This is a genomic window from Acetobacter sp. DsW_54, assembly GCF_002153575.1.
Taxonomy (GTDB): Bacteria; Pseudomonadota; Alphaproteobacteria; order Acetobacterales; family Acetobacteraceae; genus Acetobacter; species Acetobacter fabarum.
The window spans coordinates 1-57,335 of the sequence record NZ_JOPD01000033.1; the positions used below are offsets into that span (position 1 = coordinate 1).

59 protein-coding genes (1 of these 59 running past the window's edge) are annotated in these 57,335 nt (G+C 57.3%); 50 read left to right on the forward strand and 9 right to left on the reverse strand.

The genetic code is table 11. The annotated features are described in order from the left end of the window. Positions 1–313 (reverse strand): hypothetical protein (locus HK20_RS11025; protein WP_086647113.1); only part of this gene is annotated, 313 nt, incomplete at its 3' end. 128 nt (positions 314–441) lie between these two features. Continuing rightward, complete coding sequence (locus HK20_RS11030; protein ID WP_086647114.1) at positions 442–1,710, reverse strand: MFS transporter; 1,269 nt, start codon at positions 1,708–1,710, stop codon at positions 442–444. 193 nt (positions 1,711–1,903) lie between these two features. Between HK20_RS11030 and HK20_RS11035 the strand changes: the two genes are divergently transcribed. The 47 genes from HK20_RS11035 (at position 1,904) to HK20_RS11265 (ending at position 42,668) form a co-directional block, all read left to right on the forward strand. Beyond that, a complete protein-coding gene (locus HK20_RS11035) occupies positions 1,904–3,175 on the forward strand; it encodes a DNA recombination protein RmuC (protein WP_086647115.1) in 1,272 nt (423 codons plus the stop codon). 21 nt (positions 3,176–3,196) lie between these two features. Next, entirely contained in the window at positions 3,197–3,910 is a 714-nt protein-coding gene (locus HK20_RS11040; RefSeq protein ID WP_086647116.1) for a response regulator transcription factor, read from the forward strand. After that, positions 3,897–5,270: an ATP-binding protein gene (locus HK20_RS11045; protein WP_086647117.1), complete on the forward strand. Its 1,374-nt coding sequence runs from the start codon at positions 3,897–3,899 to the stop codon at positions 5,268–5,270. Before HK20_RS11040 ends, HK20_RS11045 begins: the two co-directional genes overlap by 14 nt. A 119-nt stretch (positions 5,271–5,389) precedes the next feature. Continuing rightward, a complete protein-coding gene (locus HK20_RS11050; protein WP_086647118.1) occupies positions 5,390–8,563 on the forward strand; it encodes an efflux RND transporter permease subunit in 3,174 nt (1,057 codons plus the stop codon). Further along, positions 8,560–9,873: an efflux RND transporter periplasmic adaptor subunit gene (locus tag HK20_RS11055; RefSeq protein ID WP_086647119.1), complete on the forward strand. Its 1,314-nt coding sequence runs from the start codon at positions 8,560–8,562 to the stop codon at positions 9,871–9,873. The genes HK20_RS11050 and HK20_RS11055 overlap by 4 nt, the downstream gene beginning before the upstream one ends. 41 nt (positions 9,874–9,914) lie before the next feature. Next, a complete protein-coding gene (locus HK20_RS11060) occupies positions 9,915–11,483 on the forward strand; it encodes an efflux transporter outer membrane subunit (protein WP_086647206.1) in 1,569 nt (522 codons plus the stop codon). 106 nt (positions 11,484–11,589) lie between these two features. Further along, positions 11,590–12,024 carry a 50S ribosomal protein L11 gene (rplK, locus tag HK20_RS11065; protein WP_086647120.1) on the forward strand — a complete coding sequence of 145 codons (435 nt, stop codon included), beginning with the start codon at positions 11,590–11,592 and terminating at the stop codon, positions 12,022–12,024. A gap of 4 nt (positions 12,025–12,028) precedes the next feature. Continuing rightward, positions 12,029–12,721 (forward strand): 50S ribosomal protein L1, encoded by a 693-nt coding sequence (gene rplA / locus HK20_RS11070; RefSeq protein ID WP_086647121.1) that lies wholly within the window; start codon positions 12,029–12,031, stop codon positions 12,719–12,721. A gap of 282 nt (positions 12,722–13,003) precedes the next feature. Further along, on the forward strand, positions 13,004–13,522 hold the full coding sequence (rplJ, locus tag HK20_RS11075; RefSeq protein ID WP_048852972.1) for a 50S ribosomal protein L10: 519 nt from the start codon (positions 13,004–13,006) through the stop codon (positions 13,520–13,522). A gap of 98 nt (positions 13,523–13,620) precedes the next feature. Next, positions 13,621–13,995 carry a 50S ribosomal protein L7/L12 gene (rplL, locus tag HK20_RS11080; protein WP_086647122.1) on the forward strand — a complete coding sequence of 125 codons (375 nt, stop codon included), beginning with the start codon at positions 13,621–13,623 and terminating at the stop codon, positions 13,993–13,995. A 213-nt stretch (positions 13,996–14,208) separates the two neighbouring features. After that, the gene (gene rpoB / locus HK20_RS11085; RefSeq protein ID WP_086647123.1) at positions 14,209–18,381 is read left to right on the forward strand and encodes a DNA-directed RNA polymerase subunit beta; all 4,173 of its coding nucleotides are present in this window, start codon (positions 14,209–14,211) and stop codon (positions 18,379–18,381) included. A gap of 93 nt (positions 18,382–18,474) precedes the next feature. Continuing rightward, positions 18,475–22,650 (forward strand): DNA-directed RNA polymerase subunit beta', encoded by a 4,176-nt coding sequence (gene rpoC, locus HK20_RS11090; protein ID WP_086647207.1) that lies wholly within the window; start codon positions 18,475–18,477, stop codon positions 22,648–22,650. A 338-nt stretch (positions 22,651–22,988) separates the two neighbouring features. Further along, positions 22,989–23,360 (forward strand): 30S ribosomal protein S12, encoded by a 372-nt coding sequence (rpsL, locus tag HK20_RS11095; protein WP_003622698.1) that lies wholly within the window; start codon positions 22,989–22,991, stop codon positions 23,358–23,360. 14 nt (positions 23,361–23,374) lie between these two features. Continuing rightward, positions 23,375–23,851 carry a 30S ribosomal protein S7 gene (rpsG, locus tag HK20_RS11100; RefSeq protein WP_059023537.1) on the forward strand — a complete coding sequence of 159 codons (477 nt, stop codon included), beginning with the start codon at positions 23,375–23,377 and terminating at the stop codon, positions 23,849–23,851. A gap of 90 nt (positions 23,852–23,941) precedes the next feature. After that, positions 23,942–25,132 carry an elongation factor Tu gene (tuf, locus tag HK20_RS11105; RefSeq protein ID WP_086647124.1) on the forward strand — a complete coding sequence of 397 codons (1,191 nt, stop codon included), beginning with the start codon at positions 23,942–23,944 and terminating at the stop codon, positions 25,130–25,132. A gap of 105 nt (positions 25,133–25,237) precedes the next feature. Further along, positions 25,238–25,546, forward strand: a complete 309-nt coding sequence (rpsJ, locus tag HK20_RS11110; protein ID WP_007282720.1) for a 30S ribosomal protein S10 — start codon at positions 25,238–25,240, stop codon at positions 25,544–25,546. Positions 25,547–25,556: 10 nt separating this feature from the next. Further along, complete coding sequence (gene rplC, locus HK20_RS11115) at positions 25,557–26,237, forward strand: 50S ribosomal protein L3 (protein ID WP_086647125.1); 681 nt, start codon at positions 25,557–25,559, stop codon at positions 26,235–26,237. 4 nt (positions 26,238–26,241) lie between these two features. After that, on the forward strand, positions 26,242–26,856 hold the full coding sequence (gene rplD, locus HK20_RS11120) for a 50S ribosomal protein L4 (protein WP_048852978.1): 615 nt from the start codon (positions 26,242–26,244) through the stop codon (positions 26,854–26,856). Continuing rightward, complete coding sequence (locus HK20_RS11125; RefSeq protein WP_048852979.1) at positions 26,853–27,188, forward strand: 50S ribosomal protein L23; 336 nt, start codon at positions 26,853–26,855, stop codon at positions 27,186–27,188. Before rplD ends, HK20_RS11125 begins: the two co-directional genes overlap by 4 nt. A 16-nt stretch (positions 27,189–27,204) precedes the next feature. Next, the gene (rplB, locus tag HK20_RS11130; RefSeq protein ID WP_086647126.1) at positions 27,205–28,035 is read left to right on the forward strand and encodes a 50S ribosomal protein L2; all 831 of its coding nucleotides are present in this window, start codon (positions 27,205–27,207) and stop codon (positions 28,033–28,035) included. A gap of 13 nt (positions 28,036–28,048) precedes the next feature. Further along, the gene (gene rpsS, locus HK20_RS11135) at positions 28,049–28,327 is read left to right on the forward strand and encodes a 30S ribosomal protein S19 (RefSeq protein WP_012812769.1); all 279 of its coding nucleotides are present in this window, start codon (positions 28,049–28,051) and stop codon (positions 28,325–28,327) included. 8 nt (positions 28,328–28,335) lie between these two features. Beyond that, positions 28,336–28,746: a 50S ribosomal protein L22 gene (rplV, locus tag HK20_RS11140; protein WP_086647127.1), complete on the forward strand. Its 411-nt coding sequence runs from the start codon at positions 28,336–28,338 to the stop codon at positions 28,744–28,746. 3 nt (positions 28,747–28,749) lie between these two features. Continuing rightward, positions 28,750–29,427, forward strand: a complete 678-nt coding sequence (gene rpsC / locus HK20_RS11145) for a 30S ribosomal protein S3 (RefSeq protein WP_086647128.1) — start codon at positions 28,750–28,752, stop codon at positions 29,425–29,427. 17 nt (positions 29,428–29,444) lie between these two features. Further along, positions 29,445–29,861 carry a 50S ribosomal protein L16 gene (gene rplP / locus HK20_RS11150; RefSeq protein WP_025826957.1) on the forward strand — a complete coding sequence of 139 codons (417 nt, stop codon included), beginning with the start codon at positions 29,445–29,447 and terminating at the stop codon, positions 29,859–29,861. Between the two features lies 1 nt (position 29,862). Continuing rightward, positions 29,863–30,099, forward strand: a complete 237-nt coding sequence (gene rpmC / locus HK20_RS11155; RefSeq protein WP_086647129.1) for a 50S ribosomal protein L29 — start codon at positions 29,863–29,865, stop codon at positions 30,097–30,099. Positions 30,100–30,112: 13 nt separating this feature from the next. After that, positions 30,113–30,382 (forward strand): 30S ribosomal protein S17, encoded by a 270-nt coding sequence (gene rpsQ, locus HK20_RS11160; RefSeq protein WP_086647130.1) that lies wholly within the window; start codon positions 30,113–30,115, stop codon positions 30,380–30,382. Positions 30,383–30,400: 18 nt separating this feature from the next. Further along, positions 30,401–30,769: a 50S ribosomal protein L14 gene (rplN, locus tag HK20_RS11165; protein WP_025826951.1), complete on the forward strand. Its 369-nt coding sequence runs from the start codon at positions 30,401–30,403 to the stop codon at positions 30,767–30,769. Continuing rightward, on the forward strand, positions 30,769–31,089 hold the full coding sequence (gene rplX / locus HK20_RS11170; RefSeq protein WP_086647131.1) for a 50S ribosomal protein L24: 321 nt from the start codon (positions 30,769–30,771) through the stop codon (positions 31,087–31,089). Before rplN ends, rplX begins: the two co-directional genes overlap by 1 nt. A gap of 10 nt (positions 31,090–31,099) precedes the next feature. Beyond that, positions 31,100–31,669: a 50S ribosomal protein L5 gene (gene rplE / locus HK20_RS11175; protein ID WP_048852987.1), complete on the forward strand. Its 570-nt coding sequence runs from the start codon at positions 31,100–31,102 to the stop codon at positions 31,667–31,669. Positions 31,670–31,740: 71 nt separating this feature from the next. Beyond that, the gene (gene rpsN / locus HK20_RS11180) at positions 31,741–32,046 is read left to right on the forward strand and encodes a 30S ribosomal protein S14 (protein WP_025826945.1); all 306 of its coding nucleotides are present in this window, start codon (positions 31,741–31,743) and stop codon (positions 32,044–32,046) included. A 9-nt stretch (positions 32,047–32,055) separates the two neighbouring features. Beyond that, a complete protein-coding gene (rpsH, locus tag HK20_RS11185; protein WP_086647132.1) occupies positions 32,056–32,454 on the forward strand; it encodes a 30S ribosomal protein S8 in 399 nt (132 codons plus the stop codon). A 10-nt stretch (positions 32,455–32,464) separates the two neighbouring features. Then, positions 32,465–32,998, forward strand: a complete 534-nt coding sequence (gene rplF / locus HK20_RS11190) for a 50S ribosomal protein L6 (RefSeq protein WP_086647133.1) — start codon at positions 32,465–32,467, stop codon at positions 32,996–32,998. Then, a complete protein-coding gene (gene rplR / locus HK20_RS11195; protein WP_086647134.1) occupies positions 32,998–33,360 on the forward strand; it encodes a 50S ribosomal protein L18 in 363 nt (120 codons plus the stop codon). Before rplF ends, rplR begins: the two co-directional genes overlap by 1 nt. Before the next feature lie 15 nt (positions 33,361–33,375). Then, complete coding sequence (gene rpsE / locus HK20_RS11200) at positions 33,376–33,951, forward strand: 30S ribosomal protein S5 (RefSeq protein ID WP_048852990.1); 576 nt, start codon at positions 33,376–33,378, stop codon at positions 33,949–33,951. Continuing rightward, positions 33,944–34,129 carry a 50S ribosomal protein L30 gene (rpmD, locus tag HK20_RS11205; RefSeq protein WP_086647135.1) on the forward strand — a complete coding sequence of 62 codons (186 nt, stop codon included), beginning with the start codon at positions 33,944–33,946 and terminating at the stop codon, positions 34,127–34,129. The genes rpsE and rpmD overlap by 8 nt, the downstream gene beginning before the upstream one ends. Before the next feature lies 1 nt (position 34,130). Then, positions 34,131–34,619 (forward strand): 50S ribosomal protein L15, encoded by a 489-nt coding sequence (gene rplO, locus HK20_RS11210; protein WP_086647136.1) that lies wholly within the window; start codon positions 34,131–34,133, stop codon positions 34,617–34,619. 140 nt (positions 34,620–34,759) lie between these two features. Next, positions 34,760–36,112: a preprotein translocase subunit SecY gene (secY, locus tag HK20_RS11215; protein ID WP_086647137.1), complete on the forward strand. Its 1,353-nt coding sequence runs from the start codon at positions 34,760–34,762 to the stop codon at positions 36,110–36,112. Next, on the forward strand, positions 36,109–36,777 hold the full coding sequence (locus HK20_RS11220; protein ID WP_086647138.1) for an adenylate kinase: 669 nt from the start codon (positions 36,109–36,111) through the stop codon (positions 36,775–36,777). Before secY ends, HK20_RS11220 begins: the two co-directional genes overlap by 4 nt. Before the next feature lie 121 nt (positions 36,778–36,898). After that, positions 36,899–37,276 carry a 30S ribosomal protein S13 gene (gene rpsM / locus HK20_RS11225; RefSeq protein ID WP_086647139.1) on the forward strand — a complete coding sequence of 126 codons (378 nt, stop codon included), beginning with the start codon at positions 36,899–36,901 and terminating at the stop codon, positions 37,274–37,276. Between the two features lie 63 nt (positions 37,277–37,339). Beyond that, a complete protein-coding gene (gene rpsK, locus HK20_RS11230) occupies positions 37,340–37,732 on the forward strand; it encodes a 30S ribosomal protein S11 (RefSeq protein ID WP_025826926.1) in 393 nt (130 codons plus the stop codon). Positions 37,733–37,842: 110 nt separating this feature from the next. Continuing rightward, entirely contained in the window at positions 37,843–38,862 is a 1,020-nt protein-coding gene (locus tag HK20_RS11235) for a DNA-directed RNA polymerase subunit alpha (RefSeq protein ID WP_025826924.1), read from the forward strand. Between the two features lie 31 nt (positions 38,863–38,893). Then, complete coding sequence (gene rplQ / locus HK20_RS11240; RefSeq protein WP_025826922.1) at positions 38,894–39,319, forward strand: 50S ribosomal protein L17; 426 nt, start codon at positions 38,894–38,896, stop codon at positions 39,317–39,319. 195 nt (positions 39,320–39,514) lie between these two features. Continuing rightward, positions 39,515–40,555, forward strand: a complete 1,041-nt coding sequence (locus HK20_RS11245) for an ABC transporter substrate-binding protein (protein ID WP_086647140.1) — start codon at positions 39,515–39,517, stop codon at positions 40,553–40,555. Continuing rightward, positions 40,534–41,316 carry an ABC transporter permease gene (locus HK20_RS11250; protein WP_369823061.1) on the forward strand — a complete coding sequence of 261 codons (783 nt, stop codon included), beginning with the start codon at positions 40,534–40,536 and terminating at the stop codon, positions 41,314–41,316. The genes HK20_RS11245 and HK20_RS11250 overlap by 22 nt, the downstream gene beginning before the upstream one ends. Then, entirely contained in the window at positions 41,313–42,119 is an 807-nt protein-coding gene (locus tag HK20_RS11255; protein WP_369823062.1) for an ABC transporter ATP-binding protein, read from the forward strand. The genes HK20_RS11250 and HK20_RS11255 overlap by 4 nt, the downstream gene beginning before the upstream one ends. 85 nt (positions 42,120–42,204) lie before the next feature. After that, complete coding sequence (locus HK20_RS11260) at positions 42,205–42,438, forward strand: hypothetical protein (RefSeq protein ID WP_086647141.1); 234 nt, start codon at positions 42,205–42,207, stop codon at positions 42,436–42,438. A gap of 53 nt (positions 42,439–42,491) precedes the next feature. Next, positions 42,492–42,668 (forward strand): DUF1328 domain-containing protein, encoded by a 177-nt coding sequence (locus tag HK20_RS11265; protein ID WP_086647142.1) that lies wholly within the window; start codon positions 42,492–42,494, stop codon positions 42,666–42,668. A gap of 82 nt (positions 42,669–42,750) precedes the next feature. Here the strand turns inward: HK20_RS11265 and HK20_RS11270 are convergent, their stop codons facing one another. The 5 genes from HK20_RS11270 to HK20_RS11290 form a co-directional block, all read right to left on the reverse strand. Further along, positions 42,751–44,304, reverse strand: a complete 1,554-nt coding sequence (locus HK20_RS11270) for an efflux transporter outer membrane subunit (protein WP_086647143.1) — start codon at positions 44,302–44,304, stop codon at positions 42,751–42,753. After that, on the reverse strand, positions 44,305–47,607 hold the full coding sequence (locus HK20_RS11275) for an efflux RND transporter permease subunit (protein WP_086647144.1): 3,303 nt from the start codon (positions 47,605–47,607) through the stop codon (positions 44,305–44,307). Further along, positions 47,604–50,783, reverse strand: a complete 3,180-nt coding sequence (locus HK20_RS11280) for an efflux RND transporter permease subunit (protein WP_086647145.1) — start codon at positions 50,781–50,783, stop codon at positions 47,604–47,606. The genes HK20_RS11275 and HK20_RS11280 overlap by 4 nt, the downstream gene beginning before the upstream one ends. Continuing rightward, positions 50,780–51,988, reverse strand: a complete 1,209-nt coding sequence (locus tag HK20_RS11285; protein WP_086647146.1) for an efflux RND transporter periplasmic adaptor subunit — start codon at positions 51,986–51,988, stop codon at positions 50,780–50,782. The genes HK20_RS11280 and HK20_RS11285 overlap by 4 nt, the downstream gene beginning before the upstream one ends. A 178-nt stretch (positions 51,989–52,166) precedes the next feature. Then, positions 52,167–53,561: an MFS transporter gene (locus HK20_RS11290; RefSeq protein WP_086647147.1), complete on the reverse strand. Its 1,395-nt coding sequence runs from the start codon at positions 53,559–53,561 to the stop codon at positions 52,167–52,169. A gap of 112 nt (positions 53,562–53,673) precedes the next feature. Between HK20_RS11290 and HK20_RS11295 the strand changes: the two genes are divergently transcribed. The 3 genes from HK20_RS11295 to HK20_RS11305 all read left to right on the forward strand — a co-directional run bounded on the left by HK20_RS11295 (position 53,674) and on the right by HK20_RS11305 (position 55,833). Then, a complete protein-coding gene (locus HK20_RS11295) occupies positions 53,674–53,979 on the forward strand; it encodes a YqjD family protein (protein WP_086647210.1) in 306 nt (101 codons plus the stop codon). 124 nt (positions 53,980–54,103) lie between these two features. After that, positions 54,104–54,733, forward strand: a complete 630-nt coding sequence (locus tag HK20_RS11300) for a ribonuclease HII (RefSeq protein ID WP_086647148.1) — start codon at positions 54,104–54,106, stop codon at positions 54,731–54,733. Then, positions 54,730–55,833, forward strand: a complete 1,104-nt coding sequence (locus tag HK20_RS11305) for a DNA methyltransferase (protein WP_086647149.1) — start codon at positions 54,730–54,732, stop codon at positions 55,831–55,833. The genes HK20_RS11300 and HK20_RS11305 overlap by 4 nt, the downstream gene beginning before the upstream one ends. Before the next feature lie 88 nt (positions 55,834–55,921). Here HK20_RS11305 and HK20_RS11310 read toward each other — a convergent pair whose 3' ends face one another. After that, positions 55,922–56,515, reverse strand: a complete 594-nt coding sequence (locus HK20_RS11310; RefSeq protein ID WP_086647150.1) for a hypothetical protein — start codon at positions 56,513–56,515, stop codon at positions 55,922–55,924. 70 nt (positions 56,516–56,585) lie between these two features. Next, positions 56,586–57,335: the end of a hypothetical protein gene (locus tag HK20_RS11315; protein ID WP_086647151.1), read on the reverse strand. The gene runs 1,401 nt beyond the window's last position; 750 of the gene's 2,151 nt are visible here — the last part of the coding sequence; its start codon lies beyond the right edge, outside the window; the stop codon is at positions 56,586–56,588.

The following is a 57,335-nucleotide window of genomic DNA, read 5'->3' on the forward strand; positions in this document are numbered from 1 at the left end:
CCATATAGGCGCGTGGTGGTGGCGGGGGCGGCGGAGGGGGCGGGCCATAGCTGTAACCATAGGCATAGCCGCCGGGGCCGCCGCTCATGGCCGCACCAGCAAGGGCACCAACGGCCAGCCCACCAATAAGCGCGCCGGCAATTGCGCCGCCATCGCCCCGGTGGTGGTGCCCCCAGCCGGGTCCACCCCGACCGCCCCAGCCGGGGCCACCGCCACCCCAGCGCCCGGGTTGGGCCTGTGCGCTAGGCAGAGCTGCCAGACCAAGGCCCGCAATAACGGGCAGGGCCATCAGAAATTGTGTCATGCGGCGCATCAAACGTGCCTCCTTGGAGCAGGGTGTCAGGCTGCTCCGTATTTTTTGTTCTCCCTTAAATATCGATCCGCTTGTGGCAAATTAAAGGCTCTTCCCTGTCCTTTTGTTGAATAATGCCTGTATGGGGGTCAGGGCGTGTTTTCCGGCATTGTGCTGGTTTTTTGCAGGGTTAACGCGGTTGCAAGCGTGACCAGCGCACAGGCGGAAACATACCAAGCAAACCAGCCTTCATGGCCTACATGCTTGCACCACAAGGCAATATATTCGGTTGTGCCGCCAAAAATGGATACGGTCAGCGCATAGGGGAGTGCTACTCCCAAGGCCCGCACGCGGGTGGGGAAAAGCTCGGCCTTAACAATGGCGTTAATGGACGTGTATCCCGATGCCATGAACAGCGCGGCAACAATCAGCCCGAATGCAACCCAGCCCGATGTGGCGTGGGAGAGGGCATTAAGCAGCGGCACAGTGCCAAGGCTTGCCCCAATGCCAAAAAACAGGAGCAGGGGTTTACGCCCGATCCGGTCGGATACCGCGCCAAAAGCGGGCTGCATGGCTGCAAATACAAACAGGCTGGCAGCAGAGATAAGGGTGGCCGTTTCCTTGGAAAAACCAAGGGAGTTGGCAAGGTATTTCTGCATGTAAATGGTGTAGGTGTAAAAAGCGACCGTTCCGCCAAGGGTTAGCCCGCAGACCCGCAACACCGATGGCCAGTGGGCCAGCATAACGCGTACGCCCCCTTTGGCCTGCTTGTTGCTTGTGTTCTCAAAGCTTTCGCTCTCCACCATCTGGCGGCGGAGCCAGAACACCAGAACGGCACCGCATGCCCCGATCAGGAAGGGAATGCGCCAGCCCCAGCTTGCAATCTGCTGCGGTGTTAAAAACACGTATTGCATGACCAGCAGCACGCACAGGGCCAGTAGTTGCCCCATAACCAGCGTGACATACAAAAACCCAGACCAGAACCCCCGGTGCTGCGGGGTGGAAACTTCGGCCAGATAGGTGGCCGAAGCCCCATATTCCCCCCCAAGGCTCAAGCCCTGCACCAGACGTGCGAGCACAAGAATGACCGGGGCCACAACCCCGATCTGCTCGTATGTGGGGCACAGGGCTATGGCCAGCGAGCCAAAGCACATGGCCAGAACAGAAAAGGTGAGCGCCTTGCGCCGCCCGTACCGGTCTGCCGCCATGCCCAGCAGCCACCCGCCGATGGGGCGCATAAAAAAGCCAACGGCAAACACCGCTGCCGCATTCAGCAGTTCAGCTGTTGGGTTGCCGTGTGGAAAAAACGCATGGGCGAAGTAGATGGTGAAGGAAGAATAAACATACCAGTCAAAATATTCGAGCAGGTTTCCGGCTGACCCTGCCAGAATACCCCGAATGCGTTGTGCCGTGTTCAAGCTGTGCTCTCCATTCCTGGACTTTTTGTTGTGTTGGTGAACAAGGCACCGTGGGCAAGGGTAGTATCATTACCACACCACGCCTGTCATTACGTCTGCGGCATGAGAGGTGTTGCCTGATAGACGTGTTTTTTGTTCAAAAACAGTGAGCAAGGGTGCTTGCTCTTGGGGCAGACATCAGACAAAACAGGGTATGGGTTCTGTAATTGTTCTTGTCTGTGTGGCGGTCACGGCTCTTTTGCTGGGGGTGGTGCTGGCTTTTGCGCTGCGCAAGCCTCCAGCAAAAAGTGCGGATAGCGACTTGCTGGCACGGCTTTACGTTATGATGGAGCGCGAGGCCGCCGCCGCCCGCGCTGATTCCTCTGCGCAAAGAACCGCCATGGCCGAAATGGAACGGGCTTTTGGCGAACGGTTGGAGCGCATGCGTGCCGAACTGGCCGAGCAGCTTGGCAACCTTACTGGCGGTCTGGGGCGTGAGCAGGCGGAGGCACGGGCCGCACAGGCCGAGGCCCTGCGCAACATGGCGGAAACCTCCGCCCAACAACTGGCGGCCATCCGCCACGCGGTAACCGAGCAACTGCACGAGGCGGTGGAGCGGCAGATGCACACATCGTTCCAGCGGGTGCTGGAACAGTTTGCCGCCATGCAGAAGGCCATGGGCGAGGTCCGCGCCATGACTGCCCAGATCAGTGACCTCAAACGGCTGTTCAGTAATGTCAAAACCCGTGGCGGCTGGGGGGAGGCCCAGTTGCGCGCCATTCTGGATGATGTGCTGCCGCCGGGCACGTATGAGAGCAATGTGCGGCTGGGACCGGGGAATGATGTGGTGGAGTTCGCCATTCGCATGCCGGTCAAAACCCAGACACCCCCCCTTATGCCGGTGGACAGCAAGTTCCCGACCGAAGCGTACGAAAAACTGCTCAACGCGGCAGAAGAGGGCGATGTGGTGGGGGAAAAGGCCGCCCGCAAGTCTTTGGAGAACACTGTGCGGGTGGAAGCCCGCAAAATTGCCACGAAATACATTCAGCCTCCCGCAACTGTTGAATTCGCAGTGCTTTATCTGCCAACTGATGGGCTTTACACGGAAGTGGCCCGCATTCCGGGTTTGATAGATGATGTCGGGCGGCAGTACCGGGTTATGGTCATGGGGCCAGCCCTTATGCCTGCCATGCTGCGTACCATTCATCTGGGCTACGTGACTCTGGCCCTGGAAGAACGGACGGAAAGCATCGCCCGCCTGCTGGGTGCAACCCGGCAGGAAATGCTGAAAATGGACGGAGTGCTGGACAAGCTGGCGCGGAATGCGCAGGCTATGTCGTTCTCAATTGAGGAGGCCAGACGGCGCACCAGAGTGGTTACCCGCAAGCTCAAGGAGCTTGATAACCCGGTTGCAAGTGAGGACGAAGGCGAAGAGTCTGAAATTGAATTTAGTGGCCATATCAAGGGTAGCACTGCAACAGGGTAGAACACGAGCAAGAGGGCAGGTATGTCTGAAGATGATACACTACCCCCTTTTCTGGAAGGGCGGACGGTTCTCCTTATCGAGGATGACGGCAGGATTGCCGAGGAAATTGTAGGGGAACTCACAGGGCGCGGCTTTAACGTCCATCATGAGGAAACAGGCAATGCCGGGCTGGATGCAGCCGTAAAAGGCGAGGCCGATGTGATGGTGGTGGACCGGCTTTTGCCCGGGTGTGATGGGCTTTCTGTTATAGAAGCCATGCGCCAGCAGGGGATTCGCGTGCCTGTGCTGGTCCTGTCTGCCCTGTCTGCTGTGGATGACCGGGTCACGGGCCTTAAGGCTGGGGGGGATGACTACCTGACCAAGCCTTTTGCCATGGAAGAGCTTGTTGCACGGATTGAAGCGCTGCTGCGGCGGCCTGATGATACGCGCAACACCAAGCTGCGCACCGGCCCGCTGGAAATGGACCTGATCGAACGCCGCGTCTGGCGGGATGGCCGCGAGATTGACCTGCTCCCGCGTGAATTCCGGCTGCTCGAATACCTTATGCGCCGGCCCGGACAGGTGCTGACGCGCTCCATGCTGCTGGAGGATGTCTGGCAGTACCGTTTTATCCCGCGCACCAACCTGGTTGATGTGCATATAGGCAAGCTACGCCGGAAGGTTGATGCTCCGGGCGAGGAACCGCTTATCCAGAGCATTCGTGGTACGGGGTTCCAGTTGCGTGTTTCTGACTGAGGTTTTTCGGACAGCCACATTCCGGATCACCCTTATGGCGCTGGCGGCTATGGCTGGTGTCATGCTCATGCAGTTCGGGCTGGTTTACGCCCAGATGGAGGCGGTGGAATCCCGCCGCTCCACCGAACTGCTACAGGGGGAGGCGGAACTGCTGGCCCAGATGTCGCCCGAGCATCTGGAATATGTTATCCGCCGCCGCGCAACGGATGACCTGCGCCTGATCATCAACAGTGCCGGGCTGTTTGACGCCGGGCATGCGCTGATCGCGGGTGACCTGCATACCTGGCCCCGTGGGCTCAAGGCAGATGGTAAGCCCCATAATATCGAGATTTACCCCGAGGAAGGGGCCGCTTACCCCCTGCGCCTGCTGGCGGTGACCTTGCCAGACCACACCATTCTGGTGCTGGGGCGCAGTTTTCATCTGCTGGCGGAGCAGAAGTTCATGCTCCGCCATGCCATGCTGGTGGCGGCGGTGCCCACGTTTTTGTTCGCGCTGTTCCTTGGGGTGGCACTCAGCCATCGTGCCCTCTCCCGCGTGAAGGAGATGCACGAGGCCATAGACCGGATTATGGCGGGCGATATTCATGAACGTCTGCCAGCCAACCGTGAGCGGGATGATCTGGAGCGGCTGGCGGGGAGCGTGAACCGCATGCTCGACCGGCTGGAACATCTGATGGACGGCATGCGTGCGGTGGGTAATGATATTGCCCATGACCTGCGTACCCCGCTCTCCCGCGTGCGGGCAAAGCTTGAGCGTGCCCAGTCGGGCGAGCGCGATCCGGAGCAGCTTGAAGCCGCCATAGGTCGCGCGGTGGATGACCTTGATCAGTGCCTAGGTATTATTACCGCCCTGCTCAGGATTGCCGAGATAGAGAACAGCCGCCGCATGGCCGGTTTTGCGCAGGTAAGGCTGCGTGAGTTGATGGATGATGTGTTCGACCTTTACGAACCCATTGCCGAAATGGAAGATAAAAAACTACAGGCTCTGCCCTCTGCGGATGAGGGGCCAGTATGGGGGGATCGGCATCTTCTGATCGAACTGCTCGCTAATCTGGTTGATAATGCTATCAAATTTACTCCTGAAGGCGGTAGTATTGTGCTGGATGTGCAACAAAAGGATGATGCGGTCCTGCTGATCGTGACCGATACGGGCACGGGCATTGCCCCTGAGGAAAGACAGAATGTGTTGTCCCGCTTCTATCGCTCGGACAAGAGCCGGCATGTGCCCGGCAGCGGTCTGGGGTTGAGCCTTGTTTGCGCCATTGCGCATCTGCATGACGCAAACGTTAAGATAGAGAGCGGCCCCAATGGCAGGGGTACATGCTTCAGCATTGCTTTTCCGGTCCCGGTACTGGGCTAGAGCAATGGTTTGTAAAGATAATGTCACAAGCGGGAGAGGGATGTGCGGGTATCTACTGGCAAAATGACGACCATTTCCAGAATGATGACCGGACCCGTTTTCAGCCAAGGGTCAGGTGAATGAACCAGATTGTTCTTATAGCACTCAAAAAACCGTACACTTTTGTTGTGCTGTCCATCCTGATTCTTGTTTTTGGAATTAAGGGTATTTTCTCAACCCCGACGGACGTTTTCCCGAGTATCCGCATCCCTGTTGTGGCCGTTATCTGGCAATATACAGGGCTGATGCCCGAGGATATGTCTGGCCGTGTGGTCTATTATTACGAGCGCGCACTTACCGCGACCGTGAATAATATCGAACACATTGAAAGCCAGTCCTATTACGGGCGCGGGATTGTTAAGATCTTTTTCCAGCCCGGTACAAACACATCCGTTGCCCAAACCCAGATCACCTCTGTTTCCCAGACCGTGATCAAGCAGATGCCTACCGGCTCCACGCCGCCACTTGTTCTGGCGTATGACGCATCCTCCGTGCCGGTCATTACGTTGCAGGTCGCATCCACGTCCATGACGGCGTCCGAGATTTATGACATGTCCTCCAACCTTATCCGGCCTGCGCTGGTGTCGGTTGCAGGGGCGGCCATTCCCAACCCGTATGGGGGTAAGCCGGGTAACGTCATGGTCGATCTGGACCCGGTCAAGCTGCTGGCACACAGTCTTTCCCCGGTGGATGTTTCCCGCGCACTGAACAGCCAGAACATTGTGCTGCCTGCGGGGGACCAGCGTATTGGCCCGTTTGACTGGATGGTGCAGACCAATGCAGCCCCGCGGGAGCTGGATGAACTGAACGATATTCCCATCAAGCAGGTCGGGCACGCCGTGGTCCGCCTGCGCGACGTGGCATGGGTGCATCAGGGTGGTCCACCGCAGACCAACCTTGTGCTGGTCAAGGGCCAGCAGGGTGTGCTGATCGTGGTCATGAAGAGCGGGGATGCTTCAACACTGGACGTGGTGGCAGGCATTAAAAAACTGCTGCCCGGCATTGTGCAGACCCTCCCGCCGGGTGTGAGCATCCGCGTGCTCAATGACGCTTCGACCTTTGTTAAGGAGTCCGTGGAGGACGTGGTGCGCGAAATGATAACCGCCGCCTTCCTGACCGGGCTTGTCGTGCTGCTGTTCCTTGGGTCGTGGCGTTCTACGGTTATTATTGCCACCTCCATTCCGCTGGCCATGCTGTGCTCGATCATCGGGCTGGGCTGGGCCGGGCAGACCATCAATGTCATGACTTTGGGCGGGCTGGCGCTGGCCGTTGGTATTCTGGTGGATGATGCCACGGTCATGATCGAAAACATTGATGCACATCTGGAAATGGAAAAGGATCTGGAAACCGCCATTGTGGACGCGGCCAACCAGATTGTTATTCCAACCTTTGTTTCCACGCTGTGTATCTGCATTGTGTGGATGCCGCTGTTCCAGTTGACCGGTGTTGCTGGCTGGCTGTTCATGCCCATGGCCGAAGCCATTATTTTTGCCATGCTGGCATCGTTCATTCTCTCGCGCACGCTGGTGCCAACCATGGCCAAGTACATGCTGGCCGCACAGGTGGCCGCCCATGCGCACGGTCCGCAGGAGCCCAAAACGGTTTTTGGTCGTTTCCAGCGTTCCTTTGAGCGTGGGTTTGAGACCTTTCGCCATCGCTACCACGCCCTGCTCACGTATCTGATCGAGGTGCGGGGGACGTTTATTCCGGTATTCGTACTGTGCTCGTTCGGGTCTCTGGGGTTGCTGTTCTTTGTCGGGCAGAACTTTTTCCCCGAGGTCAATTCGGATGTCATCGCCCTGCATATGCGCGCACCCATTGGCACGCGGCTGGAGGAAGCAGGCAAAATTTCCCAGTTGGTGGATACAGAGGTCGAGCGCACGCTGCCCGGGCAGGTGGAAGGAATTGTCAATAACTGCGGTCTGGCGTTCAGCCCGCTCAACATGGCTTATATTCCAACCCCCACCGTGGGTACGCAGGATTGCGACATTACCATTTCGCTCAAGGATGAAGCCGCCCCTGTTGCGGAATACCGCCGCCTGCTGCGCCGCAACCTGAATGAAAAATTCCCCGGGACCCAGTTCTCCTTCCTGCCGGGAGACCTGACAGCCAAGATCCTGAACTTCGGCCTGCCATCCCCGATTGATGTGCAGGTGGTCGGGCGTGACCTGCCAGCCAATTTCCGCTTTGCCAACCGCATTGCAGAGCGGCTGCGGCATGTAACCGGGCTGACCGATATTTCAGTGCAGCAGCCCATGACCACGCCAACCCTGCGCGTGAATGCACGCCGCATGTACGCGCTGGGCACAGGTATCCGCGAGGCGGACGTGGCTGACAACGTGCTGGTTTCGCTCTCAGGCAGTTCGCAGGTCGGGCAGGTTTACTGGCTGGATACCAAGACTGGCGTCTCGCATCTGATCGACATCCAGACCCCGGCCTCCTTCCTCCAGACCATGAATGATCTGGAGATCACCCCGATTGATAAAGGGGATGGTAATCCCAGCGGGCAGACCCCGCAGATTCTGGGCGGGCTGAGCCAGATCGAGCAGGTCGGGACCCCGGCCGAGGTTGCGCACTACAATATCATGCCCGTGTTCGACATCTATGCCTCAAACGAGGGGATCGATCTGGGCACCGTCTCGCGCGAGGTGGAGCGGATTGTGGATGAACTCCGGCCCGACCTGCCGCGCGGCGCATCGCTGACCGTGCGCGGGCAGGCCGTGACCATGAATAGTGCGTATGTGCAGCTTCTGGCCGGGCTGGCTATGTCTGTTCTACTTGTTTACCTGCTGATTGTGGTCAACTTTCAGTCCTGGCTGGACCCGTTCATTATCATCACGGCGTTGCCCGGCGCGTTGGCGGGTATTTCGTGGAGCCTGTTCCTCACACATACAACCCTGTCTGTTCCAGCGCTTACGGGTGCGATCATGTGCATGGGCACGGCCACGGCCAATGCCATTCTGGTTGTGGCCTTTGCGCGTGAGCGGCTGGATGAGCATGGAGATGCCATTCTGGCAGCACTTGAGGCAGGCTTTGAGCGTATTCGCCCGGTTATGATGACGGCTTCCGCCATGATTATTGGCATGTTGCCCATGTCTTTGAGCAACTCGCAGAATGCGCCTTTGGGCAAGGCGGTCATGGGGGGGCTGCTGGTGGCAACGGTGGCTACGTTGCTGTTTGTTCCCTGCGTGTTTGCAATGTTGCACAACAAAAAAGAAGTGCCGACGACAAAAGAAGAGGAAGCTGGCGTATGACCCCGGAACACGACAATACGGGTGGCGTGGACGCCAAGGTAAAAGCTGCGGCAGCTGCCCGTAAAAGAAAAATGGGGTTTGCTATTGTCGCTGGCGTGGCAGGCTTTCTGGTTATCATGGGGCTTGTGCAAAGGCATTCGGCCTATGTGCAACTGGCGCAGGAAACAGCCCATGATGCGGTGCCCGTTGTGCAGGTCATTTACCCGCAGCACGCCCCCGATGAGCGTGAGCTCTCGCTACCTGCCAATATTGCGGCATGGTATCAGGCCCCGATTTACGCTCAGGTCTCGGGCTACGTCAAAATGTGGTACAAGGATTTTGGCGCGCGCGTAAAAGCAGGGGACGTGCTGGCCGAAATTGACACACCGGGGCTGGACGCCCAGTACGCCGCCGCCAAGGCCAACTACAACGTGGCACTGGCCCGCTACAAGCTGGCCCAGATTACCGCACGACGCTGGAAGGCGTTGCAGGGCACGCAGGCTGTCTCCCAGCAGGAGGTGGACGTGCAGGCTGCCAATGCCGAGGCCCAGAAGGCGCAGGTCGAAGCCGCCCAGCATGATGTGGAACGCTACGCCGCCCTTGAAGCGTTTAAAAAGATCGTGGCTCCGTTTGATGGCATTGTCACATCCCGTATGGCCGATGTGGGGGATTACGTTAACGCGGGACGGGGCGATGTGGATTCCCGCGGGAATGCCACGGAACTGTTCAGCGTTGCGGACGTGCACGCCATGCGTGTGTTTGTAGCTGTGCCGCAGGATTATGCGGACATTATCTCACCCCGCCTGCAGGCCGATCTGATTGTGCCGCAATACCCCGAGCGCACGTTCAAGGCGCGTTATCTGGCAACCGCAAGCGCCTTTAACCCCAACACCCGCACGGTTACGACCGAACTGGTGCTGGATAACAAGAGCGGCGAGCTGTGGCCCAACTCCTATGCCACGGCCACCTTCCGTGCTCCGGCTGACCCGGACCAGCTTATTCTGCCTGAAGGCGCCATTGTGTTCCGGCAGGAAGGAACGCAGGTCGCGCTGGTGGATGACAGCAACCACGTGCATCTGGTCAACGTAGCCCTTGGGCGTGATCTGGGTACAACGGTGGAAGTGCAGCGTGGGGTTAAAAAGAGCGACAGGGTCATCAATAACCCATCCGCCGGCCTGCTGGACGGGCAGCTGGTACGGATTGTTAAAGGCACTCCCGGTTACAATATTCCCCCAGCCTCCCCGGCAAAGGCTGCGGGCGCAGGCAAGAACGATACCCGCGCCATGCCCGAAGATAACCGGCCCATGCCGGAATCCGGGGGGCGTCAATGAAGGGCAGGGCGCAGGGTAGCCGGGCTTTTGCCGCACGCTTTATGCTGGGGAGTTGCCTTCTGTCCGTTCTGGCAGGGTGCGACATGGCGCCACGCTACAAGCCAGCCAGGTTTATCTACCCCGACAACTGGCAGGGTGGTGGCGTTATGCAGCCCGCAGGTGGGGCGGATACAACATTAAACCCCAACTGGTGGACTGTGCTGGGAGACCCCGTACTGAATGATCTGGAGGAGCAGGCCATGCGCCTTAACCCTGATCTTCAGGCGCAGGCGGAGGCTTTTCTTCAGGCGCGGGATCTGGCCATGGAGGCCAAATCCAAGCTCTACCCACAAATTGGCGGTATGGCTGGCGGGGCAAAATACAAAGGGTCGGACCATCGGCTGTGGCGTGGGGCCGGCTCCACCGGGCCTATGTATATGTCCTCCGAGCAGTATTCGGGTTCTGCAACGTGGGAGCCGGATTTCTGGTCTGCTATTCGTAACAAAACGCGTATGGCCAAGCAGAACGTGCAGGAGCGCGCGGCAGACTATGCCGCAGCAAGGCTGAGTTTGCAGGCCGAGCTTGCCAGCGATTACGTTGTGTTGCGTGGGCTGGATGCGCAGGGCGCGGTTTACCGGGATTCCATCCGCTACTACAAAACAGCGGTGCAGATTACCAACATGCGTCTGGCAGGGGCCATTGCGCCGGGTATGGATGTCTCCCGTGCTCAGGCACAGCTTTATGCCACGCAGGCGCAGGAAACCGACATCCGCACCCAGCGTGACGTTATGGAGCATGCCATTGCGGCACTGGTTAATCAGGCCCCGGCCTCCTTCCACATTGCACCGGTGGATACACTGAACTTTGCACAAGGCCCGCTGCCGGTTGCCCTGCCATCCACACTGCTGGAAAGGCGGCCCGATATTGCTGCGGCAGAGCGGCGCATGGCACAGGCCAACAGGGCCATAGGCGTGTCCCGCGCAGCGTTCTACCCGCATGTGACCTTTAACGCCACGACCGGGTTTATGGATAACGGGTTCGACCTCGCATCGCTCTCCAACTCCATGTACCAGTTTGGTGCGCAGGCACTTCTTCCGCTCTTTCAGGGTGGGTTGCGGCGTGCGGACCTGCAACGCAGCTGGTCGCAGTACCGCGAGAAGGAGGATCTGTACCGCAGCACGGTGCTAGACGCCTTCAAGGAGGTTGAGGACGGGCTGACCCGGGTCAACAGGCTCAAGGTGCAGGTAGGGCAGCAGTCTAACGCTGTGGATGCCGCATTGCGCACACAGGGCATGACCATGGCGCTGTACACGGGTGGGCTTACCAATTATCTGGATGTCGTGGTGGCACAGGTTGCGGCCCTGAATGCCCGGATCGCGCTGGTACAGACCTCCACGCGCGCCATTGATGCCCGCGTGGAGCTGATTCGCGCTCTGGGGGGCGGGTGGTCCCGTGGCCAACTGCCTACGGGTGAAAGTGTGCTTATGCCCTTCAAGCCCTTGCAGTACAGCAATCTGCGTCAGGCACCGGCTGCGGGCGGTATTACAACCGTGCGTGACCCTGCCAGCACGGACCTGAGTGGTAGCACAAAAGCACGTGCCCCTCTTGACAGTCATGCTGCGCACAGGTAAGCGCGCCTTTCCTGATCGGAACGCGGGAGGTTTCTGCCAACACCTTGTGTGCAGGCTGGAATCGTTAAGAACCGCGGTCCGGGTACATTTTTGAGGAGTCCCGGATATGGCCAAAAAAGTTGTTGGCTACATCAAGCTTCAGATTCCCGCTGGTAAAGCAAACCCTTCGCCGCCGGTTGGTCCGGCTCTGGGTCAGCGCGGTCTGAATATCATGGAATTCTGCAAGGCATTTAATGCCAAGACCCAGGCCCTTGAACCTGGCATGCCGATTCCTGTGGTGATCACTGCCTATGCTGACCGTACGTTCAGCTTCATCACCAAGACCCCCCCGAACACCTACTTCCTGCTCAAGGCCGCCAAGATTTCCAAAGGCAGCCAGACAGTTGGTAAGGGCGGTTCCGTGGGTAAGGTGACCATGGATCAGCTGCGTGAAATTGCTGCCCAGAAGCAGCAGGACATGAACGCAAACGACATTGATGGCGCTGTACGCATGCTGGTGGGTTCTGCCCGCTCCATGGGTCTTGATGTGGTGGAGGGCTAAGATTATGGCTCAGAACAAGCGTCTTGCAGCTGCTCGCGCCAAGGTTGTTGCCGGTAAGGCATACGGTCTGGACGAAGCTGTTTCCCTCGTCAAAGACAATGCAACTGCAAAGTTTGACGAAACGGTTGAAATCGCCCTGAATCTGGGTATCGACCCGCGTCATGCTGACCAGATGGTTCGTGGTTTTGTGTCCCTGCCCAACGGCACGGGCAAGACCCTGCGCGTTGGCGTGTTCGCACGTGGCCCCAAGGCTGAAGAAGCCAAGGCTGCCGGTGCGGACGTTGTTGGCGCAGAAGATCTGATGGAGCAGGTGCAGGCTGGCGAAATCGCTTTCGACCGCTGCATTGCAACCCCGGACATGATGGCTCTGGTCGGTCGTCTGGGTAAGATCCTCGGCCCGCGTGGCCTGATGCCTAACCCCAAGCTGGGTACTGTGACCATGGACGTTAAGGGTGCCGTTCTGGCAGCCAAGTCCGGTCAGGTTGAATACCGCGCTGAAAAGACCGGTATCATCCACGCTGGCGTTGGCAAGGCTTCCTTCGGTGCGGACAAGCTGGCTGAAAACGTACGTGCATTTGTTGATGCCGTGCAGAAGGCCCGCCCGACTGGCGCCAAAGGCACCTACCTGAAGAAGGCTGCCCTGACCTCCACAATGGGGCCGGGTGTACAGCTGGACGTCTCTGCCTTCGCGGGCTGAGCAAGAATGTTGCCAGGCTGGCCCTTGTGGCTGGTCTGGTGCATAAGGGAGTGGTTTACCACTTCTTATACCTGTCCGAGACCACACGTGAGTTTGCTCTTAATCGGCCTTTCGGGGCTGGCGCGTGGTAAGACGGGGATGCTGGTTGCAGGCTGAGAATTTTCGGCAGTGCCAGATATTCCGTTTATCAAGGACAGGCGAGCGGGTTCTGTTTGTTGCAGAACCTAAAGGGCAACCCGTTCTGTCAGGTTTATATCTGATGGAACAAGACGGAGACGGGATTTGGACCGTACGGAAAAGAAGGCCCTTGTTGCCTCTCTGGCCGCCGTGTTCGCCGAAACGTCCATGGTTGTGGTTACCCGTAATAACGGGTTGACCGTGGCTGATGTGACGGATCTGCGACGCAAGGTGCGGGCAGCGGGTGCAAACTACAAGGTTGCCAAAAACCGGCTGGCAACTCTCGCCCTGGATGGGACCCAGTTCAGCGGCATCGCGCCGTTGCTGACGGGACCGACCGCGCTTGCGTGGGCGGACGAACCTGTATCAGTGGCGAAGGTGATCGTTGAGTTCGCCAAAACCAATGACAAGCTTGAGCTGCTTGGTGGTTCTCTTGGTTCTCAGGTACTTGATGTAGCTGGGATCAAGGCTCTCGCCGAGCTGCCGTCGCTCGACACGCTGCGCGCGCAGCTCGTGGGTCTTATCTCCACGCCCGCTACGCGCATCGCCAGTGTTGTTCAGGCGCCGGCTGGCCAGCTTGCTCGTGTTTTTGGGGCCTATGCCAAAACGGGTGAAGCTGCCTGACCACATGCTCCCATATGGGGGTGTGTACAAGAAATACGCGTAGCCTCTGTGTAGAGGTTGCGTTTTGCTAACCAGTGTTTATATTAGGAAGTCTGACTATGGCTGATCTTGCTAAGCTTGTTGACGAACTGTCTGCTCTGACCGTTCTTGAAGCTGCTGAACTTTCCAAGCTGCTCGAAGAAAAGTGGGGCGTTTCCGCTGCTGCTCCTGTTGCAGTTGCTGCTGCTGCTCCGGGCGCTGCTGCTGCTCCTGCTGAAGAGCAGACCGAATTCACGGTTATTCTGGCCGCCGCTGGCGAAAAGAAGATCAACGTGATTAAAGAAATCCGTGGCATCACGGGTCTGGGTCTGAAGGAAGCTAAGGACCTGGTTGAAGGCGCTCCCAAGACCGTTAAGGAAGGCGTCAGCAAGGACGAAGCTGCCAAAATCAAGAAGCTTCTTGAAGATAACGGCGCAACCGTCGAAGTTAAGTAAGATTGCCTTGATCCCGCCCATATGCGGTGGGGTGAAGGAAATTGAGGTTCTCGGGTGGGGGTGTATGCCTCCGCCCGTTTGCCTGTTTCAGGTTGATCTGAGGCAGGTGGCCGGGTAAATCCGGTATGGTTTTGGCCGAAATAGGTCGGACCATCAGGCTCGCGGCAGACCACGAGCCTGATGGTCCGAGATAAGGGCGGGGCAGGAGCGACGATGAACGCAATCACCAAATCGTTCACAGGACGGAAGCGGATTCGCAAGAGTTTCGGGCGGATTCCCGAAATCGCCCCGATGCCGAACCTGATAGATGTGCAGCGCGCGTCTTACGAGACGTTTCTTCAGGCCAATGTGTCGCCTGATGCGCGCACTCCTACGGGTTTGCAGGAGGTATTCCGCTCCGTATTCCCGATCAATGACTTTGCTGGTCGTGGTCGTCTGGAATTCGTAAGCTACGAATTTGAAGATCCGAAATACGATGTTGAGGAATGCATCCAGCGTGGCCTCACGTTCTCCGCACCGCTGAAGGTCATTCTGCGCCTTATCGTGTGGGATGTGGATGAGGACACCGGTTCGCGCTCCATCCGCGACATTAAAGAGCAGCCGGTTTACATGGGCGACATGCCGCTCATGACCGATAACGGTACCTTTATCGTTAACGGCACCGAGCGCGTTATTGTCAGCCAGATGCACCGCTCCCCCGGCGTATTCTTTGACCACGACAAGGGTAAAACCCATTCGTCGGGCAAATACCTGTTTGCTGCGCGCGTTATTCCTTACCGTGGCTCCTGGCTCGATTTCGAATTCGATGCCAAGGATCTGCTGTACGTCCGTATCGACCGCAAGCGTAAGCTGCCCGTCACCACGCTCCTTTATGCACTCGAAGGTGCTGCCTCCGCCGCTGCACGCAAAGCGAAGCTGGCTGAAGGTGGGGATGTGGATGCGCTGGATATTCATGGCATGGATGCCAATGAAATCCTCGGCTACTTCTACGACACAGTCACTTTCACCAAGTCTGCCAAGGGCTGGGCGCGTCCGTTCGATGCGGACTCTTTCCGCGGCCTCAAGCTGCTGGCGCCGCTGGTGGATGCCGAAACCGGCGAAGTTGTGGCTGACGCCGAAACAAAGCTGACGGCACGTCTGGTTCGCAAGATTGCTGAAAAAACCCGTGAAGTGCTGGTGGGTGAAGTTGATCTGATCGGGCGCTTTATTGCCCACGACATGGTCAACATGAACACCGGTGAAATTTACGGTGAAGCCGGTGAGGAAATCACCGAAGCCCGTCTGGTTGCACTTGAAGAAGCCGGAATTACCGAACTGCCGGTTCTGGCTATTGATTCTGCCAAAGGGCCGTGGATTCGCAACACGCTGACCGTTGATAAAAACAGCGGCCGCGATGAAGCGCTGATCGACATTTACCGCGTCATGCGTCCCGGTGAACCGCCAACGGCGGAAACGGCCGAAGCCATGCTGCAGGGCCTGTTCTTCGATGCAGACCGCTACGACCTGTCGGCTGTTGGTCGTGTGAAGATGAACATGCGTCTGGACATTGATGTGCCAGACACAGTGCGCGTTCTGCGTAAGGATGACATCCTGCGCACCATCAAGGTTCTGTGTGACCTGAAGGACGGCCGCGGTCAGATCGACGATATTGATAATCTGGGTAACCGTCGCGTGCGCTCCGTGGGCGAACTGATGGAAAACCAGTACCGTATCGGCCTGCTGCGTATGGAACGCGCTATTCGTGAGCGTATGGGCTCGGTTGATATTGATACGGTCATGCCGCATGACCTGATCAACGCCAAGCCTGCTGCTGCTGCTGTGCGTGAGTTCTTCGGCTCTTCCCAGCTCAGCCAGTTCATGGACCAGACCAACCCGCTGTCCGAAGTCACGCATAAGCGTCGTCTTTCAGCACTGGGTCCGGGTGGTTTGACGCGTGAGCGCGCAGGCTTTGAAGTCCGTGACGTTCATCCAACCCATTACGGCCGTATCTGCCCGATTGAAACGCCTGAAGGCCCGAACATCGGTCTGATCAACTCGCTGGCCACATACGCCAAGGTGAACAAATACGGGTTTATCGAAACGCCGTATCGTTTGGTCAAGGACGGCGTGCTGCAAGACGGCTGGAAGTACCTCTCCGCCATGGAAGAGGAAAAGCTGGTTGTTGCTCAGGCTGACGCCAAGGTGAACGACGAAGGGGCGCTGACCAGCGACCTGATCTCCGTCCGCCGTAACGGTGACTTCCGTCTGGTACCCCCGACCGAAGTAACGGCCTGCGACGTATCGCCCAAACAGCTTGTTTCTGTTGCAGCAGCGCTCATCCCGTTCCTTGAGAACGATGACGCGAACCGCGCACTCATGGGCTCCAACATGCAGCGTCAGGCTGTGCCGCTGGTGCGCTCGGATGCGCCGCTGGTTGGTACGGGTATGGAAGCTGCTGTTGCACGTGATTCCGGTGCAACCATTGTTGCCAAGCGTAACGGTATTGTGGACCAGATTGACGGTGCACGTATTGTTGTGCGCTCGACGGATGCCAGCGGTGCCACGCAGGGGGTCGATATCTATCGTCTGCGTAAATACTCGCGCTCCAACCAGTCCACCTGCATTAACCAGCGTCCGCTGGTCCATGTGGGCGATCAGGTCAGCGCGGGTGACATTATTGCTGACGGTCCTTCCACGGAGCTGGGTGAACTGGCTCTGGGCCGTAACGTGCTGGTCGCGTTCATGCCCTGGAACGGTTACAACTTCGAAGACTCCATCCTGATTTCCGAACGGATTGCCAAGGATGACGTGTTTACCTCGATCCATATCGAGGAATTCGAAGTCATGGCCCGTGACACCAAGCTGGGTCAGGAAGAAATCACCCGTGACATCCCCAACGTTGGTGAGGAAGCCCTGCGCAACCTCGACGAAGCCGGGATTGTCTATGTTGGTGCCGAGGTTAACCCCGGCGATATTCTGATCGGTAAGGTTACGCCAAAGGGCGAAAGCCCGATGACGCCGGAAGAAAAACTCCTCCGCGCCATTTTTGGTGAAAAAGCATCTGATGTGCGTGACACATCCCTGCGTCTGCCGCCCGGCACAACGGGCACCATTGTTGATGTGCGTGTGTTCTCCCGCCGTGGTGTGGATAAAGACGAACGCGCAATGGCCATTGAACGCGCAGAAATTGAACGTCTGGCCAAAGACCGTGATGACGAACGGGCCATTCAGGAGCGTTCCTTCTACAGCCGTCTGCGTGAAAAGCTGCTCGATCAGACTGCTGGCGCTGGCTACAAGGGTATCCGCTCCGGCACGGTGATCACGCAGGAAGTTCTGGACGAACAGCCCCGTGCCACGTGGCGGCACATTGTTGTCACATCCGACAGCGTTATGGCTGAGCTTGAAACCCTGCGGCGCGAGTTTGATGCGGCTATTGCCCGTATTCAGGCCCGTTTTGAAAGCAAGGTTGAAAAACTCCAGCGTGGTGATGAACTGCCGCCTGGCGTGATGAAGATGGTCAAGGTGTTTGTCGCAGTTAAGCGTAAGCTTCAGCCGGGTGACAAAATGGCCGGTCGTCACGGGAACAAGGGGGTTGTCTCCCGCGTGGTTCCGGTTGAAGACATGCCGTTCCTGGAAGATGGAACGCCGGTTGATCTGGTTCTGAACCCGCTTGGCGTGCCATCGCGCATGAACGTCGGTCAGATTCTGGAAACGCATCTGGGTTGGGCATGTGCCAATATCGGCCGTGGTATTGGTGAACTGGTGGATGACTACCAGCGCACGGGCGAAAAACGTCAGGACCTGCTGGACCGTCTGAAAGACGTGTATGGCGACAAGGTCTATGATGACGCCATTGCGAACATGAACAACAACGAACTGGTGGAACTGGCCAACAACCTGCGCAAGGGCGTGCCTATTGCGACCCCGGTGTTTGATGGCGCCTCCATCCCCGATATTGAAGCCATGCTGGAAAAGGCTGGCGTTAACAAATCGGGCCAGTCGCAGTTGATTGACGGGCGGACAGGCGAACAGTTTGAGCGCAAGACGACTGTCGGTTACATTTACATGCTGAAGCTGCATCACCTTGTCGATGACAAGATCCATGCCCGCTCCATTGGTCCATACTCGCTTGTTACGCAGCAGCCGCTGGGTGGTAAGGCGCAGTTTGGTGGCCAGCGCTTTGGGGAAATGGAAGTGTGGGCGCTTGAAGCCTACGGTGCTGCCTACACGCTGCAGGAAATGCTAACCGTGAAGTCGGATGACGTGTCTGGCCGAACAAAGGTTTATGAAGCGATTGTACGCGAACAGGATGACTTTGAAGCCGGTATTCCGGAAAGCTTCAACGTGTTGATCAAGGAACTCAAGTCCCTTGGCCTCAATGTGGAGTTGGAGCAGGGGGCAGACTAACGGTGATTTTCCCCGCCACAATCCGTACTTATTTCAAGAAGGAGGCTGGAGCCATTGCTCCAGCGCTCCATTTCCCTTTGGGGGCTTCTGCACATGAATGAACTCATGAAAATTCTTGGCCAGACCGGCCAGGCAATGACCTTTGACCAGATCAAGATCCAGCTTGCATCGCCTGAGCAGATCCGGTCCTGGTCTTTTGGTGAAATCAAGAAGCCCGAGACCATTAACTACCGTACGTTCAAGCCTGAACGTGATGGCCTGTTCTGCGCTCGGATTTTTGGCCCGATCAAAGACTACGAATGCCTTTGCGGCAAATACAAGCGGATGAAGTTCCGCGGTATCATCTGCGAAAAATGCGGCGTTGAAGTCACACTGGCCAAAGTCCGCCGTGAGCGCATGGGTCATATCCAGCTTGCCAGCCCTGTTGCGCATATCTGGTTCCTGAAGTCCCTGCCAAGCCGCATCGGCCTTATGGTCGATCTGACGCTCAAGGACCTGGAAAAGGTACTGTATTTCGAGAACTATCTGGTTCTTGAACCGGGTACGTCACCCCTCAAGCAGTATTCTCTCCTGAGCGAAGAGCAGTATCTCGACGCAATGGACGATTACGGCGAGGAAGGGATTGAAGTCGGGATCGGCGCCGAAGCGATCAAGAAGGTTCTTGAACGCATTGAGTGCGATGCCGAAAAGGTAGAGCTGCGTCAGGCGCTCAAGGAAACCACATCCGAAGCCAAGCGCAAGAAGCTCGTCAAGCGCCTCAAGCTGGTCGAAGCTTTCTCGGAAAGCGGTGCACGCCCCGAGTGGATGATTCTGGACCTTGTTCCGGTTATTCCGCCTGAACTGCGCCCACTTGTGCCGCTCGATGGTGGGCGCTTTGCAACGTCCGATCTGAACGATCTGTATCGCCGCGTTATCAACCGTAACAACCGCCTCAAGCGGCTGATGGAACTGCGCGCGCCCGATATTATCGTGCGTAACGAAAAGCGCATGTTGCAGGAAGCTGTGGATGCCCTGTTTGATAACGGTCGTCGTGGCCGTGCGATTACAGGTGCCAACAAGCGTCCGCTCAAGTCCCTGTCTGATATGCTCAAGGGCAAGCAGGGTCGCTTCCGTCAGAACCTTCTGGGTAAGCGCGTTGACTACTCTGGCCGTTCGGTCATCGTGGTCGGGCCGGAACTGAAGCTGCATCAGTGCGGTCTGCCCAAAAAGATGGCGCTGGAACTCTTCAAGCCCTTCATTTACGCCAAGCTGGAAAAGTATGGTCATGCCACGACCATCAAAGCCGCAAAGCGGATGGTGGAAAAAGAACGTCCCGAAGTCTGGGATATTCTTGAAGAAGTTATTCGTGAACATCCGGTCCTTCTGAACCGCGCACCGACCCTGCATCGTCTTGGTATTCAGGCGTTCGAACCTGTGCTGGTTGAAGGTAAGGCCATTCAGCTGCACCCGCTGGTCTGCACCGCCTTTAACGCGGACTTTGACGGTGACCAGATGGCCGTGCACGTACCGCTCAGTCTGGAAGCCCAGCTTGAAGCGCGCGTGCTGATGATGTCGACCAACAACATCCTCAGCCCCGCCAACGGCAAGCCGATTATCGTGCCGTCTCAGGATATTGTTCTTGGGCTGTATTACCTCAGCCTGGAAACGCCTGAATTCAAGGTTACGCCGGATCGGAACGAATACGACGAAACCACGGGTGAACTGGTTAAAGCCGGTGCAGCGTCTTTCTCTTCCATCGGGGAAGTGGAATACGCGCTCAATGCCGGTGCTCTCAAACTGCACGACAAGATCCGGGCCCGGTTTGAGCAGATTGGTGCAGATGGCAAGCGTGTCTATGAAACAGCCGTGACCACACCCGGTCGTGTGCTGATCGCGCAGATCCTGCCCAAGCATGAAACCATTCCGTTCTCCCTGATCAACCGCCAGCTGACCAAAAAAGCCGTGTCGGACGTGATTGATACGGTTTATCGTCACTGCGGCCAGAAAGAAGCTGTCATTTTCTGCGACCGTCTGATGGCGCTTGGTTTCCGCCACGCTGCCAAGGCGGGTATTTCCTTCGGTAAGGATGACATGATCATCCCGGCTGAAAAGAAAGAACTGGTCGATCGCACCGCAGCCGAAGTTAAAGAGTTTGAACAGCAGTATCAGGATGGTCTGATTACGGCGGGCGAACGCTATAACAAGGTGGTCGATGCTTGGTCACGTTGCACGGACGAAGTGCAGGCTGCCATGACCAAGGAAATTTCCCGTCAGGAAGTTGGCAAGCCCATCAACTCTGTGTGGATGATGAGCCACTCCGGGGCCCGTGGGTCGCCGGCGCAGATGAAGCAGCTTGCTGGTATGCGTGGTCTGATGGCTAAGCCGTCTGGTGAAATTATTGAGCAGCCGATTATTGCCAACTTTAAGGAAGGCCTGTCGGTTCTCGATTACTTTACGTCTACCCATGGTGCACGTAAGGGTCTGGCCGATACCGCGCTGAAAACTGCAAACTCCGGTTACCTGACCCGTCGTCTGGTTGACGTGGCGCAGGACAGCATCATTATCGAGGAAGATTGCGGTAGTGAGCGCGGTCTGACCGTGCGTGCGGTGATGGATGGTGGGGAAGTCGTTGCCTCCCTGTCCGAACGTATTCTGGGCCGCACACTTGCGTCCGACGTTGTGGATCCCACGACTGGCAAGGTCATTGCAGCCCGCAACCAGCTTGTTGATGAAGCTGATGCGGAACGTATTGAAGCCTCCGGTGTGGAGGTTATCCATATCCGTTCCGTGCTGACCTGTGACAGCCGCGTTGGTGTTTGCGGTCGTTGCTATGGGCGTGATCTGGCACGTGGTACGCCGGTTAACATCGGTGAAGCGGTTGGTGTTATCGCGGCGCAGTCCATTGGTGAGCCTGGTACCCAGCTGACCATGCGTACCTTCCATATTGGTGGTGCGGCGCAGCGTGGTGCTGAACAGTCCATGATCGAAGCATCCCGCGATGGTAAGATTGTCATCCGCAACCGTAACGTGGTGCAGAATAGCCAGAACGTGCCAATTGTCATGGCCCGTAACTGTGAAATCCTGCTGACAGACGAAAAGGGCGTGGAGAAATTCCGCTACCGTGTACCTTACGGTGCGCGTCTGCTCACAACGGAAGGCGCTACCGTGGCACGTGGCCAGAAACTGGCCGAGTGGGATCCCTACACCCTTCCGATCATCACGGAAAAAGCCGGTAAGATCGAATATCTGGACCTCATCGATTCCATCACGCTTGTCGAGCGTATGGACGAAGTGACCGGCCTGACCTCCAAGGTGGTGGTTGACTACAAGCAGGCAGGTAAGGGCGTTGATCTGCGTCCTCGCGTGCAGCTTAAGGATGCCAACGGCGAAGTGGTGAAGCTGGATAACGGTGGTGAAGCCCGCTACTTCCTGTCACCCGAAACACTGCTTTCGATTGAAAACGGTGCGGAAGTGAATGCGGGTGACGTGCTGGCACGTCTGCCGCGTGAAGGTTCCAAAACGCGTGACATTACCGGTGGTCTGCCGCGTGTGGCCGAGTTGTTTGAAGCGCGTCGTCCCAAAGATCACGCTATTATTGCGGAAATGGAAGGGCGCGTTGAATTCGGCAAGGATTACAAGTCCAAGCGCCGTATTGTCGTGAAGAATGACGAAACTGGACACGAGCAGGAATACCTGATCCCCAAAGGCAAGCACATTTCCGTTCAGGAAGGTGACTTTGTGGAAAAAGGCGATCCGCTGGTCGATGGCCCCCGCGTTCCGCACGATATTCTCAAGGTCATGGGGGTCGAGGCTCTCTCTGATTACCTGATCAACGAAATTCAGGATGTTTACCGTCTGCAGGGCGTGAAGATTAACGATAAGCACATTGAGGTTATCGTTCGTCAGATGCTCCAGAAGGTGGAAATTCTGGAACCGGGTGATACGACCTACCTGATCGGTGAGACGGTGGATCGGCTTGAGTTCGATGTCGAGAACACGAAATGCCTCAATGCTGGTGAACGCCCTGCGCTGGCTATGCCGGTGCTGCAGGGGATTACCAAGGCATCGTTGCAGACCCAGTCCTTTATCTCGGCCGCATCCTTCCAGGAAACCACGCGTGTTCTGACCGAAGCCGCAACGGCCGGTAAGGTTGATAAGCTCATGGGCCTGAAGGAAAACGTGATTGTGGGTCGTCTGATCCCGGCAGGGACGGGGAGCGTCATGAAGCGCCTGCGCGCCATTGCCGCAGAACAGGACAAACAGCGCGTGAGCCGTACGGCTGCTGAATAAACTCTTTATTATAAAGAGTTGGAAAAGGCCGGGGCATTGCTCCGGCCTTTTTTGTGGCTCCTGAGCGTGTGCAGTAGAGAATCGCCGGGTAAAGCTTGACTTCTGGTAGGGGGGGCTGTAGTTAGCAGCCCTCAGCTTTGTTTATCTTTATTGATGAGCAGGGCACTCAGGTTCTCTGTATGAGTTTTAGCATGCGGTTGGCTTCCGGGGGGAAGCGGAGCCGGATGCCAATATAGCCCCATCCGGGTTGTTGCCTGATGGGATCTTTTTAATGAAAGTCGGCTAGCCGCAGAAGATGCAGCTGGTCGACCGAACTGTGTAAGGATCGGGAAAGGCGCATGCCGACCATCAACCAGCTCATTGCCAAAGGGCGTAAGCCTGCAGTCAAGCGGAACAAAGTGCCCGCTCTGCAGGGCTGCCCTCAGAAGCGCGGCGTTTGCACCCGCGTTTATACGACGACACCGAAAAAGCCTAACTCCGCACTGCGTAAAGTTGCCAAGGTGCGTCTGACGAATGGCTATGAGGTGGTTAGCTATATTCCTGGTGAAGGTCACAACCTTCAGGAACATAGTGTTGTGCTTATCCGCGGCGGTCGTGTGAAAGATTTGCCGGGTGTTCGTTACCACATCCTTCGCGGTGTTCTCGATACGCAGGGTATCGCCAAGCGGCGTCAGCGTCGTTCGCTGTATGGCGCCAAGCGTCCGAAATAAGAGGAAGTTAAGGTATGAGTCGCCGTCATCGTGCTGTTAAGCGCGAGATCCTTCCCGATCCGAAGTTCGGAGATGTCGTCATTACGCGTTTTATGAACGCGCTGATGTTCGACGGTAAGAAGTCCACAGCCGAAAAGATTGTCTATGGTGCGATTGACGCCATGGCCCGTCGCAATGGTGCAGCATCCGATCCGATCGCGCTGTTCCATAACGCTCTGGACAACGTAAAGCCGGCCGTTGAGGTCCGTTCCCGCCGTGTTGGTGGTGCGACCTATCAGGTTCCGGTCGAAGTGCGCACTGACCGTCGTCAGGCTCTGGCTATCCGTTGGGTCATCGATGCAGCGCGCAAGCGTGGTGAAAACACCATGCAGGACCGTCTGTCCAACGAACTTCTGGATGCCGTGAACAATCGTGGTGCGGCTGTGAAGAAGCGTGAAGACACGCATCGTATGGCTGAAGCCAACAAGGCATTCAGTCATTATCGCTGGTAATCCGTGAAAGTTCCGCTTTCCCTCTTGTCGAGGGATTGGGGCGCTTATAACAACTGCATCCCGGACATTTTTTGGGGCATGGAGTAAACAATGGCTAAGGCTAAATTTGAGCGGAATAAACCGCACTGCAACATCGGCACCATTGGTCACGTTGACCATGGTAAGACGTCTCTGACGGCTGCTATTACGAAGACCCTGGCAAAGACCGGCGGTGCTGAGTTCAAAGCATACGACATGATCGACGCCGCTCCCGAAGAACGCGCTCGCGGCATCACCATTTCCACCGCTCACGTGGAATATGAAACCGCAAACCGTCACTACGCGCACGTCGACTGCCCCGGACACGCTGACTATGTGAAGAACATGATCACCGGTGCGGCTCAGATGGATGGTGCCATCCTCGTTGTGTCCGCTGCTGACGGTCCGATGCCGCAGACCCGTGAACACATCCTGCTTGCTCGTCAGGTTGGTGTGCCGGCTCTGGTTGTCTTCCTGAACAAGGTTGACCAGGTTGATGATCCTGAACTGCTTGAACTGGTTGAAATGGAAGTTCGTGAACTTCTGTCTTCCTACCAGTTCCCTGGCGACGACATTCCGGTAATCAAGGGCTCCGCTCTGGTTACTCTGGAAGACGGCGACCCGGAAGTTGGTGAAAACCGCGTTCGTGACCTGATGGACGCAGTTGATGCGTACATCCCGCAGCCGGAACGTCCGGTTGATCGTCCGTTCCTGATGCCGATCGAAGACGTGTTCTCGATCTCCGGTCGTGGTACGGTTGTGACCGGCCGTGTGGAGCGTGGTGTTGTCAATGTGGGTGACGAAGTTGAAATCGTCGGCCTGAAAGACACCATCAAGACCACCGTTACGGGTGTTGAGATGTTCCGCAAGCTGCTTGACCGCGGCGAAGCTGGCGACAACATCGGTGCTCTGGTGCGTGGTACGAAGCGTGAAGACGTTGAGCGTGGTCAGGTTCTGGCTAAGCCCGGCTCCATTACGCCGCACAAGAAGTTCAAGGCTGAAGCCTACATCCTGACGAAGGAAGAAGGTGGCCGTCATACGCCGTTCTTCACCAACTATCGTCCGCAGTTCTACTTCCGTACGACTGACGTGACGGGTGTTGTGCACCTGCCCGAAGGCACGGAAATGGTTATGCCCGGCGACAACTGCGCCATGGAAGTGGAGCTGATTGCTCCTATCGCCATGGACGAAGGTCTCCGCTTCGCTATCCGCGAAGGTGGCCGTACCGTTGGTGCAGGCGTTGTTGCCTCCATTATCGAGTAATCGATAAAGGATTAGAGACTGAGTGGCCCCGACCGATTATTCGGTTGGGGTCTTACTTGGCGGCCGGGTTATCCCGGACAAGTAAAGTGTTGGACTAAGAAACAGATGGACAACCAGAACATCCGCATTCGCCTGAAAGCGTACGATCATCGGGTGCTTGATAACAGCACGAAAGAGATCGTGAATACGGCGAAGCGTACGGGTGCGCGGGTTCGGGGTCCTATCCCGCTGCCGACGCATATCGAACGGTTTACGGTTAACCGTTCTCCTCACGTTGACAAGAAGAGCCGCGAGCAGTTCGAAATTCGGACTCATCGTCGTTTGCTCGATATTGTTGAGCCCACTCCGCAGACCGTGGACGCTCTCATGAAGCTCGACCTCGCCGCTGGCGTGGATGTCGAGATCAAACTTTAAGGTCCAGACGATGCGCACCGGATTGATCGCAAAAAAGTTGGGCATGTCCCGACTGTTCAAGGAAGACGGCACTCATGTGCCTGTCACCGTTCTGCACGTTGATGACGTGCAGGTGGTAGACGTTCGTACTCAGGAGCGTGATGGTTACGTAGCCGTCCAGCTGGGTATGGGCAACGCCAAGGTGAAAAACGTAACAAAACCCAACCGTGGCCATTTTGCCCGCGTGAAGGTTGAACCCAAGAAAACAGTTCGTGAGTTCCGTGTGGCCGATGACGCTACGCTGGAAGTCGGTGCTGCTCTTTCTGCTTCCCACTTCGTTGTTGGCCAGAAGGTTGACGTGACGGGGACGAGCAAGGGTAAAGGGTTTGCTGGCGCCATGAAGCGCTGGAATTTTGCTGGTCTTGAAGCCTCGCATGGTGTGTCCATTTCGCACCGTTCGCATGGTTCGACCGGTAACCGCCAGGACCCTGGCAAAACCTTCAAGAACAAGAAAATGGCTGGTCATCTGGGTGATGAACGCGTGACCACCTTGAATCTGGAAATCGCAGCGGTCGATCCGGAAAAGAATCTGATCATGATTCGTGGCTCCGTTCCGGGAGCAAAGAATGGTGTCGTTCTCATTCGTGATGCGATCAAGAAAGCCCGCCATAGCGATGCGCCGTACCCGGCAGCTGTGAAGGCGGAGGCCTGAGATCATGGAAATCGAAATCAAGACACTTGATAACGGCACGGCTGGTTCAGCTACGCTTCCGGAAGAACTTTTCGGCGCAGCACCCCGGGCAGATGTAATGGCACGCGTTGTGCACTGGCAGCTGGCAAAGCGCCGCGCTGGCACGCACAAGGTCAAGGGCATGGGCGAAGTGTCCGGCACGACCAAAAAGCCGTACCGCCAGAAGGGCACGGGTAGTGCACGTCAGGGCTCCCTGCGCGCTCCTCAGTATCGTACTGGTGGTGTTGTGCACGGTCCGGTTGTGCGTGATCACGGCTATGACCTGCCTAAAAAGGTGCGTCGTCTGGGTCTGATCTCTGCGCTGTCGCAGAAGGCTGCTGAAGGTAAGCTTGTTGTTCTGGACGCGGCTTCGGGCGTGACCAAGACCAGCGAACTGGCCAAGAAGCTGCAGGGGCTCGGCTGGGGCTCGGCTCTGATTGTGGATGCATCCGTGGACGAAAATTTCGTGCGCGCTGCTCGCAACCTGCCGAAGATCGACATTCTGCCGACCATTGGCGCGAATGTTTATGACATTCTGAACCACGAGGTGCTTGCCATCACGCAGGCAGGCCTTGAAGGACTGAAGGAACGCCTGGCATGACGAATATTCTTGCTATTCGCAAGAAAGCCGAGCGTCTCTCTCGGGAGGCTCTGTACGACATCGTGCGGACGCCTGTCATTACCGAGAAGGCGACTGCGCTTTCTGAAAAAAATCAGGTTGTTTTTAAGGTCGCAATGACGGCTAGCAAGCCTGAAATCAAGGTTGCGGTGGAAACGCTGTTCGGGGTCAAGGTTGTTGGCGTCAACACCCTTGTCCAGAAAGGTAAAACCAAGCGCTTTAAAGGGCGTATTGGTCAGCGTTCTGACGTTAAGAAGGCGTTCGTTCAGCTTGCAGAAGGTCAGTCCATTGACCTGACCGCGAAGCTGGCGTGACCAAGGGTAGAAACTAATGGCACTGAAGCACTTTAATCCTGTCACGCCGAGCCTGCGTGGTACGGTTCTGATTGATCGTGCTGACCTGTGGAAGGGCAAGCCGGTCAAGCAGCTTACGGAAGGTAAGAACAAGTCGGGCGGCCGTAATAATAACGGTCGTATCACGTCTCGTTTCCGTGGCGGCGGTCATAAGCAGTCCTATCGTTATGTGGACTTCAAGCGGCGCAAATTTGATGTGCTGGGCACTGTGGAACGTCTTGAATACGATCCCAATCGCACAGCCTTCATCGCGCTGGTGAAGTACGAAGACGGTGAACTGGCTTACATTCTGGCACCCCAGCGTCTGAAAGTTGGTGACAATGTCATCGCTGGTGCGCGTGTGGACATTAAGCCAGGCAATGCTATGCCGCTTGCTGCTATTCCGGTGGGTACGATTATCCATAACATCGAACTGAAGCAGGGCGCTGGCGGCAAGCTGGCCCGTTCCGCAGGGACGTATGCGCAGTTGGTTGGTAAGGATTCCGGCTACGCCCAGATCAAGCTGCAGTCTGGTGAATTGCGTGTTGTTCGCGGTGAATGCATGGCAACCGTTGGTGCCGTGTCCAATCCGGACAACATGAACCAGCACATGGGTAAAGCTGGTCGTTCCCGTTGGCTGGGTCGCCGTCCGCATAACCGCGGCGTGGTGATGAACCCGGTTGACCATCCGCATGGTGGTGGTGAAGGCCGCACATCTGGTGGTCGTCATCCGGTTACGCCGTGGGGCAAGCCCACCAAAGGTTACAAAACTCGGGTCAACAAGCGGACGGACGGTCTGATTATCCGTCGCCGGAAGACCGGCAAGTAAGGGGCAATAGAAGATGGCACGTTCCGTCTGGAAAGGTCCGTTCGTCGACGGGTATCTGCTGAATAAAGCTGAAGTATCCCGCGCATCGGGTCGGAATGAAGTGATCAAGATCTGGTCGCGTCGTTCAACGATTCTTCCGCAGTTCGTTGGTCTGACGTTCGGTGTTTATAACGGTCAGAAGTTCCTGCCCGTGCAGGTGACAGAGAATATGGTTGGCCACAAGTTTGGCGAATTCTCTCCCACCCGTACGTTCCACGGGCATGGTGCTGACAAGAAGTCTAAGCGGGGCTAAGAGCACAGATGAGCAAGCCGAAGCATCCGCGCACGCTCGCGGAAACAGAAGCGCAAGCTATCACGCGTAACATCCGGGTTAGCCCCCGCAAGCTGAACCTTGTGGCAGGCCTGATCCGTAATAAACCTGCATCTCAGGCAATTGCGACGCTGACATTCTCTAAGCGCCGTATCGCTCAGCAGGTTAAGAAAACGCTGGAAAGCGCGATCGCTAACGCTGAAAACAACCACCAGCTCGATGTTGATCAGCTGGTGGTGAAAACGGCCGAAGTGGGTAAGTCCATTGTCATGCGGCGTTTTCACGCACGTGGCCGCGGTCGTTCCGCACGCGTCGAAAAGTTTTTCAGTCACCTGAAGATTGTTGTAGCCGAGCGGGCCGTTGTGTCTGACACGGCTTCTTCCGAGCAGAAGGCGGCCTGAGCTATGGGGCATAAAGTCAATCCGGTCGGGCTGCGGCTCGGCATCAACCGCACCTGGGACAGCCGCTGGTACGCAGATGCAGACTATTCCCGTCTGCTGCACGAAGACCTTAAGCTTCGTGCATTCCTGCGTCGCAAGCTGGCTGGTGCAGGCGTATCCCGCGTAGTGATCGAACGCCCGGCCAAAAAGCCGCGGGTTACGATTTACGCAGCACGCCCTGGTGTTGTCATCGGCAAGAAGGGTCAGGACATCGACGCTCTGCGCAAGGAACTGACCCGCATGGCGGGTACGGAAGTTGCGCTGAACATCGTTGAAATCCGCAAGCCGGAAATCGATGCGACTCTGGTTGCTGAAAACATTGCCCAGCAGCTTGAACGCCGCGTAGCCTTCCGTCGTGCCATGAAGCGCGCCGTGCAGTCTGCCATGCGTCTGGGTGCCCAGGGTATCCGGATCAACTGCTCTGGCCGTCTGGGTGGTGCTGAAATCGCACGTATTGAATGGTATCGTGAAGGTCGTGTGCCCTTGCACACCCTGCGCGCCGACATTGATTACGGCACGGCAACGGCGAAGACCACCTACGGCACCTGCGGTGTGAAGGTATGGATCTTCAAGGGTGAAATTCTTGCTCATGATCCGTTGGCACAGGATCGCCGGGCGGCCGAACAGGCTCCTCAGCGCTGAGGAGAGGATAAAAAACAATGCTTTCCCCTAAGCGGACAAAATTCCGCAAAGCTCATAAAGGTCGTATTCACGGCCTTGCTAAAAGCGGTACCACACTGAACTTTGGTACGTTTGGCCTTAAGGCTCTGCAGCCGGAACGTATTACGGCGCGCCAGATCGAGGCCTCCCGTCGTGCCATTACCCGCGCCATGAAACGTGCGGGTCGTGTCTGGATTCGGATTTTTCCGGATATTCCGGTCTCGACAAAGCCTGCAGAAGTGCGTATGGGCTCTGGCAAGGGATCGCCTGAATTCTGGGTGGCCCGTGTGAAGCCTGGTCGTATTTTGTTTGAGATCGAAGGCGTACCGCCCGAACTGGCGCGCGAAGCGCTGGCTCTTGGTGCTGCCAAGCTGCCGATCAAGACCAAATTTGTGACCCGAATTGGAGATGCGTGAGATGGTAAAGGCAGTAAAGCCAGCTGATTTGCGCGCTAAAACACCAGACGAGCTTGAAGCCCGTCTGGTTGAACTTAAGCGTGAACAGCTCAACTTGCGTTTCCAGCAGGCCACCGGCCAGACAGAAGCGCAGAGCCGCGTCCGTGTGGTCCGCCGTGAAATTGCGCGCATCAAGACAATTGCTGCGCAGAATGCAAAGAATGCAGCAGGTGCAAAAACATCTGCTGCCAATGCCTGAGGAGAGGTAGCCGATGCCGAGGCGCGTCCTGACCGGACGTGTGACGAGCGACAAGATGGACAAGACCGTTACGGTTCTTGTCGATCGTCGCGTCATGCATCCTGTGTATAAGAAGTTCATTCGTCGCTCCAAGAAGTATGCGGCGCATGATGAAGAAAACATCTGCAAGATCGGTGATTCTGTGCGGATTGTTGAATGTGCGCCTATTTCTCGGCGTAAGACGTGGACCGTGATTTCCCGCAACGGTGAAGCCGTGGGCGTGGAACAAACCGCGTCGGCCTAACGTAAGGATTTCTAGGTTATGATCCATCCCGAGACCAACCTCGATGTGGCCGACAATTCCGGTGCACGTCAGGTGCAGTGCATTAAGGTGCTGGGCGGTTCCAAGCGGAAGTCTGCCTCGGTCGGCGACGTGATCGTCGTTTCCGTCAAGGAAGCCATCCCCCGTGGGAAGGTGAAGAAGGGCGATGTTCACCAGGCCGTTATCGTGCGTACGTCTTACCCGGTTCGCCGTCCCGATGGCAGCGCCATCCGGTTCGATCGCAACGCTGCCGTGCTGATCAACAAGCAGCAGGAACCGATCGGCACCCGTATTTTTGGCCCGGTCGTGCGTGAACTGCGTGCTAAGAAGTTCATGAAGATCATCTCTTTGGCGCCGGAGGTGCTGTAATGGCTGCCCGTATTAAAAAAGGCGATACGGTTGTCGTCATCACCGGCTCTTCCAAGGGTGTGCAGGGTGAAGTTCTGGAGGTTCGTCCTTCCGAAGATCGCGCTGTTGTCCGTGGTGTTGCAATTGCCAAACGTCACCAGCGCGCTAGCCGCATGGGTCAGGAAGGTGGAATTATTGCCCGTGAGGCAGCTGTTCACCTCTCCAACCTGAAACTGGTTGACCCGGCCTCCAAGAAGCCGACCCGCGTTGGCTTCCGTGTGCTGGAAAACGGCAAAAAAGTTCGCGTTGCCAAGGCGACTGGCGAAGTGATTGAAGGTTGAGAGGCCAGGTATGAGTGCGAATCAGGAAGGGCGTTCCCTCCCGCGCCTTCACCAGCGCTATGAGAGTGAACTTCGTGCCAAGCTGCGTGAGCAGTTTGGGTATAGCAACGAAATGCAGGTGCCGCGGCTTGAAAAAATCGTCCTGAATATGGGCGTTGGTGAAGCCGCTGGTGACCAGAAGAAGCTGGATGCAGCCGTTGCAGAAATGACCCTTATCGCAGGTCAGAAGCCGGTCAAAACGGTTGCTAAAAAAGCAATCGCTGGCTTCAAGATCCGTGAAGGGCTGCCGATTGGCTGTAAGGTCACGCTGCGTCGGGCCCGGATGTACGAATTTCTCGATCGTCTTGTGACGATTGCGATGCCGCGCATCCGCGACTTCCGTGGTCTCCCTGCGACAAAAGGCTTTGATGGTCGTGGCAATTTTGCCCTTGGCCTGAAAGAGCAGATTGTTTTCCCTGAAATCGAATACGACAAAGTGGACGAAGTCCGCGGTATGGATGTTGTGTTCGTGACCAGTGCGAAAACGGACGCAGAAGCTAAGGCTTTGCTGAAGGCATTTGATCTTCCCTTCTTGGGATGATACAGGCTGCTTTATTGTGTGATCTTGGAAAACCGTCGAAGGTTTTCGAAGGGTTCCGGAGGTAATGTTGTATGGCTAAAACATCTGCCATCCTGCGTAATGCTAAACGCAAGCGCATGGCGGCACGGGATAATGAGAAGCGTACCGCTCTCAAAAACATCGTAATGGATCGGTCTTTGCCCGTGGAAGATCGGTTCGATGCGTCTCTCAAGCTGGCAGAACTGCCGCGTAACGGTTCTCGTGTACGTGTGCGTCTGCGTTGCAAGCTGACAGGTCGTTCTCGCGGTAACTACCGTAAGTTTGAGCTGTGTCGTATCGCTTTCCGTGATCTGGCTTCTGATGGCCAGATTCCGGGAGTGGTGAAAGCTAGCTGGTAAGGGCTCGAGATGTCGCTTTCAGATCCTTTGGGTGATATGCTCACCCGTATTCGCAACGCTCAGCGTGCACGTCACAACTCTTGTGTTGCTCCGGCATCCAATCTGCGTGTGAACGTGCTTGAAGCTCTGCAGCGCGAAGGTTACATCCGTGGTTACAAGCGCGAAGAAGTGCGGAAGGGTATTTCCCAGCTGCACATCGAGCTGAAATACGCGGAAGGTGAACCGGTTATTCGTGAAATCCAGCGTGTTTCCCGCCCTGGCCGCCGCGTCTATTCCAAAATTAAAGAACTGCCGCGTGTGTGCGCTGGTCTGGGTGTTTCCATCCTGTCCACGCCGCGTGGTGTTCTGTCCGATGTAGAGGCCCGCGCCGCCAATGTTGGTGGTGAAGTCCTTTGCCGTGTATTCTGAGGAGGGATAAATGTCACGAGTAGGCAAGTATCCCGTCGAAGTTCCGGCAGGGGTTACAGTTTCCATCGCGGACGGTGTTTTTAAGGCCAAGGGTAAGCTGGGTGAGCTTTCTCTGCCCATCTCCAGTCATGTTACGGCTGAAGTGAAGGACAATTTGGTTGTTGTGCAGCCAAATGGTACCGAATCTCAGGCACGCATGATGTGGGGTACAACACGCGCACTTATCGCTTGTGCGGTCAAAGGTGTTTCTGACGGGTTCTCCAAGACCCTGGAAATTACCGGGACAGGTTATCGTGCTGCAGTGCAGGGTTCTAACCTCGTTATGAACCTCGGCTTTTCTCACGACGTGATCTATCCGATTCCTGCTGGCATCAAGATTTCTACCCCGCGTCCTACCGCGATTGTGGTGGAAGGGATTGATAAGCAGCGTGTTGGCCAGGTGGCTCTGGATATTCGTAGCTATCGCAAGCCTGAGCCTTACAAAGGCAAGGGTGTTCGTTATGATACGGAAACCATCCGCCGTAAGGAAGGCAAGAAGAAATAATGAGCACTCAGCAGGAATTGCGGAATCGGCGGCGCGCGCGTCTCCGTTTTCAGCTTCGCCGCAAGGCTGGTGGCCGTCCTCGTCTGTCGGTTTTCCGGTCTGGTAAGAACATCTACGCTCAGGTGATTGATGACGCACAGGGGGTTACCCTTGCTGCAGCATCGACGCTGGATAAAGAACTGCGTGAAGCCCTGAAAAACGGCGCAACGCGGGAAAGCGCTGGTGCGGTTGGTAAGCTGGTTGCCCAGCGTGCTGTTGCGGCTGGTGTGTCTCAGGTCGTGTTCGATCGGGGATCTTATCTTTATCACGGGCGCGTCAAGGCCCTGGCGGAGGCGGCCCGTGAGGGCGGTCTCTCCTTCTGAGGAAAGGATCACGCAATGGCTCGTGAACCAAGAGAAGGCGGTCGAGGCGGCCGTGAGCGTGAACGCGAAGGCGATGAACTGGTTGATAAGCTGGTAACCATCAATCGCGTTGCAAAGGTTGTTAAGGGTGGTCGGCGCTTTGCGTTTGCTGCTCTGGTTGTGGTTGGTGACCAGAAGGGTCGCGTGGGCTACGGCGCTGGTAAGGCCCGTGAAGTTCCTGAAGCGATCCGCAAGGCTACCGAACGCGCCAAGCGTGGGATGATTCGCGTTCCCATGAAAGAAGGGCGCACGCTGCACCATGACGTTGCTGGTCACTTCGGTGCTGGTAAAGTTGTGCTGCGTTCGGCTGAAGCCGGTACGGGGATCATCGCTGGTGGTCCGATGCGTGCCGTGTTCGAAAGCCTTGGCATTAACGACGTTGTTGCCAAGTCCTTGGGGACCCGGAACCCGCATAACATGGTCAAGGCGACTTTTGACGCCCTGACACGTTGTGCCAGCCCCCGTGCTGTGGCAAACCGCCGCGGCAAGAAAGTGGCGGAAATCTTTGGCAAGCGCGACCAGGCTGCTGGTGCGGAGGCTGCAGATGTCTGATAAAAAAACTTTCAAGGTGACACAGATTGCGTCCGGTAACGGACGTAAGCCGGGTCAGCAGGAAACCCTGATCGGGCTTGGTCTGAACAAGATCGGGCGTGAAAAGGTTCTGGAAGATACCCCGTCTACCCGGGGTATGGTCCGCAAAGTGGCCCACCTGGTGAAGGTGGAGGACTAATATGAGACTCAACGAACTTCGTGATAACGAAGGTGCTCGCTACCGCAAAAAGCGGCTCGGGCGCGGTATTGGTTCCGGTAAGGGCAAAACGTCCGGTAAGGGTGTGAAAGGCCAGAAGGCACGTGAGGGTGTTTCCCTCAACGGGTTTGAAGGTGGTCAGCTCCCGATTTACCGTCGTCTGCCGAAGCGGGGCTTTAAAAACATCTTCCGCAAGGTCTATGCACCGGTTAACCTTGGTGCAGTAGAGCAGGCACTGGCAGATGGTAAGCTGGAAAACGGCGTGACCATCACCGAAGAAGCGCTGAAGAAAGCTGGTCTGGTCGGGACCGGCAAGTACGCAGGGGTTCGCATTCTGGGTGAAGGCGAACTGACAAAAGGCGTTTCTTTCGAAGTGTCTGGCGTTTCTGCTTCTGCTAAGGCTGCCATTGAAAAAGTTGGCGGCAGCATCAAGCTGCTGGTGACGGCACCTGTGGAAGCTAGCGCCTCCTGATTGGCATGGGGGAGAGAGCAGTGGCAGACCCTGTTCTCTCTTCCGTGTTTAAGTCAGAACAGCTGTCTGATATTTTTCAGGCAATCATGCCAGCGTCTCCACTTTGTGTGGCGGCGCTGTTTGTGTGAAAGGACGGATGCATGGCTTCCGCGGCCGAACAACTGGCTGCCAATTTTAACGTAGGCTCCTTTGCCAAGGCGACGGAACTCAAGAAGCGGATCTGGTTTACGCTAGGCGCGCTGATTGTTTACCGTTTGGGAACGTATATTCCTGTGCCCGGTGTAGATGCTACGGTTATGGGGCAGCTTCTGGCGCAGCATCAGGGCGGCATTCTTGGCATGTTCAACATGTTTTCGGGGGGCGCTCTTGGGCGTATGACCGTCTTCGCGTTGAACATCATGCCCTATATCTCTGCGTCCATTATCGTGCAGTTGATGTCTACGGCGGTGCCCTCTCTTGAAGCCCTCAAGAAAGAGGGTGAGCAGGGGCGCAAAAAGCTCAACCAGTACACGCGTTACCTGACCGTGCTGATTGCAGTTTTTCAGGCCTACGGGATTGCGATCGGGCTTGAGAATGTTCAGAGCGGCGCTGCTGTTGTGAATCCGGGTCCGCTTTTTCTGGTCACCTGTGTAACAGCACTGGTGGGCGGAACAATGTTCCTGATGTGGCTTGGTGAGCAGATTACGTCGCGCGGTGTTGGTAATGGGATTTCTCTCATTATCTTTGCCGGTATCGTGGCCAACCTGCCGCATGCTTTGGTGAGCCTTTTCCAGTTGGGGTACACGGGCGCTCTGTCGTCCTTCTTTGTGCTTCTGTTCCTTGTGCTGGCTGGTCTGACCATCATGTTCATCGTGTTCATGGAACAGGCGCAGCGGCGGGTTATCATCCAGTATCCCAAGCGGCAGATGGGGCAGCGCATGTTTGGTGGAGACACCACGCATATGCCACTCAAGGTGAACACGGCAGGGGTTATTCCACCGATTTTTGCCTCTTCGGTGCTGCTGATTCCTGTTACCCTGGCAGGGTTCATGAACGGTAAGTCATTGCCGGGCTGGTTATCATTTCTGGGTGAAGAGCTGGGGCAGGGGCAGCCTCTGTATCTGCTCTTTTACGCATTGATGATTATCTTTTTCTCGTACTTCTATGCTGCGGTGACCTTTAACCCGGCAGAGACGGCAGATAACCTGCGTAAGCAGGGTGGGTTCATTCCTGGCGTGCGCCCCGGTGCTTCCACGGCATCGTACTTTGACAAGATCCTGACGCGTCTGACGACCATTGGCGCAGCTTATATGGTGGCGGTCTGTCTGTTGCCGCAGATCCTGATCAGTCGCTATAATGTGCCCTTCTACTTTGGTGGGACCAGCCTGATCATTATTGTGTCGGTTACGATTGATACGGTTACTCAGGTGCAGTCACACTTGGTGGCGCATCAGTACCAAGGGCTTATGCGTAAGTCTCGTGGTGGCAGGAAGCAGAGGATCATCAGACGATGAATATTATTTTTCTGGGCCCGCCTGGGGCCGGGAAAGGGACGCAGTCCAAGCTTCTGGAAGAACGCCACGGACTGATCCAGATTTCCACCGGGGATATGCTGCGTGCCGAAGTGGCGCGTGGCTCCGAGGTTGGTAATCAGGCAAAGGCATTGATGGTCGCGGGCAAGCTTGTGCCCGATGCCCTGATTATTGCCATGCTCAAAGACCGGATTGCCCAGCCGGACTGCCAGAATGGGTTTATTCTGGATGGCTTCCCCCGCACTCTGGGGCAGGCTGAAGAGCTGGATGCCATGCTCGCAGCGGATGGGAAGAGCATTGATGTCGTGCTGTTCCTGGACGTGAATGAAGAGATCCTTGCAGATCGTATTTCTGGACGTTTCACCTGCGCACAATGTGGGCAGACGTATAACGAAGCGTCCAACCCGCCCGTAAAGGAAGGGGAATGCGATAGCTGTGGGAGTCATGAGTTCAAGCGCCGGGCAGACGACAAGCGTGAGACAGTTGTTGAGCGCCTGAAAGAATACCGCAATCTGACCGCGCCGATTCTGCCGTTTTATGAAAAAACGGGGCGTTTGCGTAAGGTAAACGGCATGCTTTCGACTGCTGAAGTGACAGCAGAAATTGAAGCAGCGCTTAAGGATAGCGGCGTGATCACGAAGAAGTGATCAGTTTTCGTTGACTTGTAACGGTGGTCGGTATATTTCGCGGCCACCAAGTGAAATCCGCCCAGTCAAGACAGGGCTATGAGCCGTTCGCTGTAAAAGCGGGCGAACAGGAGTATAAGGCGTGGCACGTATTGCCGGCGTGAATGTCCCGACAAACAAGCGGGTTGTGATCGGGCTTCAGTATATTTATGGAATTGGCGCATCTAAGGCGGCAGAAATCTGCAAGTCCTTGGAGATTCCGGAAGCAAAGCGGGTTAACGAACTCAGCGACGATGAAATCATGAAGCTCCGTGAGCTGATTGATGGCACCTATCGCGTTGAAGGCGACCTGCGTCGTGAAATTGCGATGAACATTAAGCGCCTGATGGATCTTGGTTGCTACCGCGGCCTGCGTCATCGTCGTGGCCTGCCGGTGCGTGGCCAGCGGACGCACACCAATGCCCGTACCCGTAAGGGTAAGGCAGTGGCCATTGCCGGTAAGAAGAAAGCAACCCGTTAATCCAATCCGCTAAGGCGGCCAGCCTGCAAACGCAGGCTGGACAGGGACTGAGGTAGAAAAGACATGGCGAAAGCCGCAACACCGCGTGTTCGTAAAAAAGAGCGTAAGAACATTATTTCGGGCGTGGCGCATGTGCTCTCCACGTTCAACAACACCATGATCACCATCTCTGATGCTCAGGGGAATGCTATCTCCTGGTCTTCTGCTGGTGCGCAGGGCTTTAAGGGCTCGCGGAAGTCTACGCCTTATGCGGCGCAGGTTGCGGCTGAAGATGCAGGCCGCAAGGCCCGTGAACACGGCATGGAAACGCTGGAAATTGAAGTTTCCGGTCCTGGGTCGGGGCGTGAAAGCGCACTGCGTGCCCTGCAGGCTGTTGGTTTCACGATCACTTCCATTCGTGATATGACACCAGTCCCGCACAATGGCTGCCGCCCGCGCAAGCGTCGCCGCGTCTGAGCTTACGAGCGGAAAGGCTGCCTGATAACAAGCCGCCTTTCCATTTGTTGTGTCCACTTCAGAGAAATCGCTGCGTAAGCAGTGGTTTTTCGTATTGAAAGGCCGGTCCATTGGTCCTTCAGAAAAACTGGCAATCTCTGATCAAGCCCGAAAAGCTTGAAGTTGAATCCGGAGTGGAGCCCGCTCGTATCGCAACCGTAGTGGCTGAGCCGCTGGAACGCGGTTTTGGTATGACGCTCGGTAACGCCCTGCGTCGGGTTCTGCTGTCTTCTCTTCAAGGTGCTGCGGTCACGGCGGTTCAGATTGACGGCGTTCTGCACGAGTTTTCGTCCGTTGCCGGTGTGCGGGAAGATGTGACTGACATCGTCCTGAACATCAAGCAGCTGGCGTTGCGCATGCACGGTGAAGGGCCGAAGCGTATGGTGCTGACGGCCACTGGCCCCGGCGAAGTGCGCGCAAGCCAGATCCAGACAGGTCATGACATTGAAATCATGAACCCTGATCTGGTCATCTGCACGCTTGATGACGGCGTCAAGCTGGGCATGGAATTTATTGTTAATACCGGAAAAGGCTATGTTCCTGCGGCGGCTAACCGCCCGGAAGATGCCCCGATCGGCCTGATCCCGGTTGATGCAATCTATTCGCCCGTCAAGCGCGTGTCCTACAAGGTGGAGCCGACCCGTGTTGGTCAGGTCACCGACTATGACAAGCTGCTGCTTACGGTCGAAACAAATGGTGCGGTAACGCCCGAAGATGCAGTGGCTCTGGCCGCGCGCATTCTGCAGGATCAGTTGCAGCTCTTCATCAACTTTGATGAGCCGCGTCCTGTACAGGCTGAAGAGCCTGAGGATGATCTGCCGTTCAACCGTAATCTGCTGCGCAAGGTGGATGAGCTTGAATTGTCTGTTCGTAGCGCAAACTGCCTGAAGAACGACAACATCATCTACATCGGGGATCTGGTTCAGAAGAGTGAGCAGGAAATGCTGCGCACACCGAACTTTGGCCGTAAATCCCTGAACGAAATTAAGGAAGTCCTGACCTCCATGGGGCTGTCCTTGGGTATGAATGTCCCGGCCTGGCCGCCGGAAAATATTGAAGAGTTGGCAAAGCGGCTTGATGAGCCGTTTTGATCTGACTTTTCCCGATACTAGGAACTGAACCATGCGTCACCGGATTGCCGGCCGAAAGCTCGGCGTTACCTCTTCTCACCGTGCAGCCATGTTCCGCAACATGGCTGTGGCTTTGATCAAACACGAGCAGATCACCACCACGCTTCCCAAAGCGAAGGAACTGCGCCCGTTTGTTGAAAAGCTGATTACCCTTGGCAAGCGTGGCGATCTGCACGCACGTCGGCAGGCATTTGCTGTGCTGCGTGATGATGTGATTGTTAAAAAGCTGTTTGCAGCCGTGGCAGAACGCTACAAGGCCCGCAACGGTGGCTACACACGCGTCCTGCGCGCTGGCGTGCGTTATGGCGATGCCGCTCAGATGGCCGTGATCGAACTGATCGACCGCGATGTGAGCGCAAAAGGGCAGGACAGCGGTCCGCGCCCGGAAGTGGAAGATAAGCAGGATCTTGCTGCTTAATCTTTTGCTCGCAAGTGCAATGAAGGAAGCTGGCTCTCAGGAGCCAGCTTTTTTTATGTCCTGTGTGCGCGCCACGATGTGATGCAAATATGCGTGGAATAAAAATATTCCATGCTTGCGCGTGAGTGATTGACAAAGACAAGAATATATCCACTATTATTTTTGATAAAATATTTCAGTGAAAGAGATAACGTCATGAAACGTGCGTTGCTAAAAATGCTAACGCTTGCCACCGTGGCATTGGGTTGGGCTGTAAGCCCGGCACAGGCGGCGGACAGCATTCGTATCGGCTATATTCCCGTTCTGGGCTCTTCCGCGCTGTTTGTGATTGATGGGGAAGGCTGGGCCAAACAGGCAGGGCTGGATGTGCAGTTTGTCCGCTTTACCTCTGGCCCGCAGGCTATTCAGGCACTCGTATCCGGGCGGATTGACGGCTACGTAGCAGGGGTGCTGCCCTTGTTGCAGGCACGCGCGCATGGCGTGGATGTTAAGGTTGTCGCCACCGCCTCGATCGAGGAACTGTCGGTTATTGCGCGCGGCGCACTGGCAGAGGGCCTGAAGCCGGATAGTGAGGCCGGACTGACGCCAGATGTGGTGAAGGACATTTTTGCGCGGTTCAAGCAGGACCAGAAGCGTCTGCCACGTCTGGCAGCTCAGCCTGCCGGTTCGGTGCCCGACACACTGTTGCGCTACTGGCTGCAAAAGCAGCTTGGTTTTGCGCAGGTCAATACCGTGGCCTCCATTGTTGGGGTGGATATTGATGCGGCACAACAGGCATTTCTGGCAGGTGCTGTGGATGGCGCAGTTTTGAGGGAGCCAGCCCTGACAGTTGTTAAAACCCGCCTGCCGGACGCCCGTATTCTGGCTTCGGGCCATAGCATGATGCCAGACCAGCCGGGCTCCGTTCTGGCAATTGTCAAGCCTGATGCACCTGAGCACAAGGCATGGGCGGGAACACTGACCAGCCTGTTTGTGCGCGCCACAACTTTGCTGGCTCAGCACCCGGATGATGCCGTGCCATTTGTGCAAAAAGCGCTTGGCGGTGGTATGCTGAATGATAGTGTGACGAAAACCGCGCTGGAGCATTCTGCTTCCCGTTTTGTCAGCGACCCGGCGCGCATTGTGGAAAGTGTCAAGCAGTTGCAGGAATTTGAAGTGGCCGAAGGTCTGTTGCGTAAGGCAGAACCTGTTGAAGATCTGTTTGATACGGGTCTGTGGCAGCAGGCCAAGCCGTGAGTGTAAAATTGTCTGGACCTGCTCGCCTGGGGCTTGGGCTGGCGGGGCTTGTTCTGTTCTTTGGCGTGTGGGAGGCAGCAGTCCAGTCCGGGCTGCTGCCATCTGGCATGGTGCCAGCACCTTCTTCCCTTGGTCCGGCCTGGCTGGATGAGGTGCGGGGAGGGTTCTGGCAGCAAGCTATTCTGGATAGTCTGAACCATTATCTGCTGGGCCTGCTTATTGGCTCCGTTCTGGGGGCCGGGCTTGGCATTCTGTGCGGTATGCTGGGGCTATTGGATAGTCTGCTAGAAGGTGTTGTTCGCCTGCTGCGGCCTGTACCGGGGCTGGCTTGGGTGCCGTTTGCCATTCTCTGGTTTGGGTTGAGCACGGCTGGGGCCACCTTTGTTATTGCCATATCGGTTTTCTGGATCAATTTTTACGCAGCCCACAGTGCCGTTCGTGGGGTGGACCCCGAGCTGTATGAACTGGCTTCCGCCTTCGGGCATGGCAGTTTTGTGGGGCGGTTGGTCAAGATTGTGCTCCCGGCTTCCGCGCCGGGCATTATGGCCGGGTTGCGTACGGGGCTGGGGCAGGGGTGGATGTCCGTTGTGGCGGCGGAACTGTTTGGCGTGCCGGGTATTGGTGCCCGTATGATGCAGGCATCCAGCCTTCTGGCGACCGATGTTGTGGTGGTTTACATGCTGACCATGGCCATGCTGTATGCCATTACCGATTTTCTTTTTGGGTTTGTGCGTAAATGGGTTCTCAGGTGGCAGCCATGAGCAAGGCGGATGTGGTTGCCTCTTTGCATGATGTTGGCCTCTCTCACGATGGTGGCGCCCATTTTGTGCTGCGGCATGTCAGCCTGACGCTGGAGCGTGGGGAGTTTGTTGCACTTCTGGGGCCGTCTGGTGTGGGTAAGTCCACGCTGCTCAGGGTTCTGATGGGGCTTATGCACCCAACGGAAGGGCAGATAGGCGGTTCTGCCTGTGTGGCGGATGCCGGGGCACATGCCACGCGGCGGAGCCGGGCCATGGTGTTCCAGGATGCGCGGCTTCTGCCGTGGCGCTCGGTGTTGCGGAATGTCATGTTCGGGCTAGAAGGCCTGCACCTGAGCAAGAGCGAAAAAATAGCCCGTGCGCAGGAGGCCCTGCGTCTGGTCGGGCTGGAGGATGCACAGGACCGGCTCCCACGCCGTTTGTCTGGTGGGCAGCGGCAGCGTGTGGGGGTTGCCCGCGCCCTGACCGTGGACCCCGACCTGTTGCTGATGGATGAGCCGTTTGGGGCGCTGGACCCCATTACCCGCACCAGCCTGCAGGAAGAGTTGCAGCGGATATGGCAGCAGACACACAAAACAGTGCTGTTTGTGACGCATGATATTGAAGAGGCTCTTCGCCTTGCCACACGTGTTGTGGTGCTGGCCGGTGGCCCCCCTGCGGGGATTACGGGCGAAATTGTGCTGGATATGCCGCACCGCAACCCCGATACCCCTGCCTTTAGGACCTATGCCGCGCGCCTGCGCGCCATGATTGCAGGCGAGCCTGATCCGGGTGGGGAAGCCTACTGGCGCTCGGCTGAAATCTAGTCTTGAACAAAAAAATCGTTCACATAGGCATCTTTAGGGGTGCAAGGCGCGTTACCCCTTAATCCAGTATGGAGGACATCCTCGTATGAGTGATGAGAGCAAGGCAGATTTTGGTCTTGAGGATGGTATTGGCAATCTTCAGGACGGTGCCGATGGTTTTTTTGGCAAGGTGTCCAGTTACGATGCCCTTAATCCGGGCAAGCGCAGCACCGCAGTAGAAGCTCTGCGGGATGTTGTTATTGACCAGCCATTGTTGACCGTTGCTACGGCAGGTGTTGTCGGTCTGATTATTGGGATTTTTCTGCGGCGCAGAAAATAAGTTGGCAAGAGCCTTCCGGCTCTGGTCAGGATTGAAATGCAAGGGAGTGCGTTATGCTGAAACTGGCACTGTTTTTTCTGGTTGTTTCACTTGTTGCAGGGCTGTTTGGTTTTGGCGGAATTGCCTCTGCCTCGGCTGGTATGGCTAAAATCCTGTTCTTTATCGCCATTATGCTGTTTGTTGTTTTTCTGGTTGTGGCCCTGCTGGCTGGTCGTGCGGTCATGAAGTAACGGCGCCTGACCACTTTGCAAACGGTATAAAAAAACCTCCGGGGCCAGTGCTCCGGAGGTTTTTTGTTGGGCGGTGGTCCGCCTAGTTTTTGTCTTTTTGAATAAAGGAGGGCAGGAGCGGGTTGTCTGTCTGCATGGAGTTTTTGCTGGGGAGTTCGGAGGCATTCCACCCCCCGCCAAGGGCTTCCACCAGACTGACAGAGTCCAGAATACGGCTTTGCTGGATTTGCAGTGCGGTCTGCGCGTTGGACAGGGCCGTCACCTCGGCGGTAATCACGGTCGTGTAAATCTGGGTGCCTGCCATATACTGGTTGAATGCAACCGTAACGGCTCTGTTGGCGGCATCCAGCGCAACATGCTGCTGCTCTGCCTGATCAGCCAGAATACGCAGGTTGGAAAGCTGGTCTTCCACCCCTTGCAGGGCTGTCAGTACGGTTTGCCGGTAGGTGGCCACATAGGCATTGTAATTGCTGTCGGCCTCATGGACGGCGGCAGTTCTTGCGCCCCCGGCAAACAGTGTTTCCGTAGCCGAGGCGCCAAGGGTCCAGATGCGGTTTGCAACCTGCACAAGAGAGCCAACAGGGTCCCCGCTATAGGAGTATGTCGCCGTGAGTTTGACATCGGGGTAGAACGCGGCCATGGCCGCGCCAATCTGGGCGTTGTATTCCTCCATCCGGCGCTCGGCCGCCGCAATATCGGGGCGGCGCTGGAGCAGGCTGGCCGGAACCATAACCGGAATAGCCGGAATGGCCCGTGGCAATGCGCCATGGGGGATGGAAAGGTCCGCAGGGGCTTTACCCATAAGAACAGCAATAGCGTGCTCATACTGCGCGCGGGCTATGCCGGTTGCGGTGGCCTGAGCGCGGGTCTGTTCCAGCTGTGTTTTGGCCTGCAGCAGGGTGGTTGGGTCTGCCGTGCCTGCATCATACTGGTTTTTGGTGATCTGGTACGAGCGCTCATAAAACGCCACGTTTTTGGTCAGCAGATCATACAGGCTGTCCTGATACCGCAGGTTGAAATAAGCCGTGGCCAATTGTGCCTGATAAGACAGGCGTGCATTGGCAAGGTCTGCGGCTGTGGCCTGTGCTTCTGTAACCTGAGCCTGAATCTGCCGCCTGATCTTGCCCCATAAATCCAGATCCCACGAAACACTTGGCCCCGTGGCATAGGTGTTTTCGGTGGAGTTGGAGGGGGTTGCGCTCGTGCTGCTCGAGCCATCGGAGCCATAATTGATAATGGTGCCGCTGGAGCGCGACCCACGGCCCGAACTCTGTCGGTTGAAGGAGAGCGCACCGCTAAGCGTTGGGTAAAGCTGTGCCCGGATGGAGTTAATGGTGGCCCGGGCGTTACGGTAGCGTGCCTCGTACTGAATGATATTCTGGTTGTTGATGTCTACCTGAGCTTCCAGAGCATTCAACTGCGGGTCGTTATAGATTGTCCACCACGAACCTTTGGGCAGGCTGGCCAGTTGTGGGGCAGCGTACTGCCAGCCCGGTGCCGGACGTAGTTCCTTGAAGGCGGGCGAGATAATGGGCGTGGGCCGTTTGTAATCCGGCCCGACCATGCACCCGGCCAGAGCGGCAGGTGCCAGCAGCAGGGACAGGCGAAGGGAAAGGAAGGGACGATAAAAAGGCATTCAGCGGTCCTGCCTGAAGCTGCGGGAAAACGATAACGAGCGGATAAAAGACCCGGCACGGGCCTGCCAAGCATCGAACATCAGATAAATAACCGGCGTTGTATAAAGGGTAAGGGCCTGGCTCACGATCAGCCCGCCAACAATGGCAATGCCCAGCGGGTGCCGCAGTTCGGCCCCGTATCCGTTGGCGACCATAAGCGGGGCAGCCCCCAAGGCCGCTGCGACCGATGTCATCATGATCGGGCGGAAGCGGAGCAGGCAGGCGGTGCGTATGGCATCATGGGCGGACATACCCTCTTCGCGTTCGGCCATAATGGCAAAATCCACCAGCATGATGGCATTTTTCTTCACAATGCCAATCAGCAGGATCACCCCGATCATGGCAATGAGCGAGAACTCCTCCCCAGCCAGTTGCAGGGCCAGCAGGGCCCCTACACCAGCCGAGGGCAGGGTGGAGAGAATGGTCAGCGGGTGTACGTAGCTTTCGTACAGAACACCCAGTGTAATATAGACGGCCACAAGGGCTGCCAGAATAAGCAGGGGTTCATCGCTGACCGCTTTCTGGAACTGCGCGGCATTGCCGGCAAAACTGCCGTGGATGGTATTGGGCATATGCAGCGCGACCTGTGCGGTGTTGATGATCTGCGTGGCCGTGCCCAGAGAAACCCCCTTGGCCAGATTGAACGAGAGCGTAGCCGCAACCGCCAGCCCCTGATGGTTGACCGAAAGCGGGGTGCGGCTTGGCACCAGATGAGTAACCAGTGTGAGCGGCACCATGGCTTCGGATGAGGTGCTGACTGCTGAACCATTGGACGCACCAGCCCCCCCGGCCAGCGCATTGGCAATCTGGTTTTTAAAGGACAGGGAACTCTGGCTGGCCTGCGTGCTGGTGGAGCCGGTGCTGGAGGCATTGCGCGCCCGAATGGTGTTGGAGCGCGTTCCCCCACCAGCCGAGCCCCCGGCAACGCTTATCCAGACCTGCATCAGACTTTCCGGGTTGGACCAGCTTTTGGGGTCGGCCTCCATGATCACGCGGTACTGGTTGAGCCTGTTGTAGATGACCGAGGCCGCGCGCTGGCCAAACGCATCGTACAGCGTGTTGGACAGGAGCTGGGGGGTAATGTTGACACGGGCGGACGTATCCCGGTCGATCTGGGTGCTAATGGCCGAGCCACCCAGCTGCACGTCGGAGGAAAGGGTTGTCAGTTCCGGGTGGCGGCGCAGCTCTGCCAGCAGGCGGGCGGTCCATGTGTAGAGCTCGGATGAGTTTTCACCCTCCAGCGTATACTGGTATGCCGCATTGCTCTGCCGTGCGCCGGAACGGATGGCACCGGGCTGCATCAGAAAAAAACTGGCTCCGACCAGATTACGCAATTTGCGGTTAACACGGGCGATCAGGTCGGTCGGGGTGTCGTTCCGGGCAGCTTTATCCTTGAGCTGCAAAAACACCCCTGCCTCGTTGGAGGAGCCACGCCCCCCGATAAAGGAGGACACGCTCTCCACATCGCGGTCGTGCAGCAGCACTTTCTGCACTTCGGTCAGTTTTTTGGCCAACGCCCCGAAGGAGATTGACTGGTCCCCCTGCAGGCGCCCCATGAGCATGCCCGTGTCTTCCACCGGGAAAAACCCCTTGGGCATCAGCATGAACAAGGCTGCCGTAAGGGCCAGTGTAAAGGGCAGGCTGAGCAGGACGGTCTTGTGGTAGCGCAGGGCAAGGTCGAGCGAGCGGGTATAACCGGCCTGCATATGGTCCAAAAATGCAGTCATGGCGGCAATGGCGTGGCGCATCAGGCTGCCAGAACCCGCAGGCGCCGTGCCTGCCGTATGGGGCACCAGCAGGTAAGCCGCCATCATGGGGGTCAGGGTCAGGGACAGCACCATCGAGATCAGGATGGTGATGGAAACTGTCATGGCGAACTCGTGGAACAGGCGGCCAGCCAGCCCCCCCATGAGCAGAATGGGCAAAAAGACGGCAATCAGGGAGATGGAGATGGAAATAACCGTAAAGGCCACTTCCGCACTGCCTTTTATGGCGGCATCCCGTGGGGGGAGGCCCTGCTCTATGTAGCGGGCTATGTTTTCCATCACCACAATGGCGTCATCCACCACAAAGCCGGTGGAAACCGTAAGCGCCATGAGCGACATATTATCGAGCGAAAAACCAAGCAGGCGCATAACGCCAAAGGTCGCCACAATGGAGGTGGGCACAACCACGGCGGGAATAAGCGTCATGCGGAGTGAGTGCAGGAAGAGCAGCACCACCAGCACCACAAGTATGACCGAGATCAGCAGGGTCAGTTGCGTATCCACCAGCGCTGCACGAATGGTCAGTGAGCGGTCAAGCCCCACATGCAGGGCCACACCACCGGGCAGGGCGGATTTAAGCAGGGGCATTTCCGCATTGATCTGGTCCACAGTGTGAATCACATTGGCCCCGGCCTGGGGGAACACCACCGCAATAACCGATGCCTGACCGTTATAGTACCCGGCGTTGCGCAGGTCTTCCACGCTGTTCTGCACCTGCGCCACATCGGCCAGTCGCACGGGGCGGTTATTGCGCCATGCAATAATCAGGTCACGGTAGTCCTGCGCCGTACGGACCTGATCATTCGTGTCCAGCGTGTAGCGGACGCCGTTCTGGTCAATAATCCCTTTGGGGGTGTGGGCATTGGCAGAGGCAAGGGCTGCGCGTACGTCCTCAAACCCGATGCCGTATTTGAACAGGGGCAGGGGGTTTATTTCCGCCCGGATGGCAGGTAGCGCACTCCCGCTGATTTCCACCTGACCCACCCCCTGTATGGCGGACAGATGCTGCACCAGCACGTTGGTTGCGTAATCATAAAGCTGGGGGCGGGTGTGGGTGTCCGATGTCAGGGTGAGAATAAGGATCGGCGCGCCGTTGGGGTTGGCTTTGCGGTAGCTGGGGTTCTGCCGCAAGGAGGAGGGCATGTCCGCATGGGCGGCCTGAAGGGCGGCCTCCACATCCCGCGCGGCACCGTTAATATCGCGCGAGAGCGCGAACTGGAGCGTAATGCGTGTGCTGCCTTCGGTGGATTGGGATGTCATTTCCGTAACATCGGCAATCTGCCCAAGGTGCCGCTCCAAGGGGGCGGCCACGGCACTGGCAATTTCCTCCGGGGAGCCGCCAGCCTGCCGTGCCTGCACCTGAATAACCGGGAAGTCCACGTTAGGCAGGTCGGCAACAGGCAGGCCACGGTAGCCCAGTAGCCCCCCAAGGAACAGGGCTACGCTTAGCAGGATGGTGGCAACAGGCCGGTCAATAAAAATCCGGCTGATATTCACGGCACGGGTTGCCCGCTAGGGGGGGATGCAGAGCCGGGGTTGCGCAGCCCGCGCCATTTATGCGCCCATGTGTCCAGCGTAAGGTAGATGACCGGTGTGGTGAACAGGGTCAGCAACTGGGAGAGGGCAAGCCCGCCAATAATGGCCAGCCCCAGCGGATAGCGCAGTTCGGACCCCGTACCATGCGAGAGCACCATGGGTACGGCCCCCAGCATGGCCGCCAGTGTGGTCATGAGAATGGGGCGAAAACGCAGTGTGGCTGCTGTGCGAATGGAGCGCAGGCTGTCCATCCCATGTTCACGCTCCGCCTCCAGCGCGAAGTCGATCATCATGATGGCGTTTTTCTTGACAATGCCAATCAGCAGCACAATGCCGATAATGCCCATGATGTCGAGGTTAACCCCCGCGACAATCAGGGTCAGCAACGCGCCAATGGCGGCCGAGGGCAGGGTGGAGAGAATGGTAACCGGGTGGATAAAGCTCTCGTACAGAATGCCCAGCACAATATAGACGGCAATAATGGCGGCAGCGACCAGGAACAGTTCGTTGCTGAGTGAGCCTTCAAATGCCGCCGCCGTCCCTTGGAAAGATGTCTGGAAAGCTGCGGGGAGGTGGATGTCCGCCTCCACCCGGCGGATGGCGGCTGTGGCATCCCCCAGCGCATAGCCGGGTGCGAGATTGAACGAGATGGTCGTGGCCGGGAACTGCCCGAAATGGGTTAACAGCAGGGGAGCCGTTTCCTGCGTGACCTTGGTGACCGCTGGCAGAGGCACCAGCCCGGAGGTTGGCGAGCGTGTGGGGCCGGATGTGCTCTCCCCCGTATTACCGCTGATACCGGGCAGGTAAAGCTGGTTGAGCGAGGACATCTCTTTTTGAAAGCGCGGTTCGGCTTCCAGAATAACGCGGTACTGGTTGGACTGCGTATAGATGGTGGAAATCTGGCGCTGGCCAAAGCTGTCATACAGCACGTTATCCACGGTCTGGGGTGTAATCGAGTAACGGGCCCCTGTGGGGCGGTCGAGCGTTACGCGTGCGACCAGCCCTTCGGCCTGCAGGTCGGAGGTAACATCCGCAAGAGAGGGTTCCTGCCGCAACCGTTCGATCAGCTTGGGCACCCATGTTTTAAAGGCGTCGTAATCGGGGTTTTCAAGCAGGAACTGGTATTGTGTTGCCGATACGGTTGTATCGAGCGAGAGGTCCTGCACGGGCTGGAGGTAGAGCTTTATCCCCGCAACCTGCGCTGTTTCCTGCTCCAGCCGTGCTGCAATTTCGGTGGCGGAGGAGGAGCGGCTGTCATGCTCTTTCAGGTTGATCAGGAAGCGGCCCTGATTAAGCGTCGCATTCTGCCCGTCCACCCCCACAAAGGAGGAGAGGGAGGCCACATCCGGGTCCTTCAGGATTACTCTGGCCAGTTCCTGCTGATGCACCTTCATGTTCTCGAACGAGATGGACTGCGCCGCAACGGAAATACCCTGAATAACCCCCGTATCCTGCACGGGGAAAAACCCTTTGGGAATGTACCAGCCCAGCAGGCCGGTCAGCACCAGTGTCCCCACGGCCACGCCCAGTGTGAGCTTGCGCCATTCCAGCACCACATCGAGCATACGGTCATAGGCGGCAATCAGGCGTTCGGTTGCCACTTCCATCCGCGCGGACCAGCGCAGGAACGGGGTGGCTGCCGTGCCTGCGTCATGCGGGCGCTCGGAAAGAATACGGGCGCACATCATGGGAACAAGTGTGAGCGACACCACGGCGGACAGGATGATGGTCGTGGCCAGCGTAAGGGCGAATTCGTGGAACAGGCGGCCCACCACATCGCTCATGAACAGCAGCGGAATAAGCACGGCAATGAGCGATATGGTCAGCGAGATAATGGTAAAGCCAATTTCCCCCGCCCCCTTGAGCGAGGCGCTCATGCGGTCCTCGCCCGCTTCCACATAACGCGAGATATTTTCGATCATCACAATGGCATCATCCACCACAAAGCCGGTGGCGATGGTCAGAGCCATGAGCGAGAGATTATCGAGCGAGAAGTCGAGCAGGTACATAATGGCCAGCGTGCCGATAATGGAAAGCGGCACGGACAGGCTGGGAATAATGGTGGCGGGAACATTGCGCAAAAAGACAAAAATAACCGCCACAACCAGCACAAGTGCGAGAAACAGCTCGAACTGCACATCGGCTACGGAGGAGCGGATGGTGGTGGTGCGGTCTGTCAGGGGGATAATATCAATCCCCGGTGGCAGGGTCTGGCGCAGGGTGGGCAGGGTGGCCTTGACGTTGTCCACCACGGCAATCACGTTGGCACCCGGCTGGCGCTGCACGTTCATGATCAGGGCCGGGGTCTGGTTGGACCACGCGGCAAGCTGTGTGTTTTCCGGCCCGATTACAACCGTAGCTACGTCGCGGATGCGGACCGGCCCGCTGCTCTGGTAGGCAATGACCTGATTGAGCAGCATTTCCGGGCTGGTAATCTGCCCGTCCACCCGCAATGTGGCCGAGCGTTGTGCTCCATCAAACGTACCCGTGGGGGAGTTGACGTTCACATTGCCAATGGTTGTACGCAATGTGTCCAGATCAATGCCGTAGGAGGTCAGCTTGGGCACGTTGACCCGCACACGGTAGGCCTTGCGGTTGCCGCCTGAAAGCGTAACCAGCCCCACTCCCGAAATCTGGCTGATTTTTTGTGCCAGACGGGTGTCCACGTAATCTTCCACTTCGGGGAGCGGAATAGTGGCCGAGGTAATGCCCAGTGTGAGCACAGGGGTGTCTGCCGGGTTGACCTTGGCGTAAACCGGGGGGGCGGGCAGGTCGGTTGGCAGCAGGGAGTTGGCCTGATTAATGGCGGCCTGCACTTCCTGCTCCGCCACATCCATGGACATGGACAGGTCAAACCGCAGGGTAATGACCGACGCCCCACCCGATGAGCGCGATGTCATCTGGTCCAGACCGGGCATCTGGCCAAGTTGTGTTTCCAGCGGCGCAGTCACCGAGGTGGCCATAACATCCGGCCCCGCACCGGGGTAGAAGGTTTCCACCGTTATGGTGGGGTAATCAACCTGTGGTAGCGCAGAAATGGGCAGAAAATGGTAGCCCAGCAACCCGGCCATAAAAATGGCCAGCATCAGCAGCGTAGTTGCAACGGGCCTGCGGATGAAAATGGCAGATGGGTTCACGGCGTGGCATGGTCCGGTGCTGGGGTGGGAGCCGTGGTGGGAATGCTCACCTTGATTCCGGCGCGCAAATGGTCTGTGCCGTCTGTAACCACTCTGTCGCCTTCCTTCAGCCCGGAGGTGACAACGCTGAGCGTACCGTTGGAAATGCCGGTGGTCACGGGCTGGACGCTGACCGTGTCATCATCCTTGACAACATATACGAACAGGCCGGAGGGGCCGGTCTGCACAGCGGTTGTGGGCAGGAGCAGAACGTGGTCCAGCGTTTTAACCAGCAGACGTGCGTTAACAAACTGGTTGGGGAAGAGGTGTTCGTCCTCATTGGTAAAAATGGCGCGCAGGCGCACGGTGCCGGTTGCCGTGTCAATCTGGCTGTCCAGCGTGCTGACCGTGCCATCGGCTATTTTTTGTGTGTTGGAACTGTTCCAGGCCGAAACAGGGAGCGATTTGCGCGCCTGTAGCTGGGCAAACACCTCGGGCAACTGGTCCTGCGGCAGCGTGAAAATGACCGAGATGGGCTGCATCTGTGTCAACACAGCCAGCCCGCCGGACTGGCCGGCCGCCACGTAGTTGCCCTGATCCACTGCACGAATGCCAATGCGCCCATCCACTGGCGCAATAATGTGGCAGTAGATCAGTTGCAGCTTCTGGTTATCCACCAGTGCCTGATCAGCCTTGACCGTGCCTTCAAGCTGCTGAACCGTAAACTGCTGGTCGCGTGCGGTTTTGGCGTCAATACTGTCCTGCTTGATCAGGCGCTGGTAGCGCCCGCTGTCCACCCTTGCCTGTTCAAGCTGTGCCTTGTCCTGAGCAAGCTGGCCTTCATACTGCTCCAGTTGCACCTGATAGGGGCGGGGGTCGATCAGGGCGAGCAGGTCACCCTTATGCACATGCTGGCCTTCGGTAAAAAGCACCTGCATCAGGTAGCCTTCCACACGGGTCTGCACGGTTACGTTGGTAATGGGGACAACCGTGCCCAGTTCGGTCAGTTCCACGGGCATACTGCCAGCGTGCACTGTCTGTACCGCTACAGGCTGGCTCTGGCTGGAATCAGCCGCGCCGTGGTGCGTTTTGTGGCCTGCCTGCGGGCGCAGGAAGGCAAAGCCCAGAATACAGGCGGCCACCACGGCACCACCCGCCAGAAGCAGGCGCTTTTTGGAGGAACGCGGCTTGGCGGGAGAGGCGGAGGGCGGAGAGTTATCGTCCATGAGGTGCGCTGTTCGTTAACCTAAGTTGCGTCAGAAAATGCAGGGGAACGCTGTGCATAGGGGCACCCTGTTTACAGAGGGAACTGTGCTGAACTCTTTGCCCAAGTGCAAGCCTCCTCATTGAAACCGTGCATAAAATAACATTTCGCTATGTAATTTGTGCGTTAAAAGCGTGCGCTTAACGGCGGTTACCGCTCATGTTTGCCCCCGCAGAAGGCGAAAGTGCGGCGCATAGCGGCACGGCCAGCAGGGATATGCCGCCAGTCACAACAAAGCCGAGTGCAAAATCGGTCATGTTTGCAGGGGTGTTATGGTGCAGCCTGCTCAGCACGGTCAGGGTGCCTGCGGCAATGCAGATTCCGGCCGAAAGCATGATCTGCTGCATGGTGGAATACAGGCTGGTGGCCGCACTCATCCGGTCCTGTGGAATGTCGGCATAGGCAACGGTGTTATAAGCCGAAAACTGGAGCGACTGGGCCGCCCCGGCCAGTGTGAGCACAAGCGAGAGCAGCCATAAGGGGTAGCTCGGGCGGAAAAGGGCGATCAAGGCAAACACCAGTGCTGCGGATGAGCCATTGGCCATGAGAATGGTGCGGAACCCCCAGCGCTTGAGCAGTGCCGGCACAAAGGGGCGCATGGCAATGGCCCCCAGTGGAGCCACAAAGGTGACAAGCCCGCTCTGTGCCGCGCTCAGCCCCGCTCCGATCTGCAGGAAGGACGGGAGCAGAAACGGCAAAGACCCCACCGCAATGCGTGATGCCGCTCCCCCAAAAACGGAAATGCGAAAAGTCTGGAAGCGCATAAGCCGCAGGTCCAGGAGCGGAAAAGACGTACGCCCTGCGTGATGGGTGTAAATGCCCAGCAGCAGCAGGCCTGTGCATAAAAGGGCCGTAACAAGTGCAGGCGAGCCTGTGCCGTGGCTGAATAGTTCTGCAAAAACAGACAGCACCGCCAGCCCGCCCCCTGCCAGAAACAGGCCCTTGAGATCAAACGGAGGGGGGGAGGGTTCGCGCACTTCGGGGATAAAGCGGTAGGTCAGGAACAGCCCGACCACACCGACAGGAATATTCAGGTAAAAATTCCACCGCCATGTCAGCCAGGAGGTAATATATCCCCCCACCACAGGCCCCAGCAGGGGGCCGAGGGTGGCTGGCAGCATCATCCATGTCATGGTGCGTACAAGCTGGTCCGCTGGGGTGCTGCGAATAACCGCCAGCCGCCCCACGGGCACCATAAGGGCACCACCAATGCCCTGTATGGTGCGCATGATGGCCAAAAACAGCAGGGAGTGGGCGGTACCGCAAAAAATTGAACTGCCCACAAAAATGCAGATTGCCACCATCAGGATCGTGCGGCTGCCCAGACGGTCAGCCAGCGCACCAGATGCGGGAATAAAAATGGCCAGCCCGATAATATAGGACGTCAGGGCAACAGACGTGGCGACCGTATCCACATGCAGGCTATGGGCGATGGAAGGCAGGGCCGTTGCCAGAATGGTGCCATCAAGCTGTTCCATAAAAAACATGGAACCAACAATGAGCGCAGTCAGTTGTGTGGACGTCGGAGAAGGCATGCCTAGTCAGAGACGCGTTTTTGCGGTCTGATGCAACAGGCGATCGTGCAGATCTCCGGTCGCTTCCATGCGCGGGCCGTTACGGAATGGCTCAAAAAAGGAGAAAGTCGTCATGGCTAAAGATAAAATCGACATCATCGAAAACAAGATCGACGCCAAGGTTCGGGACGTTCAGGGACATGTCAAGGATGCCGCTGGTGGTCTGACCGGCGATATCGGTCTTCAGGCGGACGGAAAGCTCGACCAGTTCACCGCACACATGCAGGAAGATTTTGCCGATCTGTATGAGGAAGGTGAGGGCATGGTTGAAAAAGCAGTCACTTTTGTGCGGGATAAACCCTTGCTTTCATTGGGTATTGTCTCGGTTGTGGGTGTTCTGCTCGGCTGGCTCTTCTTCCCCCGTCGTAGCCGTTCCTAAAAATCATTTGACCGGGACTCTTGCGCACCCGGGTAAAAAAATGCTTTTCCTTCCCTACGGAGTCGCAATTGCTGCGACTCGGTAATTTTAACCGAGTCGTTTCAAGCGGACGGGAAGGGATGCAATGCCGGACTTTAGGCGGGAACAACAGCATGGCGGCTTGGTCGCCGGAGTGGATGAAGTGGGCCGTGGCCCGCTTGCCGGTCCGGTTGTGGCCGCCGCCGTGGTGTTTGCCTGTGGCGTGCCGGATGATCTTGCTGCCGTTATTGATGATTCCAAAAAATTAAAGCCCGCATTGCGTGAGGCCATTGCCGAGCGTCTGCCCCATGTGCCCGGCGTGGCCATTGGCGTGGGTGCCGCCTCCACGGCGGAAATTGACCGTATCAACATCTACCATGCGTCCCACCTTGCCATGCAGCGTGCAGTTGCCCGCCTGCCGGTCCGGCCTGACCATGTGCTTGTTGATGGCAACAAAATTCCGGATTTCGGGTGTAGTGCAGAGGCCATCGTGGGTGGGGACGGGGTGAGCCTGTCCATTGCCGCGGCCTCCATTATGGCCAAGGTGGTGCGTGACCGCATCATGGCGCGGCTGAATGTGCGCTGGCCCGATTATGGATGGGAAAAAAATGCAGGTTACGGCACGGCGGTTCATCGTCGGGCTCTGTTGCAAACGGGTGTAACCCCGCACCACAGAAAAACATTTGGCACCGTACGCCAGCAGCTAGAACATTTGAAAACGGAGACCCGGGCATGAGCGGCGCAAAAGCAGTTTCCATGGACCTCCCCCTAGACGAAATCCTGCGGGGTGAATGCGTGGAGACCATGCGCACCCTGCCTTCGGGCTCAGTGGACTGCATTTTTGCCGACCCACCGTACAACCTGCAGCTTCGGGGTGAACTCCGCCGCCCGGACGACAGCGTTGTTGATGGCGTGGATGATGACTGGGACAAGTTTTCCGACCTGCAGGAATACGACCGCTTCACGCGGGAATGGCTGAGCGAAGCCCGCCGCCTGCTGCATAAGGATGGCACAATCTGGGTGATTGGTTCTTACCATAACATCTTCCGCCTCGGGGCCATTCTGCAGGACCTTGGGTTCTGGATCCTGAATGATGTGGTCTGGCGCAAGTCCAACCCCATGCCCAACTTCCGTGGCCGTCGCTTTACCAATGCGCACGAAACGCTCATCTGGGCTGCCCGCAGTCAGGATAGCCGCTACCGCTTCAACTATCAGGCCATGAAGGCGCTGAATGATGACGTGCAGATGCGCTCGGACTGGTATCTGCCGCTCTGCACAGGCAATGAGCGCCTGCGGAACGAACATGGGCTGAAGCTCCACCCCACCCAGAAGCCCGAAAGCCTGCTCCATCGTGTGCTGCTGGCGTCCACCACGGTTAATGATGTGGTGCTTGATCCGTTCTCCGGCTCTGGCACCACGGCCGCCATGGCCCGCCGCCTGCGCCGCCATTTTGTAGGCATTGAGCGGCACCCGGATTATGTGGAAGCCGCCAGAGCCCGCGTGGCCAGCGAAGTGCCCCTGGATGATGATGCCATACAGACCACGCAGGATAAGCGCGAAGCCCCGCGTGTGCCTTTTGGCAGTCTGGTGGAGCAGGGCGCACTTGTGGCCGGAACAGTGCTGAGTGATAAAAAACAGCGTATTCAGGCTACAGTTGCAGCAGATGGCACGTTGATCAGTGGTGCCAAGCGTGGCTCAATCCATAAAATGGGGGCCATGCTGACCAACGCCCCCTCATGCAATGGCTGGACATTCTGGCACTTCGAGCGTGAAGGCGTGTTGCTCCCGCTGGATGTGCTGCGGCAGGAAAGTCTGGGGGCTACAGTCGCGCTGTAAAGCCTGACGACATAGCTTGAAGTTATAAAAAAAGGGCACTTCTGGTGCCCCTTTTTTTATGTGCAGTCCGGCAGGGCGGGCAGGTGGCCTAGCTGCCACCAAACCCCAGAAAGCCGATGGAAGGCTGGGCAGCCCCGCCCGTGCGGTCATAACGCGGGTCATGCGTTTTGCTTTTGGTATCGTCTTCCATATCCACGCTGCTGCTGCCTACGTGCAGGTCGGATGTGCTGACCGTTCCCACGCTATCACTCCCCTGCAGGCTGCTGGAATTGCGCAGGGACAGAAGCAGGAAGGTAATGGGGTTACGGTTCAGGTCGATGGACATATCAAGCGGTGTCTGGCCCAGAATATTATGCCCGTTCAGGTCCGCACCACGGTTAATGGCATCACGCGCGGAGGAAACACTCCCCCGGTTTATGGCCTCGAACAGTGCAACCGTGGGTTCCACATCCTTGTTAGGATGGCCACCGCCTTCCCCTGCTTCATCATCGCTGCCATCGGCACCGGGAATGGCCGTGGGCGGGGCTGCGCGTTTGGCGGCCTTGGCGCTTTCCGCTTTTTCGGCGGATTCCGCCGCCGCAGCCTGATCTTCGGCATCATCAGCAAATGCCGGAACCGCAGCAAACATGGCAAGGCTGCTGAACAGCAGAGCGGATGAAACAAGGCGTGGAAAACGGGTCATTGTCTGTCCATCAATACAGGAGCCTCTAACGTATCACAGCCCATGGGAGCGGAAAAGACGCTCCGGGGGCCTATCGGGTCCGTCCTTCCCGCCACCATGCGCCAAACAGCAGCAAAAGGGCGAGCACCATGGCCAGAGGAGCAGGCAGGAGGGGTATGGGTGTTCTGCCCGTTACCAGATGCGCATCGCGCCGGGCAAAGCCCAGCCAGTCCGCTCCGTGCAGTGCGCCTGATGCAACCAGTCTTGGCGTGGGGGCATGCAGGCTGGCTGTGCTGTCACCGAGCCAGAAAATACCCCCGCCACTCTGTTTGACCACATCCGCCAGACGGGTTGCGGTCGCGCGCAGGTCGGTTAGCTCACGCGTGTTTTCTGGCTCGGGTGCCGCATAGGTTGTGCGTGTGCCATCAGAAATACGCCAGATACCGGACTCCGTTATGGGCAGTTGTGCTGTCTGGGTGCCTTCCTGCGCGGATGCGTGCATGGGCACGGTGCTGCTCTGCCCGGTGGGGGAGGTCAGGGTAAGGGTGGTGGCTGCAGGTGTGCCCACACTGTGGCGGGTAATGTGGAGCGTATTGGCGCTTATACTGGCTGTAAGCTGCTCCTCTTCCAGCTCCGGCTCTTTCATCAGCCAGTGCGAAATGCGGCGGAGCAGTTCGGCCTGCGGGCCGCCGCCATCCTCCCCGCGTGACCACAGCCATATCTGGTCAGACAGAAGCAACGCAATCCGGCCCTGATCAACCCGGTCCAGCACCAGCAGGGGGCTGTTATCGGGCCCATTCATCAGTACCTCACCATGGGTGCTGTCGGGGTGCAGGGCGCG

Coding starts and splice junctions, on each gene's coding strand:
- rplE (WP_048852987.1), top strand. CDS start 31,100: ATGAGTGCGAATCAGGAAGGGCGTTCCCTCCCGCGCCTTCACCAGCGC.
- HK20_RS11055 (WP_086647119.1), top strand. CDS start 8,560: ATGACCCCGGAACACGACAATACGGGTGGCGTGGACGCCAAGGTAAAA.
- HK20_RS11285 (WP_086647146.1), bottom strand. CDS start 51,988: ATGGACGATAACTCTCCGCCCTCCGCCTCTCCCGCCAAGCCGCGTTCC.
- rpsQ (WP_086647130.1), top strand. CDS start 30,113: ATGCCGAGGCGCGTCCTGACCGGACGTGTGACGAGCGACAAGATGGAC.
- rpoB (WP_086647123.1), top strand. CDS start 14,209: ATGAACGCAATCACCAAATCGTTCACAGGACGGAAGCGGATTCGCAAG.
- HK20_RS11265 (WP_086647142.1), top strand. CDS start 42,492: ATGCTGAAACTGGCACTGTTTTTTCTGGTTGTTTCACTTGTTGCAGGG.
- rplQ (WP_025826922.1), top strand. CDS start 38,894: ATGCGTCACCGGATTGCCGGCCGAAAGCTCGGCGTTACCTCTTCTCAC.
- rpmC (WP_086647129.1), top strand. CDS start 29,863: ATGGTAAAGGCAGTAAAGCCAGCTGATTTGCGCGCTAAAACACCAGAC.
- rplX (WP_086647131.1), top strand. CDS start 30,769: ATGGCTGCCCGTATTAAAAAAGGCGATACGGTTGTCGTCATCACCGGC.
- rplC (WP_086647125.1), top strand. CDS start 25,557: ATGCGCACCGGATTGATCGCAAAAAAGTTGGGCATGTCCCGACTGTTC.
- HK20_RS11050 (WP_086647118.1), top strand. CDS start 5,390: ATGAACCAGATTGTTCTTATAGCACTCAAAAAACCGTACACTTTTGTT.
- rplL (WP_086647122.1), top strand. CDS start 13,621: ATGGCTGATCTTGCTAAGCTTGTTGACGAACTGTCTGCTCTGACCGTT.
- rplK (WP_086647120.1), top strand. CDS start 11,590: ATGGCCAAAAAAGTTGTTGGCTACATCAAGCTTCAGATTCCCGCTGGT.
- HK20_RS11270 (WP_086647143.1), bottom strand. CDS start 44,304: ATGCCTTTTTATCGTCCCTTCCTTTCCCTTCGCCTGTCCCTGCTGCTG.
- HK20_RS11255 (WP_369823062.1), top strand. CDS start 41,313: ATGAGCAAGGCGGATGTGGTTGCCTCTTTGCATGATGTTGGCCTCTCT.
- HK20_RS11305 (WP_086647149.1), top strand. CDS start 54,730: ATGAGCGGCGCAAAAGCAGTTTCCATGGACCTCCCCCTAGACGAAATC.
- HK20_RS11060 (WP_086647206.1), top strand. CDS start 9,915: ATGCTGGGGAGTTGCCTTCTGTCCGTTCTGGCAGGGTGCGACATGGCG.
- rpsC (WP_086647128.1), top strand. CDS start 28,750: ATGGGGCATAAAGTCAATCCGGTCGGGCTGCGGCTCGGCATCAACCGC.
- rplR (WP_086647134.1), top strand. CDS start 32,998: ATGAGCACTCAGCAGGAATTGCGGAATCGGCGGCGCGCGCGTCTCCGT.
- HK20_RS11260 (WP_086647141.1), top strand. CDS start 42,205: ATGAGTGATGAGAGCAAGGCAGATTTTGGTCTTGAGGATGGTATTGGC.
- HK20_RS11040 (WP_086647116.1), top strand. CDS start 3,197: ATGTCTGAAGATGATACACTACCCCCTTTTCTGGAAGGGCGGACGGTT.
- HK20_RS11310 (WP_086647150.1), bottom strand. CDS start 56,515: ATGACCCGTTTTCCACGCCTTGTTTCATCCGCTCTGCTGTTCAGCAGC.
- rpsH (WP_086647132.1), top strand. CDS start 32,056: ATGTCGCTTTCAGATCCTTTGGGTGATATGCTCACCCGTATTCGCAAC.
- rplO (WP_086647136.1), top strand. CDS start 34,131: ATGAGACTCAACGAACTTCGTGATAACGAAGGTGCTCGCTACCGCAAA.
- HK20_RS11220 (WP_086647138.1), top strand. CDS start 36,109: ATGAATATTATTTTTCTGGGCCCGCCTGGGGCCGGGAAAGGGACGCAG.
- tuf (WP_086647124.1), top strand. CDS start 23,942: ATGGCTAAGGCTAAATTTGAGCGGAATAAACCGCACTGCAACATCGGC.
- rplB (WP_086647126.1), top strand. CDS start 27,205: ATGGCACTGAAGCACTTTAATCCTGTCACGCCGAGCCTGCGTGGTACG.
- rplN (WP_025826951.1), top strand. CDS start 30,401: ATGATCCATCCCGAGACCAACCTCGATGTGGCCGACAATTCCGGTGCA.
- rpsN (WP_025826945.1), top strand. CDS start 31,741: ATGGCTAAAACATCTGCCATCCTGCGTAATGCTAAACGCAAGCGCATG.
- rpsE (WP_048852990.1), top strand. CDS start 33,376: ATGGCTCGTGAACCAAGAGAAGGCGGTCGAGGCGGCCGTGAGCGTGAA.
- rplV (WP_086647127.1), top strand. CDS start 28,336: ATGAGCAAGCCGAAGCATCCGCGCACGCTCGCGGAAACAGAAGCGCAA.
- HK20_RS11290 (WP_086647147.1), bottom strand. CDS start 53,561: ATGCCTTCTCCGACGTCCACACAACTGACTGCGCTCATTGTTGGTTCC.
- rpsJ (WP_007282720.1), top strand. CDS start 25,238: ATGGACAACCAGAACATCCGCATTCGCCTGAAAGCGTACGATCATCGG.
- rpsL (WP_003622698.1), top strand. CDS start 22,989: ATGCCGACCATCAACCAGCTCATTGCCAAAGGGCGTAAGCCTGCAGTC.
- rplP (WP_025826957.1), top strand. CDS start 29,445: ATGCTTTCCCCTAAGCGGACAAAATTCCGCAAAGCTCATAAAGGTCGT.
- rpsG (WP_059023537.1), top strand. CDS start 23,375: ATGAGTCGCCGTCATCGTGCTGTTAAGCGCGAGATCCTTCCCGATCCG.
- HK20_RS11245 (WP_086647140.1), top strand. CDS start 39,515: ATGAAACGTGCGTTGCTAAAAATGCTAACGCTTGCCACCGTGGCATTG.
- HK20_RS11035 (WP_086647115.1), top strand. CDS start 1,904: ATGGGTTCTGTAATTGTTCTTGTCTGTGTGGCGGTCACGGCTCTTTTG.
- HK20_RS11295 (WP_086647210.1), top strand. CDS start 53,674: ATGGCTAAAGATAAAATCGACATCATCGAAAACAAGATCGACGCCAAG.
- rplA (WP_086647121.1), top strand. CDS start 12,029: ATGGCTCAGAACAAGCGTCTTGCAGCTGCTCGCGCCAAGGTTGTTGCC.
- rplD (WP_048852978.1), top strand. CDS start 26,242: ATGGAAATCGAAATCAAGACACTTGATAACGGCACGGCTGGTTCAGCT.
- rpsK (WP_025826926.1), top strand. CDS start 37,340: ATGGCGAAAGCCGCAACACCGCGTGTTCGTAAAAAAGAGCGTAAGAAC.
- rpmD (WP_086647135.1), top strand. CDS start 33,944: ATGTCTGATAAAAAAACTTTCAAGGTGACACAGATTGCGTCCGGTAAC.
- HK20_RS11125 (WP_048852979.1), top strand. CDS start 26,853: ATGACGAATATTCTTGCTATTCGCAAGAAAGCCGAGCGTCTCTCTCGG.
- HK20_RS11300 (WP_086647148.1), top strand. CDS start 54,104: ATGCCGGACTTTAGGCGGGAACAACAGCATGGCGGCTTGGTCGCCGGA.
- secY (WP_086647137.1), top strand. CDS start 34,760: ATGGCTTCCGCGGCCGAACAACTGGCTGCCAATTTTAACGTAGGCTCC.
- rpoC (WP_086647207.1), top strand. CDS start 18,475: ATGAATGAACTCATGAAAATTCTTGGCCAGACCGGCCAGGCAATGACC.
- rplF (WP_086647133.1), top strand. CDS start 32,465: ATGTCACGAGTAGGCAAGTATCCCGTCGAAGTTCCGGCAGGGGTTACA.
- rpsS (WP_012812769.1), top strand. CDS start 28,049: ATGGCACGTTCCGTCTGGAAAGGTCCGTTCGTCGACGGGTATCTGCTG.